The sequence below is a fragment of the Streptomyces sp. LBL genome (assembly GCF_029893585.1).
In the GTDB taxonomy this organism is placed as follows: Bacteria; Actinomycetota; Actinomycetes; order Streptomycetales; family Streptomycetaceae; genus Streptomyces.
On the sequence record NZ_JARXYX010000027.1, the window covers coordinates 1 to 57,671 of the forward strand.

Sequence of the window (57,671 nt, forward strand, 5' to 3'; positions counted from 1 at the left end):
ACCGACTACTGGCTGTCCAACCTGCCCGCCGACACCCCGCCGGCTGAACTTGTCCGCCTGGCCAAGATCCGCTGGCGCATCGAGCACGACTACCGTGAACTCAAGCACGGCCTCGGCCTGGACCACTTCGAGGGACGCTCCTGGAACGGCTGGCACCACCACGTCACCCTGGTCACCGCCGCCCACGCCTTCCTCACCGAACAGCGCCTGGCCCCAAAAGCCGATACAGCGGACTCACCCTCTACCAGACCCTCGACGCCATCCAAGACCTGCTGAACTGCTGGACCGGCACCTGCACCACCTGCCACCGCCCACTGCCCAGAACGTCCACCACCAGCCCAAACCCAAGACCCAGAGCAACCTAACGGAGTCCTACTAGTCAGGACCCGAACTTTACCGGGCTCCCCCGCCAGGACTTGAACCCGGACAGATGGCACCAAAAGCCACAGTGCTGCCAATTACACCACGGGGGAATAAACTCGACTAAACCAGACATTCAGTCAGGTCGCCGAGTGGTGCTTTCTACTATGCCGTACCAGGCGGCCTCCACGCGACGATTGACTTCGGTGGATCCCGTCCCCAGGGCGAGATCGAACTCCTCGGAGTCCGTGTACATGCCGTACGGGTGGGTCATAGGCGTACCGTCCAGGCGGAATGTGATCTTCCGGAGTCGAACGGTGAGCGATTCGGCAGTTCGAGGGATATCGGGCGGTTTCGTAATCGTTCGGTCACGGAGTGTGGTGTAGGCCAGTCGCGGAAACTCACCGGAAAAGGGGCGCCCGGCGACCGTAGTCTGGGTGCCATGACCACGATGGGGGAACACCATGTGACGGCCGCAGGAGGGCCGTGGTGGTGGGCGAGACGGCGCAGTGCGGTGCTGGACGTGAGTCTGGCGGTGGTGTCCGCGGCGGAGTGTGCCGTGGAGGGGGTTCCGTTCGCTCGGGACGCGGGGGTTCCGGTGGGGGCCGGAATCGTGTTCGGGTTGTTGGCCGGCTCGGTGCTGGTGTTGCGGCGTCGGTGGCCGATAGCCGTGGTGTTGGTGTCGATCGCGATAACGCCCGCCCAGATGGGCTTTCTGATGGGCATCGTCGGCCTGTACACGTTGGCGGCGTCGGAGCTGCCGCGTCGGATCATCGGTTCGCTGGCGGGGATGTCGCTGGTGGGGACGTTGGTCGTGACGTTCGTGCGGGTGGGGCAGGACATGGCGCGGGGGGAACTGACGTTGGGGGACTGGTTCGTCCCGTTCGCGTCGATCACGACCTCGTTGGGGCTGACCGCGCCGCCGGTGCTGCTGGGCCTCTATGTGGGGGCGCGGCGGCGGTTGATGGAGAGTTTGCGGGAGCGGGCGGACAGTCTGGAGCGGGAGCTTCAGTTGCTTGCGGAGCGGGCGGAGGAGCGGGCCGAGTGGGCGCGGGGCGAGGAGCGGACGCGGATCGCTCGGGAGATGCATGACGTCGTCGCGCACCGGGTGAGTCTGATGGTGGTGCATGCGGCGGCGTTGCAGGCGGTGGCGCGGAAGGATCCCGAGAAGGCGGTGAAGAACGCGGCGCTCGTGGGGGACATGGGGCGGCAGGCGTTGACCGAGTTGCGGGAGATGCTCGGGGTGTTGCGCAGTGGTGGTGGGCCGGCGCGGCGGGAAGGCGTGCCGTTGGCGGCGGTGGGGGCGGCTGCTGCGGCGGCGGCGTCGCGGGCGGCGGATGGCGAGGCTGTGGGGGACGGGCCGTCTCTGTCGGATCTGGAGGTGCTGGTGGGGCAGTCGGCGGCGGCGGGGATGGTGGTGGAGCTGTCGGTGGAGGGTGAGTCGCGGGGGTATGCGGGAGAGATCGAGCAGACGGCGTTCCGGGTGGTGCAGGAGGCGTTGACGAACGTCCATAAGCATGCGGCGGGGGCGAAGACGCATGTGCGGTTGGCGCACCGGGTGTCGGAGCTCGCGATGCAGGTGGAGAACGAGTCGCCGGGTGAGGTGTCCGCGGCGGCGTCGGCGGGGTTGCCGTCGGGGGGTAATGGCTTGGTGGGGATGAGGGAGCGGGTCGTCGCGCTGGGCGGGGTGTTTGTGTCGGGGCCGACGGAGGTGGGGGGTTTTCGGGTGTCGGCGGTGATTCCGGCTTCGTAGGTACTGGGGTTCCGGCCGGAGCCTGTCCTGCTGTCCGGCTGTCCGGCTGTCCGGCTGTCCGGCTGTCCTGCTGTGATGCGCTGATGTGCAGGGCGGGTCCGGCTGCGGCCGGTTCTATTCGGCGGTGAGGCGGGTGGGTTCGATGCCGGAGACGAGGGCTGCGAGGGCGTGGTCGAAGTCGGGTCCGAGGTACCAGTCGCCGGTGTGGTCGAGGGTGTAGACGCGGCCTGCGGCGTCGATGGCGAGGAGGGCCTGGGTGTCGGTCTCGGCGCCGAGGGGGCAGACCTCGGTGTCGAGGGCGCGGCCGAGGTCGCCGAGGGTGCGGGCCAGGTGGAGGCCGTGCAGGGGGTCGAGGTGGAGGGCGGCCGGGGCGACTTGGCGGCCGGGGCCGGTGGGGGTGATGTGCAGGCCGCCGAATTCGGCCCAGGCTTCGACGGCGGCGGGGAAGACGGCGTGCCGGTGTCCGGCGGGTGAGGCGTGGTCGCGCAGGGTGTCGGCCCAGATCTCGGCCTGTTGTATGTCCCAGCGTCCGGGTTGCCAGCCGGCGGCGCGCAGGGCGGCGTCGGTGGGTACGGCGAAGCGGGTGGTGGAGGTGCGGTCGGGGTGCATCTGCCCGTCGTTCGTAGAGAGCGTTCGTAGAAATCGGTTGTAGGGATCCGTTGTAGGGATCCGTTGTCGAGATCCGTGTAGTGATCCGTTGCAGTGATCGTTCGGTGGTACGTGGGGGAGGGGCGGGTCGCTCAGTCGTCTGTCGTCGTGGAGTCGACGATGCGGACGTCGAAGTGGGCGCTGAGCGCTGTGCAGGCTCGGCAGGGGGTGGCGAAGCTGCCGTGGAGGGGGTCGCCGTCCTCGCGGATGCGGCGGGCGGTGAGTTTGGCCTGCTTGAGGGATCTTCGGGCTTCGCCGTTGGTCAGTGGCTTGCGGGCGGCGCGTTTGCTGCGGGCGGCGTCGATGGCCGCGATGTGGCGCGATATCAGCAGGGCTTCGGCGCAGCGGCCGGTGAAGCGGTCGCGTTGTCCGCTGGGGAGGGTGTCGAGGAAGTCCTGGACGAGGGGGTGCAGGGCGGGGGGCTGGTCGCCGCGGGCGGCGGTGCCGGTGAGGGTGGCGCCGCGGACGGAGAGGGCGGCGGCGATGGTGGGGAGTATGCCGTCGCGGCGGTGGCGCAGGGTGGGGGTGTGGGGGGTGTCGGTGCTGCTCCAGCCGATGCGGGGGTCGCCGGATGTGCCCGGTCGCGGTCCTGGGTGCGGTCCCGTCTGCGTGGCGTTCATGATCGTCATACCCTCCCGTCCATCCCCCTGGCGGACACAGACTGCCAAATGGCGGGGCTGGTGCGGAAGCTGGGGCGCCGCGACACGCCCGTGTTCGGGCTGGCTGTCACGTTGGGGTGACGGCGGGTCACGAAAGCGGAGGGGGCCGGCCGGTGCCCGGTGACCGGTCTTGTCGTACCGCATAGGCTGTCGGCACCTCTGTTCACGCGGTCAGCGCGTGGAGAGAGGCGGAGAGAAGTCGGGGCGGGCGTCGAGACGTGGTCGAGACGGACGTCGTGACGGACGAGACAGTCGATACGGTGCGTAGTGGCGCGGGGCTGGTCATTACGGGTCGTACAGAGTGCCGCAGGGGGCAACCGCGATGACGACAGGTCGGCTCGGGTTGGGGGCGCCTCCCGGCCGCCAGGCCGGGGGACAAGCCGTGCCGCCGAACGCGGCCTATTCCGGGCAGGTCGTGCACTTCCCGGATCCGGTTCGGGCGGCCCGTCACCCGAGAGGGGTACGGGTGGACGAGCATGGCTACCCCGACTTCTCGGCGTATGCGCGGGCGGCGGTGGAGATCGCCGAGCCGCCGGAGGGTTTCGGGGTCGATGAGCTGCGGCTGACGGATTACGTGTCGGCGAACGCGGCGTTGTCGGCGACGGGGCACGAGTTGTGGGACACGGTGCCGGCGGTGGCGACGCCGCATGGCTGGACGTGGCATCACGTGGTCGGTGGCCGGCGGCTGGAGCTGGTTCCGGTCGAGGTGAAGGCGCTGTTGCGGCATCACGGTGGGATCGTGACGTCGACGGTGGACCAGGACAAGCGGGGCACGCGGCCGTTGCAGGAGACGCGGCCGGTGCATGTGGGGTTGCCGAAGTCGGGGGTGGCGGTGACGGAGGCGCAGGTGCAGGGGGTCGAGGAGGACCTCGGGTACCGGTTGCCGGGTGCGTACCGGTCGTTCCTGAAGGCGGCGGGTGGGTGCGCGCCGGTGGGCGCGGCGTTGGACGCGGAGTTGGGGCTGTTGGTGGACCAGCCGTTCTTCACGGTGCGGGACGAGGCGGCGGTCAACGATCTGGTGTACGTCAACAAGTGTCTGCGTGACCATCTGACCAAGGACTATCTGGGGGTCGGGTTCGTGCAGGGCGGACTGCTGGCCGTGAAGGTGAAGGGCGAGCGGGTCGGTTCGGTGTGGTTCTGCGCGTACGACGACGTGCGGGACGTGGATCCGTCGTGGTTGCCGGCGGACCGGGTGGAGCGGTTGCTGTTGCCGTGTGGTGAGGACTTCGATGCCTTCCTGTCGCGGTTGGCGGGCAATCCGCCGGAGTTGGAGACCGTGGCGAACCTGATGGTGGACGGCGGGTTCGCGCGGTCCGTTCCTGTGTCTTCCGTGGGGGAGTGAGTCGGCGATGGTGACGTTCGCGCAGGCGCAGGAGCGCGCGGAAGAGTGGATCAACGGGGATGTGCCGTCGTACCAGCATCGTGAGGTGCGGGTGCGGGAGTTCGATCTCGGGTTCGTGGTGTGGGCGGAGGACCGGGCGGACGGGCCGCGTTCGGACGGGGGTGGGCAGCGGCTGGTGATCGCCCGGGACAGCGGGGAGGCCACGTTGTGGCCCGTGCTGCCGGTGGGTGAGGTGATCCGCCGGTACGAGGAGGAGTACGGCCGTGCGGACGCCGTCGCCGATGCGGTGCCCGCGCCTGCGGTTCGGGTGGACCTGAATCAGACGTCGTTCTTGTTGAGTCCGCCGGAGTGGTTGCAGGAGGCGGCGGACAAGTTGGGGATTCCGGATCGGCGGGGGGTGGGGGCGGGGGCTGCGTCTGGCTCCGCGGCTGGTTCTGGCTCTGGTTCTGCCCCTGGTTCTGCGGCTGGTTCTGGCTCTGGTTCTGGGTCTCGCTCTGCGTCGGGTTCGGGTCCGGGGGCCGGTTCGGGGGCGGCTCCTGCTCCCGTTCCGGGGCCGGGGTTCGCTGTGGCCGGCGGGGCTGGGGCGCTGCCGGAGACGCAGGCCGGGCCTGGGGGTGTGGGTGCGGGTGCGGGTGCGGCGGCTGCCGCTTCCGATGCTTCCGGTGTGCCGGGTGTGCCGGGTGTGCCGGGTGTGCCGGGTGTGCCGGGTGTGCCGGGTGTGCCGGGTGTGCCGGGCGCGTCCGGTGTGCCGGGTGTGCCGCTCGGGGCGACGCCGTGGGCCGGGACGGACACGAACGCGGAGGCCGGTGAGGACCGTTCCGTGCCGCTGCCGGCCACGGTGTTCGCGCCGCCGCTGAGCGGGTCCGACGACGAGGCCGGGCCGCCCACGGCACCGCCGGACGCCAAGACGGCCCTGATGTCGGGTGGCAGTCAACTCCCGCGGACCGCGGTCTCCCCGACGGCGGACGAACCCCGTACGCCGGGTATTCAGGGCGGTGCGCCTGGGGTGCCTGGGGGTTCGGGTGCGCCCGGTGGGTCGTCGTACGGGTATCCGCAGGGTGCGGGTGCGCCGCCTCCCGGGGTTCCCGCGGCGGGTGCGATGCCTCCTCCGCCACCGCCGCCGCCTTCGTACGGGTATCCGCAGGGGCCCGAGGGCGGGGCGCCGCAGCCTTCTGGCGCCGGTGCAGCCCGGGCCGGTGGTCCGGGGCGGTCGCTCGCGCCGAACGCCGGGGACATCGCCGACGCAGCGACGAGCAAGGCGGAGCCTCCGTCGCGGCGAGGGCGGGGCGCGGGTGCGAATCCGCCGCCTCCGCCGGGTGCCCCGGGTACACCGGGAGCGCGACCGGCCGGTACGCCGGGTCCGTCGGGGTCGGTAGCAGGCGGGTACGTGCCGACGCAGTTGGTGTCGGCGCTCGGACCGGAGGGACCTGAAGGGCCCGACGCAGGAGCGGGGTCGCCCTCCGCTCCGGGCGTGCCCCAGGCTCCGGGTGCGCCGAACCCGCCGGGCCCGCCCGGCCCGCCGAACCCGCCCGGTGCACCTGGGATGCCCGGTGGTACGCCTCCGGGCGGTGTCCACCATGCCGCCACGATGCTTGCCGACCCGGGGCGGATGGGGCCTGGCACGGGCGCACCGCAGGCCCCGGGCGCCCCAGGCGCACCAGGGGCGCCCCGCCCGCCCGGTCCGCCTGGGGTCCCGGGTACCTCCGGCGCGCCTCAACCGCCTTCCGGTCCGGGGTTGCCGGGTGCCCCCGGTGCACCTCAGCCTCCCGGTGCGCCGGGCATGCCCGGCGCACCCCAGCCTCATGGCGCCCCGGGTGCACCTGGCGCACCCGGCGCCCAGGGCCCTTCCGGGGGCGCGCGCGGGGCTGTGCACCACGCAGAGACCGTGCTGTCCGCGCCCCCCGCGGGCGCCCCCGGCACGCCCCCGCCGCCACAGCCACCCGGCGCCGTGCCCCCGGGCACGATGCCCCCGCCCGGAGGCATGCCCCCCGGCGCTGTGATGCCGCCCCCGGGCGCCATGCCGCCACCCGGTGCCATGCCGCACCCCGGGGCGATGCCGCACCCCGGGGCGATGCCGCCGCCTCCCCCGCCCGGGGCAGGGCAGCCCTCGTACGGCTATCCGCCGCCGGGGCAGCCGACCGTCGGCCCCGGGTACCAGGCCGTGTTGCGCTATCGCGCGCAGGACGGTTCCGAGCAGCAGCTGATCCGGCGTTCGGCGCCGGGGACACCGCACCCGGAGTGGCAGATCTTCCACGAGCTGCGGGCGATGAACGTGCCGCCGGACCAGGTCCTGGAGCTGCACACCGAGTTGGAGTCGTGCGCGCTGCCGGGTGCCTACTGCGCGCGGATGATCCGGGAGCAGTGGCCGCAGGCCAGGATCGCGAGCATCGCCCCGTACGGCACGGATCACGCGAGCCGGCAGCAGGGGATGCGGCAACTGCTGGCGCACCAGGGTGAGTTGCATCAGGTAGCGGATGGTCCCGCCCGTCCCGCTCCGGTACGGGCGCCGCTTCCGCAGGTGCAGCCCGCGCCGCCGATTCCGCCGGAGGGTGTGGCGCAGGAGTTGGCGGGGGCGTTCGGGCCGGGGCTGTTCCGCTTCGAGCAGGCCGCGGTGTCCCGGCAGGGCGTGCCGCCGGTCGTGGCGCACTCGCTGGTGGTGGCGGGGCTGCCGGTGGACATGGGCCCGTTCTTCTGGGCGCAGGCCCAGCCGGGGCGGCCCGTGCCGACGCTGGCGGAGTTGGCGGCCGAGCGCGGAGTGCAGTCGGCCTCGGACGCGGGCTCGTACCTCGTCATGGGCAGCGACTTCGGCAAGGCGGTCTGTGTGCAGTACGGCACGGCGAACATCGTGGCGGTGCCCGTGGAGGCGGGGCCGGGCGGGGCGTCCGTACCACCGCAGTTCGTGAACACGGGGCTGCCCGAGTTCCAGCGGTGCCTGGCGCTGCTGGGGCGGATGTGGCGGCTCAGGTACGGGCTGAACCAGGAGCAGGCGGCCCGCTGGACCGTGGACTTCCAGGTTCAGTTGGCCTCCCTCGATCCGGTGGCGCTCGGTTCGCCGGAGAGCTGGTGGTCGGTGCTGCTGGAGCAGATGTGGGACGGGTTGCTGTGACGTCCCGCCCCTGACGCACTGCGCGTACGAGAGGGCCGGACCCGGTCGTGTGATCGGGTCCGGCCCTTTCGCGTGCGCTCCGGCGTTTTCGCGTGCGGTCCGACCCGATTGTGTGCGGTCCGACCTGATTGCGGGCGCGTCGCGGCCGTAACTCCCGTACGGAGTGTCGGGTTATGGACACTTCCACCCGATACATCAAGATGTGCGCGAAATAATCACGTCGCATCCGTTCGGCGGAGAGGGGTTCCAGGATGAGCAGCACATCGGTGTCGCCACATGGGTTCGTGGGTGTGCGAGGGCGCGGTTACCGTCCCGAACAGGTTGACGCGTACGCCCGTGCCCTCTCCCGGGACCGGGACGCGGCCTGGGAACGCGCCGCCCGGCTGACCGTGCTGGCCAAGGAGATGGAGGCGGAGGCGGCTCGGCTGCGGGAGACCGTGGCGGCGCTCGCTCCGCAGACGTACGAGTCCCTGGGGGAGGGGGCGCGGCGGCTGTTCGCGCTCGGGGAGGAAGAGGCGTGGGCCGTGCGGGAAGGCGCGCGGCAGGAGGCGCAGCGCCTCGTGGAGGAGACCCGGGCGCGCGCGGACGGCGTGCGCGAGGCCGCGCAGGCCGACGCCGACGCCGTACGCGCCGAGGTCGAGGAACGCGCCGGGCAGCGACTGCTCGCGGCGCGCGCCGAGGCCGACGAGGTCCGGATCGGCGCCCGGCGTGAGGTGAAGGAGGGGCGTGGGGAGGCGCTCGCAGCGTTGCGCGAGGCGCGCCAGAGCACCACCGGGATGCTCGCCGACCAGGCCAAGGAACACACCGAGCGCGCGGCCCGGGCGGAGCGGGAGGCAGAGGAGCGGGCAGCCGCGCTGGACGCGCACAACGCGGAGCGGGTGGCCCGGGCCGAGGCCGCGTTGTCGGAGACGAAGGAGGCGTTCGCCGACGCGGAGGCGGGGGCGCGGCAGGTGCAGGAGGAGGCGCAGGCGCGGGCGACCGAAGTGACCGCGGAGGCACGGGTGCGGGAGGAGCGCATCGTTCGGGAGACGGAGCGGGTGCTGCGGGAGCACGGGGAGCGGTGGGACGAGGTACGGGCGCATATGGATCAGGTACGGAGCAGCCTGACGGCGCTTACGGGGAGGGCCGCGCTGGAGTGAGGGGCGTGCTGGCGCGAGAGGCGTGGTGCAGTGCGGGGAGTGGTGCAGTGAGGGGCGTGGTGCAGTGAGGGGCGTGCTGGCGCGAGAGGCGTGGTGCAGTGAGGGGCGTGGTGGAGTGAGAGGCGTGTGCAGCGAGAGGCGTGGCGGGTTGAGGGGCGTGGTGGAGTGAGGCGCGTGCTCGGGTAAGGAGCGTGTGCTGGAGGGTGGCGCGGGCCGGCGTAAGGGGCAGGTGCTGGGGTGTGGAGCGCGTGCTGGGGTGAGGGCCCGGGTCAGTCTCCGAGTTGTGCGCGCCGGTAGCGGACGCCCGGGCGGCCGTCGAGAGTGAGGGTCCCGGTCGTGGTGAAGCCGTTGCGTTCCAGGACGGTTCGGGAGGCCGGGTTGTCGAGGGTGGTCCTCGCGGTGAGCGAGACCAGGCCGTACGTCGTCCCGGCCAGCCGGCACATCTCCCGTACCGCCGCCGTCGCCATGCCCCGCCCGGCCGCGGGCTCGCCGATGCGGTAACCGAGTTCGGCTGAGCCCCGCTCGACGTCCACCAGGTTGATCCGGCCGATCAGCCGGCCCTCGTCGTCCAGGAGGAGGTGGAAGTGGCAGACGCCGGTGTCCTGTTCGGCGAGGAGTGCCTGGAGGCGGGCGGTGAACTCGGCGAAGTACGCGTCTTGGCGGTCCGGGACCGAGCGTGCGAAGTAGGCGCGGTTGGCCCGCTCGAAGGCGAGCAGCGCGTCCGTGTGATCGGCCCGCAGGCGTTCCAGGGTCGGCATCGGGTCAGGATATGCGCGACGCGATGCCTGTCTAAGAGGGCTCCTTGAGTACCGGGAACCTGCGCGGCGCCAGGAACAGCAGCACAAGGAACGCCACTGCCGCCGCGCAGGACGCGCCCAGATAGACGGCGTGCACCGCGTCCGCGATGGCCCGGCGGGTCGCGTCGGGTGCCGTGCCGGCGTCCAGGGCGCGTGTCACCGAGTCCAGGTCGCCCGCGCCGCCGAGCCGTGAGGCCAGCACACCGTTGGCGACCGCGCCGAAGACCGCCGCGCCGACCGTCTGCCCGGTCTGCCGGCAGAACAGCACGGACGCGGTCGTCGTGCCGCGTTCCGCCCAGTCGACCGTCGACTGGACGCCGACGAGCAGCGGAAGCTGGAAGAGGCCGAGCGCGGCGCCCAGCAGCAGCATCAGCAGGGTCGGCTGCCAGGCCTCGCCGGGATACGGCAGGAAGGGGAACGCGAGCAGGATCAGCGTCGCCGTGCCGATGCCCAGCATGGCCGTGTTGCGGAAGCCGATGCGCCGGTACACGTGCTGGCTGAGGGCGGCCGAGACCGGCCAGCTCAGCGTCCACACGGACAGGACGAATCCGGCGGCCACCGGCGCCAGGCCCAGCACGGACTGCGCGTACGTCGGCAGGAACACGCTCGGCGCCACCATCAGCAGGCCCAGCGCCCCGAGGGCGAGGTTGACCGCGGCGATCGTGCGCCGGCGCCACACCCACCCGGGGATGATCGGCTCGGCGGCCCGGCGTTCGATGACGACGACCAGCCCGGCCAGTGCGAGTCCCGCGGCGAACAGGGCGAGCGAGGGCCCCGACAGCCACGGCCACGCCACCCCGCCCTGCACCAGGGCCGTGAGCAGCACACCGCCGCACGCGAACACGGCCAGCGCGCCCGCCCAGTCGACCCGCGCGCGGGTCCGCGCCTCCCGTTCCGGCTCGTGCAGGTACCGCACGACCAGCCACAGCGCGAGCGCCCCGACCGGCAGGTTGACCAGGAAGATCCAGCGCCAGTCCGCGTACGTCGCGAGGATCCCGCCCACACCGGGTCCCGCGACCGCCGACACCGCCCACACCGTGGACAGCTTGGACTGGATCTTCGGGCGGTCCTTCAGGGGGTACAGGTCGGCGGCGAGGGTCTGCACGGTGCCCTGGAGAGCGCCGCCGCCCAGGCCCTGCACGATCCGGAACGCGATCAGCGCGCCCATGTTCCAGGCCAGCGCGCACAGCAGGGAGCCGAGCAGGAAGAGGGCCGCACCGGCGACCAGCACCGGCTTTCGGCCGAAGGTGTCGGAGAGCTTGCCGTAGACGGGCAGGGTGACCGTCACCGCGAGCAGGTAGCCGGAGAACAGCCAGGAGAAGACGGAGAAGCCGCCGAGGTCGCCGACGATCTGCGGGACGGCCGTGGAGACGATGGTGGAGTCAAGGGCGGCCAGCGCCATCGCGAGCATCAGGGCCGCGACGACGGCACCGCGCCGGTCGGGTGCGGTGCCTTGCGCGGCCTGCCGTATCGCTGGTGTCGTGTCGCCCACGCGATTCCTTTCCCCGTGCATCTATCTGCCGCGGCACAGCTTCCCATCCCGCCCGTGGATCGCGGGAGTGCTTGACCCTCACGTCGCGCGAGGGTGGAGCCTGACGGGGCCGAAGGGTGGAGCGGACCCCGATAACCGCTCCACCCGGCGGTGGAGGACCCCTAGGGGTACCTCCGTACTACGGCTCGGGGAGGGTTCGTACCGCCGGAGGACGAGAGGGGACCGGTGTCGTCCCTAACCTGGTTCTACGCCGCTGGGGAGCGGTGGGGGGAGGTTCACCGCACCGACGGGGGTGGGGTTTTCCTCAGGAAAAGACTGCGCTGAGCACCAGCGCGCCGGACCCCCTCCGGGCGCCAGACTCTTCGACGTCACCACTTCTTCGCACGCTTCATCCCGTTGGTTCTGCTTGGTTCCGCTTGGTTCCGCTTCTTTCTTGCTTCTTCTTCTTCCCTGCTCCACCCGCTGACCGACATAGGAGACATACCGTGACATCGGCTGTGACCATTCCCAGGCACGGGGGCACTGGAGGGCGTACGGCCGTTGCCGCGCGGGCGCGGCAGGTCGTGAAGGCGTACGGGTCCGGCGAGACCCGCGTCGTCGCCCTCGACCACGTCGACGTGGACATCGCCCGTGGCCAGTTCACCGCGATCATGGGCCCCTCGGGGTCAGGCAAGTCCACGCTGATGCACTGTCTCGCCGGTCTCGACACGCTGACGTCCGGGCAGATCTACCTGGACGACACCGAGATCACCGGCTTGAAGGACAAGAAGCTCACGCAGTTGCGCCGGGACCGGATCGGGTTCATCTTCCAGGCGTTCAACCTGCTGCCGACGCTGAACGCGATAGAGAACATCACCCTGCCCATGGACATCGCGGGCCGTAAGCCCGACAAGGCGTGGCTCGGGCGGGTCGTCGACACCGTCGGCCTCTCCGACCGCCTCAAGCACCGGCCCACCCAGCTCTCCGGCGGCCAGCAGCAGCGCGTCGCCGTGGCCCGGGCGCTGGCCGCCCGGCCCGAGATCATCTTCGGTGACGAGCCGACCGGAAACCTCGACTCGCGCGCCGGCGCCGAGGTCCTGGGCTTCCTGCGCCGCTCGGTCGACGAGCTCGGCCAGACCATCGTGATGGTCACCCACGACCCGGTGGCCGCGTCGTACGCGGACCGGGTGCTGTACCTCGCCGACGGCCGGATCGTCGACGAGATGTACAAGCCGACGGCGGACGCCGTCCTGGACCGTATGAAGGACTTCGACGCCCGGGGGCGTACGTCATGACCGTCCTGAAGACTTCGATGCGCAACTTCTTCGCGCACAAGGGACGCATGGCACTGTCGGCCGTCGCGGTCCTGCTGTCGGTGGCCTTCGTCTGCGGCACGCTCGTCTTCACCGACACGATGAACACGACGTTCGACAAACTCTTCGCCACGACCGCGTCCGACGTCTCGGTCTTCCCGAAGGGGGCCAAGAGCGACGACACCCCGCAGAACGGCAGGCCCGAGTCGCTGCCGGCGTCCACGCTGGCGCAGGTGCGGAAGGCCGAGGGTGTCAAGTCCGCCGAGGGCGCGGTCGCTTCGTCCGCGGTCACGGTCGTCGACCGCGACAACGAGAACATGGGCTCCAGCAGCGGCGCCCCCACGATCGCGGGCAACTGGACGAAGAACGACGCCCGTTCGATGGATATCACCTCCGGACACGCCCCGCGTGGGCCGACCGAGCTGCTTGTCGACGCCGACACCGCCGACAAGCACCACCTCAAGCTGGGTGACGAGCTGCGCACGATCTCCGTCGCCGGTGACTTCAAGGCGCGGATCATCGGCATCGTCACCTTCAAGGTGACCAACCCCGGCGCGGCGGTCGTCTTCTTCGACACCGCCACCGCCCAGCGTGAACTCCTCGGCGCGACCGGCCGGTTCACCCAGATCTACGTCAACGCCGCCTCCGGTGTCAGCGACATCCGCCTCAAGCAGAACGTCTCCCGGTCCCTGGACGGCACGTACAAGCTCCAGACGGCCAAGGAGAACGCCGACGAGGCCCGCAAGGGCGTCGGTGAGCTCATGAACGTCATCAAGTACGCCATGCTCGGCTTCGCCGGGATCGCGTTCCTGGTCGGTATCTTCCTGATCATCAACACGTTCTCCATGCTGGTGGCCCAGCGCACTCGGGAGATCGGTCTGATGAGGGCCATCGGCTCCTCCCGCAAGCAGGTCAACCGCTCGGTGCTGGTCGAGGCGCTGCTGCTCGGCGTCGTCGGCTCGATCCTGGGTGTGGGCGCCGGCGTGGGCATCGCGATCGGCCTGATGGAGCTCATGTCGGCGGCCGGCATGAACCTCTCCACCGCCGACCTGACCGTGAAGGCGACCACTCCGATCGCCGGTGTGGTCCTGGGCATCGTGGTCACCGTCCTCGCCGCGTACCTGCCGGCCCGCCGCGCAGGCAAGGTCTCCCCGATGGCCGCGCTGCGCGACGCCGGCACACCGGCCGACGGCAAGGCGGGCCTGGTGCGCGGCCTGATCGGGCTGCTACTGACCGGCGTCGGCGGATTCGCCCTGTTCATGGCGGCCGACGCCGACAAGGCGAGTGACGGCGCGCTGCCGCTGGGCGGCGGTGTGGTGCTGTCCCTGATCGGGTTCGTCGTCATCGGCCCGATGCTGACCGGCGGGATCGTCCGGGTGATCAGCGCGGTGCTGCTGCGGCCCTTCGGCTCGGTGGGCCGCATGGCCGAGCGCAACGCCCTGCGCAACCCGCGCCGCACCGGCGCCACCGGCGCGGCCCTGATGATCGGTCTGGCCCTGGTGGCCTGTCTGTCGGTGGTCGGTTCGTCGATGGTCGCCTCCGCCACCAGCGAGCTGGACAAGTCGGTCGGCGCGGACTTCATCGTCGAGGGCAACCAGCGGATCGTCCCGCAGGCCGAGAAGGCCATGCAGGAGACCCCGGGCCTGGCCCATGTCACCCGCTACAAGGAACTCGCCGCCACCCTGACCTCGCCCGACGGCAAGACCGACGACTCCGGAGTGACGGCCGCCGACCCGACGTACGCCCAGGACCTGCGCCGCCCGACCACGGCCGGCACCCTCTCCGCCGCCTACGGCAAGAACGCCATGTCGGTCGGCTCCGACTACGCCGACAAGCACGGCGTCCACGTCGGCGACACCATCTCCGTCGCCTTCAAGGGCGGCGAGACGGCGAAGCTCAAGGTCGCGGCCATCACGAGCGACGACGCCGCCATCGACCAGGGCGCGCGCTACATCAGCATCGAGACGATGACGAAGTACGTTCCGGCCGCCCAGATCCCGCCCGACACGATCATGTTCGCCAAGGCCAAGGACGGTCAGGCGGAGCAGGCGTACACGGCGCTGAAGAAGTCGATGCACGACTACCCGCAGTACCAGGTCCGCGACCAGACCGACTACAAGCAGGAACTCAAGGATCAGATAGGCCAGCTCCTGAACATGGTCTACGGCCTGCTCGCCCTGGCGATCATCGTGGCGGTCCTGGGAGTGGTCAACACCTTGGCGCTGTCGGTGGTCGAGCGGACGAGGGAGATCGGCCTGATGCGGGCCATCGGCCTCTCCCGCCGCCAACTGCGCCGCATGATCCGCATGGAGTCGGTGGTGATCGCCCTCTTCGGCGCCCTGCTGGGCCTCGGCCTGGGCATGGGCTGGGGTGCGACGGCCCAGAGGCTGCTCGCACTGGAGGGCCTGAACGTCCTCGAGATCCCCTGGCCGACCATCATCGGCGTCTTCATCGGCTCCGCGTTCGTGGGCCTGTTCGCCGCGCTGGTCCCGGCGTTCCGGGCGGGTCGGATGAACGTACTCAACGCGATAGCGACCGAGTAACGGCCAGGACGGGAAGCCCGCTCAGCCACCCTGAACGGGGGAACGGGGGAACGGGGGAACGGGGGAACGGGGGAACGGGGGACGTCGGGCCCGGTGCCGGAGGCAACAGCCTCCCGGCACCGGGCCCGTCGGATCGCCGTGGAGTGCGAGTCGGACGACGAGAACCGTCAGCCGAGCGTCGGCAGGGCGACCAGGAGGAGCGGGGAACGCAGGGCCAGCCCCGCAAAGGTTGCAGGGGCAGAACTCCAGGGGTGCTGGGGACCCAGGCCCCGCCGGGGCCTGGGGGCGGAGCCCCGGCGGGGTCGAAGGGGCGAAGCCCCTGGGGATGGGACGGGTAGGGGCGGCGGGGGCGAGGCACCCCGACGGCCACACCCGCCCCGCGCACCCGACAGCGGAGGCGGAAGTCGACAGTGGAAGCCGACAGGGGAAGTCGAACGTGGAAGTCGACAGTGGAGGTTATCCACAGCCCCGACGTCCGCGACAGCGTCGTCGTACGCTGGAGACCCCCCGGCCCCTAACCCGCGTCGGGCGATTCGCGTTGCCCACCCCCGGACGAAAGCCGCCCCAGAATGAGCCTGCACGGTCTGCTCGACGCCGTCGTCAAGGACACCGCCCTCGCGGAAGCGATCACGGCGGCCGCAGACGGCAACCGTATGCACATCGACCTGGTCGGCCCCCCAGCGGCCCGCCCCTTCGCGGTCGCCGCCCTGGCCCGCGAGTCCGGCCGCCCGGTCCTCGCGGTGACGGCGACCGGCCGCGAGGCGGAGGACCTGGCCGCGGCCCTGCGCTCGCTGCTCCCCCCGGAAGGCGTCGTCGAGTACCCGTCCTGGGAGACCCTCCCGCACGAGCGCCTCAGCCCCCGCAGCGACACCGTCGGCCGTCGCCTCGCCGTCCTGCGCCGTCTGGCTCACCCCCGCCCCGACGACCCCGAGACCGGCCCGGTCTCCGTCGTCGTGGCCCCCGTACGCTCCGTACTGCAGCCGCAGGTCAAGGGCCTCGGCGAGCTGGAACCGGTGGCCCTGAGGACCGGTCGGACCGCAGACCTCAACCAGGTCGTCGAAGCCCTCGCCGCCGCCGCGTACGCGCGGGTGGAGCTCGTGGAGAAGCGCGGCGAGTTCGCCGTACGCGGTGGCATTCTCGACGTCTTCCCGCCCACCGAGGAACACCCCCTGCGCATCGAGTTCTGGGGCGACGACGTGGAGGAGATCCGCTACTTCAAGGTCGCCGACCAGCGCTCCCTGGAGGTCGCCGAACACGGCCTGTGGGCCCCGCCCTGCCGTGAACTCCTGCTGACGGAAGACGTCCGCGCGCGTGCGCGTGCCCTCGCCGAGCAGCACCCGGAACTCGGCGAGCTGCTCGGCAGGATCGCGGAGGGGATCGCCGTGGAAGGCATGGAGTCCCTGGCGCCCGTCCTCGTGGACGACATGGAGCTGCTGCTGGACGTCCTGCCCAAGGGCTCCATGGCGGTCGTATGCGATCCGGAGCGGGTCCGTACGCGTGCGATGGACCTCGTGGCGACCAGCCAGGAGTTCCTGCAAGCGTCCTGGGCGGCCACCGCCGGCGGCGGCGAGGCACCGATCGACGTCGGCGCGGCCTCCCTGTGGTCCATCGCGGACGTCCGGGACCGGGCGCGCGAGCTGGACATGATGTGGTGGTCGGTGTCGCCGTTCGCTGCGGACGAGACGTTCGGATCTGCCGCGGACACGGAGGGGGACGCGGACATCCTGAAGCTCGGCATGCACGCCCCGGAGACCTACCGCGCAGACACCGCCAAGGCCCTCGCGGACACCAAGGGCTGGCTCGCCGACGGCTGGCGCACGGTGTTCGTGACCGAGGCCCACGGCCCGGCGGCCCGCACGGTCGAGGTGCTCGGCGGCGAGGGCATCGCGGCCCGTCTGGACGCGGAGCTCGGTCAGATCGCGCCCTCCGTCGTGCACGTGGCGTGCGGCTCGATCGAGTACGGCTTCGTGGACCCGACGCTGCGGCTCGCCGTCCTGACGGAGACCGACCTGACCGGCCAGAAGGCGGCCGGCAAGGACGGCGTCCGGATGCCCGCGCGCCGCCGCAAGACGATCGACCCGCTGACCCTGGAGGCGGGCGACTACATCGTCCACGAGCAGCACGGCGTGGGCCGCTACATCGAGATGGTGCAGCGCACGGTGCAGGCCGCCACCCGCGAGTACCTGGTCGTCGAGTACGCCCCCGCCAAGCGCGGCCAGCCCGGCGACCGTCTCTACATCCCCACCGACCAGCTGGAGCAGATCACCAAGTACGTCGGCGGCGAGGCACCCACCCTGCACCGCCTGGGCGGCGCCGACTGGACGAAGACGAAGGCCCGCGCGAAGAAGGCCGTCAAGGAGATCGCGGCCGACCTGATCAGGCTGTACAGCGCCCGGATGGCGGCCCCCGGGCACGCCTTCGGCGCCGACACGCCCTGGCAGCGAGAGTTGGAGGACGCCTTCCCGTACGTGGAGACGCCCGACCAGCTGACCACGATCGCCGAGGTCAAGGAGGACATGGAGAAAACGGTCCCGATGGACCGCCTGGTCTGCGGCGACGTCGGCTACGGAAAGACCGAGATCGCGGTCCGCGCCGCCTTCAAGGCCGTCCAGGACGGCAAGCAGGTCGCCGTCCTCGTCCCGACGACGCTGCTGGTGCAGCAGCACTTCGGGACGTTCTCCGAGCGCTACTCACAGTTCCCGGTGAATGTGCGGGCGCTTTCCCGCTTCCAGAGCGACACCGAGGCGAAGGCGGTCCTGGAGGGCCTCAGGGAGGGCTCGGTGGACCTCGTCATCGGCACCCACCGTCTGTTCTCCTCGGAGACCAAGTTCAAGGAGCTGGGCCTGGTCATCGTCGACGAGGAGCAGCGCTTCGGCGTCGAGCACAAGGAGCAGCTGAAGAAGCTGCGCGCGAACGTGGACGTACTGACGATGTCCGCGACCCCGATCCCGCGCACCCTGGAGATGGCGGTCACGGGCATCCGGGAGATGTCGACGATCACCACGCCCCCCGAGGAGCGCCACCCGGTGCTGACCTTCGTCGGCCCGTACGAGGAGAGGCAGATCGGCGCGGCCGTCCGCCGTGAACTCCTGCGCGAGGGGCAGGTCTTCTACATCCACAACCGGGTGGAGTCGATCGACCGCGCGGCGGCCCGGCTGCGCGAGATCATCCCCGAGGCCCGCATCGCGACGGCCCACGGCCAGATGTCGGAATCGTCCCTGGAACAGGTGGTGGTCGACTTCTGGGAGAAGAAGTTCGACGTCCTCGTCTCGACCACGATCGTCGAGTCCGGCATCGACATCGCCAACGCGAACACCCTGATCGTGGAGCGCGGCGACAACTTCGGCCTCTCGCAGCTGCATCAGCTGCGCGGCCGCGTCGGCCGGGGCCGCGAGCGGGGCTACGCGTACTTCCTGTACCCGCCGGAGAAGCCCCTGACGGAAACCGCCCACGAGCGCCTGGCGACGATCGCCCAGCACACGGAGATGGGCGCGGGCATGTACGTGGCGATGAAGGACCTGGAGATCCGGGGCGCCGGAAACCTCCTGGGCGGCGAACAGTCCGGCCACATCGCGGGCGTCGGCTTCGACCTGTACGTCCGCATGGTCGGCGAGGCGGTCGCGGACTACCGCGCCTCCCTGGAGGGCGGCGTGCAGGAGGAGCAGCCGCTCGACGTCAAGATCGAGCTCCCGGTCGACGCGCACGTCCCGCACGACTACGCGCCCGGCGAGCGCCTCCGCCTCCAGGCCTACCGGGCCATCGCCTCGGTCAACTCCGAGGACGACGTCAAGTCCGTACGCGAGGAACTCGTCGACCGCTACGGCAAGTTGCCCGAGCCGGTGGAGAACCTGCTGCTGGTGGCCGGTCTGCGGATGCTCGCCCGCGCGTGCGGCGTCGGCGAGGTCGTCCTCCAGGGCAACAACATCCGCTTCGCTCCGGTGGAGTTGCGGGAGTCGCAGGAGCTGCGGGTCAAGCGCCTGTACCCGGGGACCGTCATCAAGCCGGCCGCACACCAGCTGCTGGTCCCGCGGCCGAAGACGGCGAAGGTGGGCGGGAAGCCGTTGGTCGGGCGGGAGTTGCTCGGGTGGGTCGGGGAGTTCCTGGCGTCGATCCTCGGGTCATAGGTCCATAGGTCTGCCTGGCGCAGGGATCAGGCCACCGGGCGTACCCGTCGTGCGCCGCCGCCGGTGGCCTGGTCCAAGGCCGTGCGGGACTGCTGCCGTCGGAGACTCCGTGAGTCTTCGGTCCTACGGCTGTTCGTGCCTGTCGCGATCCATGCCGAGGGAGCCTTCGATGCGCTGCTGTGCGTCGTCGACCTGGCCCTCGTGCTTGTTGCCGGTCTTCTCGTTGGCTTTCCGTTCCGCGGCGTCGGACGTGTCCTTGGCCTTGCTGCCCTTCATCTGGTTCTTGAATCTGTCGAAGATGCCCATCAAGAGCTCCTTCCGGAAGTGACTCGAAATCGACGATACGCCCGACAGGAGAGGGATGCGCATTTAGGCCGTATATGGTCTGGACCTCTTGGCCGCTACCGTGAGGCCAGTGAGAACCGCCCGTGTGGAGGCGGGACCGGGTAGGCAAGGGGAGAAGCGCATCGTGATGCGTCTGAGGGGCGGGTCGGGTTCCGCCGTCATGACCGCGGTGGCGGCGTGTGCCGCGATGACTCTGGTCGCAGGCTGTGAAGGCCTCGACACGAGCGGCACCGCACCGGACGCCGGTGCGCCGGCACCGGCGTCGGACGGGCGGTCCGTCAGCCCGCTGAAGAATCCGGACGGTACGAAACCGGGCCTCGCGCCCGTCACGAGCGAGAGGGACGAGGCCGTGGCCCGCAAGCTCATCGAGAGCCTGCGGACAAAGGGCCGCGGCCCGAAGACCGGCTACGAACGGGACAAGTTCGGTTACGCCTGGATGGACTCGGTCGACGGCGTTCCGTTGGCCCGCAATGGCTGTGACACTCGGAATGATCTTATAAAGCGCGATGGTCAGGGCCTGCGCTTCCGGTCCGGGTCCGACTGTGTGGTCGTCTCCATGACCTTGCACGACCCGTATACCGGGAAGACCGTCGAATGGCGCAAGGCGCAAGCGACCAAAGTCCAGATCGACCATGTGATGCCGTTGTCCTACGACTGGCAGATGGGTGCCTCGCGGTGGTCCAAGGACAAGCGTGAGCAGATAGCCAACGACCCCCTCAACCTTCTCCCGGTCGACGGGCCCACCAACGGCTCCAAGAGCGATTCCGGCCCGGCGTCCTGGCTGCCGCCGAACAAGCAGATCCGTTGCTCGTACTCGGTGCGGTTCGCTCAGGTCTCTCTCAAGTACGAGCTGCCTGTGACTGCGGCGGACAAGCAGATGATGCTTCGGCAGTGCGGAGGCTGAACGGGACCGACATCAGCGCAAGCATCAACCCAGGGCCAGTGATCGCGTCCTGACGCACCGGCAAAGAATATTCCACGTCGCAAAGGCGCAGACAGCCGCACAGCGCTCAGGTTCGGTAAGCAGCGGTCAAGGGTGGCACAAGATCGCCTCGCGAGTCTGTTCACGGGATTTTCGCGGAGGGCAAGATCGGCGGGCTCACTGTCCGTACGGATGTCCCGGCCAAGGAGCCGCTTTTTTCGGCCGTGTGGCGCCGATGTGAGCGGGCTGTGAGTGTTTTTGCCGGGACGTGAGGGAAACTTGTGGTGATCGCGAGGCAGTGTTTCCCGATCGGTGATCCGCCGTCAGTTACGGTTCTCTCCGTTTCGTGCGCCGGGCGGACGTGGTCGTCATCGTCGCCATCGACGTGATCGCCGTACCGCCGCGCTGTTTCGGGGGCTCAGAGAAACTTGGTTCGAGCGGACGTACGCCGTCGTCACACGACGCCGTACGCCGCTCAGGCGCGTACGCGACAACAACGTACGCATGAAGGGGTGGGACGTGGCCGAGCACCGGCAGTCCAGGAAGCGCAGATACGTCACGTGGGCGGTGGCCGGCGCGGCCGTCGTCGCGGGGGGCGGAATCGCCGCGCAGAGCTCCATGGCGGCCACCGCGTGGCCCGCCCAGAAGACGTACACCGGCCGTGCGTTCGACACCTGCACCGCGCCCTCGCTGAACGCCATGAAGGCATGGAAGGGCGGTCTCTACGGCGGCGCCGCCGTCTACGTCGGTGGCAAGAACCGCGGTTGTGCCCAGCCGAACCTCACCGCCTCCTGGGTGAAGTCGGTCAACACCCTCGGCTGGAAGCTCATACCGATCTACGTCGGCGCCCAGCCGCCCTGCCAGACCAGCTCCAACCCTGAGAAGCTCACCGCCACCAACGCCGCCTCCCTCGGCGCGACCGACGCGGCCGACGCGGTGGCCAAGTCGTCCGCCCTCGGCATGAAGGCGGGCAGCCCGATCTACCTCGACATGGAGCCGTACGACACCACGAACACGTCGTGCAACAACGCCGTGTTGACGTACGTCCGTTCCTTCACCAAGACACTGCGCGCCAAGATCTACCGCGGCGGCTTCTACGGCTTCACCAGCTCCAGCGCCAAGGCCATCGCCACGGCGAAGGACAAGACGGACCTGCCGGGCAACCTCTGGTACGCGCTGTGGGACAAGCAGAACACCACGACCACCGACTGGCCGTGGGGCGCCACCCAGTACACCGGCCACAGCCGTGGCCATCAGTACCTCGTCAACAGCAAGGAAACGCGGAACGGCTACACGATCACCGTGGACCGCGACGCGTGGGACGCGCCGGTCGCCATCGTCGGCTGACGCCGATGGCCCCGCCGGGCCGGGCAGCGCTGACAGCGACGCAGGACAAGGTTGGAAAGCAGAGCGGGCGGTGGCCGGGCGGGACTGAACACCGCCTCGCATGGTGAACGCGCGGTGAGAGGGCACGGCGGGCGCGAGGATGGCGTGCGGCGGGCGCGGCGGTGCCCGAAGTCCTGGGGAATCGTTGGTCGAATGGGTTGGCCAGAGCCTGCCCACTGCCTACCATCGATCATCGCAAGACTTTGTGCACCGTCGCACAATCTCCTCGGGAGGTTTCCTTGCACCGCCGTCGTCGTCGCACCGCGCTTCTCCTCTCCGCCGCGATCGCCGCGGCTCCCCTCCTCACCGCCTGCGGAAACGACGCCCATCCAGGCGCGGCGGCCGTCGTCGGCGGCCAGCGGATCAGCGTCGCTCAGTTGGAGAACCGGGTGAGTGAGGTGCGCGACGCACAGCGGGCGGCGGTGCCGGACGAGGCGCAGTACCAGCAGGTCCTCGCCAAGACGGGCACCCTCACCCGGGACACCCTGCACAACATGGTTCTCGACCAGGTGCTGCACAGCGCCGCCCAGGACGCGGGCGTGACCGTCAGTCGCAAGGAGATCCAGCAGATGCGGGCCGGCCTGGAGCAGCAGACCGGCGGGTCCGAGGCGCTGAGGACGGCCTGGCTGCAGGAGTACGGCATCGCCCCCGAGCGTCTCGACGAGAACCTGCGCCTCCAGCTGGAGGCCCAGAAACTCGCCGCCAAGCTCGGCACCGACACCCGCGCCCCCGCTTTCTGGAGCGCCCTGACCAAGGCATCCAAGAAGCTCGACGTCGACCTCAACCCGCGCTACGGCACCTGGGACGTCCAGAAGAGCGGCCGCGTCGACGCGAAGACGCCGTGGGTAAGGGACGTCACAGCGGCGGGGACCCAGCGGACGACGTGAGCCGCGAGTCGGGCACGCTACGTGAGCAGGGAGTCGGGCAACCGACGTGAGCAGGGAGTCGGGTGCAGAGCCCTGGATGTTCATACGATCGCACCGCGCCTCCCTGGCCTGTGGATAACTGATCGCCTCGTCGGCGACGTGCGTTAGCTTCGAATCGTGAACGCAACCAGCCCCGAAGCCGCACCCGGCTCCGCAGCCGCACCTGGCCCCGAAGCCGCGCTTGCCCCCGCCCCCGCCCCCGGCCGGATCATCCTGCTCACCACCAGCCACCGTGTCGCCCCCGGCCTGCTGTCCTGGCCCGCCTGGCAGGCGCTGCACGCTGCCGACCGGGTGCTGTGCGCGGACGGGGCGCACCCGCAGCTGCCGTACCTGTGCGAGGCGGGCATAGCGGTCGAGGAGACCTCGCCGACCGCAGAGGACCTGGTCGGTGCGTGCGCCGGAGGGAAGACGGTGGTCGTGGTCGCGACCGGCGAGGGTGAGTCCACCCTCACGGACGGCCTCGCCCGCCTCGCCGGCTCCGGTCGCGTCTCGATGCCTGATCTGGAGCTGCTCCCCGCCTCCTACGACCTCCCGGGCGCCCGCCTGCTCGACCTCGTCCAGGTGATGGACCGTATCCGCGCCGAGTGCCCGTGGTCGTCCCAGCAGACCCACAAGGGCCTGGCGAAGTACGGCATCGAGGAGGCGTACGAACTCGTCGAGGCGATCGAGGAGGGGGACCGTGACGAACTGCGCGAGGAACTCGGCGACGTTCTCCTCCAGGTCGTCTTCCACGCCCGTATCGCGGAAGAGGACCCGGACACCCCCTTCTCCATCGACGACGTGGCCGGCGGCATCGTCAGCAAGCTCATCCACCGCCACCCGCATGTCTTCGGCGACGCGACGGCCACGACCCCCGAGGAGGTCAAGGAACACTGGCTGCGCACCAAGGCGATAGAGAAGCAGCGCACCTCGGTGACGGAGGGCGTCCCCCTGGGCCAGCCGGGCCTCGCCCTCGCCGCGAAGTTGGCGTCCCGGGTCCGGACGGCGGGCCTGGACGTCCCGCTGCCCCCGACCGAGGGCCTCGGCTACGACCTGCTCGCACTGGCAGTACGCGCCGAAGCGGACGGCATCGACCCGGAGGCGGCACTGCGGGCGGCGGCGCGGGCCTATCGGGATGCGATCCAGGAGGTCGAGGAGGGCTGACACCTTGCCGAGCGCTCCTGCCGAGACGTCCTCCCAAAGGCGATCTCGCAGAGGCGTCCTCGCAGAGGCGATCTCGCAGAGGCGTCCTCGCAAAGGCGATCTCGCAGAGGCGACCTCGCCGAGAAGCCCCCGGGGAGCCCCCGAATACGCCAGCTACCGTCAAGGAGTGACCAACCAGCCCCTCCCCGCGCGCCCTGTTCCCGACGCCCCAGAGCTCTTCACCTGGGAGTTCGCGACCGATCCGTACCCCGCCTACGCCTGGCTCCGCGAGCACGCCCCCGTGCACCGGACGACACTGCCCAGTGGTGTGGAGGCCTGGCTGGTCACCCGTTACGTCGATGCCAAGCAGGCGCTCGCCGAGCCGCGGCTCTCCAAGAACCCGGCGCATCACGACGGACCCGCGCACGCCAAGGGCAAGACGGGCATCCCGGGTGAGCGCAAGGCCGAGTTGATGACCCATCTGCTCAACATCGATCCGCCGGACCACACGCGGCTGCGGCGGCTCGTCTCCAAGGCGTTCACCCCGAGACGTGTCGCCGAGTTCGCCTCCCGTGTGCAGGAACTCACCGATCAGCTGATCGACCAGATCGCCCTCGAAGGGAGCGCCGATCTCATCCACGACTTCGCCTTTCCCCTCCCCATCTATGCGATCTGCGACCTGCTCGGCGTTCCCCGCGAGGACCAGGACGACTTCCGGGACTGGGCGGGCATGATGATCCGGCACGGGGGCGGGCCGCGGGGCGGGGTCGCCCGGTCGGTGAAGAAGATGCGCGGCTATCTCGCCGAGCTCATCCACCGCAAGCGCGAGGCCCTGCCGGAAGAGGCCGCTCCCGGCGAGGACCTCATCTCCGGCCTGATCCGTGCCTCCGACCACGGCGAGCACCTCACCGAGAACGAGGCCGCCGCGATGGCCTTCATCCTGCTCTTCGCCGGGTTCGAGACCACCGTCAACCTCATCGGCAACGGCACCTACGCCCTCCTCACCCACTCCGATCAGCGGGCCCGGCTCCAGCAGTCCCTCGCCGCCGGCGAACGCGGGCTCCTGGAGACGGGCATCGAGGAACTTCTCCGCTATGACGGCCCCGTAGAGCTCGCCACCTGGCGCTACGCCACCCGGCCGGTCAGCATCGGCGGGCAGGACATCGCGGCAGGCGACCCCGTGCTCGTCGTACTCGCCGCCGCGGACCGGGATCCGGAGCGGTTCGCCGACCCGGACACTCTGGACCTGTCCCGGCGTGACAATCAGCACCTTGGATACGGTCACGGCATCCACTACTGCCTCGGCGCACCCCTGGCCCGGCTGGAGGGCCAGACCGCCCTCGCCACCCTGCTGACCAGGCTGCCGGACCTGCGACTCGCCGTGGAGCCGGCCGAGTTGCGCTGGCGCGGCGGGCTCATCATGCGCGGACTGCGCACGCTGCCCGTCGAGTTCACACCCCGTGACCGACTCGGCTCACGCGGGTGACGGGCCGCACGGAAACCTGTGATCTTCACGTGATCTACGCGGCATTAACTTGTGACAAGTGATCGTCTGCAGATACGTTCACGGATCAGCGCGACGGCGAGTGTCGGCCGCCGCGTCGCTCATCGTTGTCTCGCGAAAGGTCCCCGCATGCTCTCCGGGAACGGCCGTCATCGTCGCCCCCGCCAGGCCCCGGCGCTTCTCGTCGCGGCCGGAGTGACCGGTTCCGCCATCGCGATCCCGCTGCTCGCGGCGTCCGGCGCCAGTGCGGCGAGCGGGACCACCTGGGACCAGGTCGCCCAGTGCGAGTCCGGCGGCTCCTGGAGCGAGGACAGCGGCGACGGAGCCTACGGCGGACTCCACATCGCGCAGGAGGACTGGGACAAGTACGGCGGTCTCGACTACGCCACGCGCCCCGACCAGGCCAGCCGCAACCAGCAGATCGCGGTGGCCGAGAAGATCCTCGAGGACAAGGGCGTCAGCTACTGGTCCACCTGCGGTCTGCTCAACGGGCTGACCAAGGACTCCCAGTCGGCCGAGGTCGACACGGGTCTGGGCAGCATCGGCCTGGACGCGTCGAGCGGGAAGACCTCGTCCGGCCTGTCCGATCCTGGAGAGGCGTCGACCGGTTCCTCCGGAGACGCGCCCTCGGATGCGGCCTCGGGCACGCCTTCGCCGCCCGCCTCCAAGCCGTCGTCGCCCGCCGCCTCGTCGAACTCCTCGAATCCCCCGGGTTTGACGGATGATGCGGCCAAGTCGGACTCATCCGCCGAATCCAGCTCCGGTGCCAGTGGCTCGCGGGACTCCTCCCGTGCGTCCGCAGGTACGGCGAAGCAGGACGACTCGGACAACTCCTGGCAAGCGGGCGGCACTTCGGGCCTCGTCGACACCGGAGCCCTCAACGCCGGAGTCCTCGACGCCGCGGTCGGCGGCGGCAAGCACCGCGGCGGCAATGCCGACGAGAACACGCTCGCCGCCACGGACGGCGCAGGCGTCACGGACGGCATCGACGACACCGGCACCGCGGGCGGCCGTCACGCCGCCCGCGGAGACTCGTACACGGTCCGTCCGGGAGACACGCTCGAGACCATCGCCGACTCCCTTGGCCTCCAAGGCGGGTGGCGTGCGCTCTACGAGGAGAACAGGCAGGCCATCGGTACCGACCCGAGTCGCCTCTCCGTCGGTCAGACCCTTGGACTTGGTGTCGAATAGGGCGAAAAGCAGCGGGAGTTCACACATACTTCACGCCGAATGTCCGTTTTGGTGAAAGTGTGGGATGAGTCTCAGAAGTCCGGGTCTTCTTTGAAATTCCGTGGATCGCGTGTCTACCGTCAGGGTCGTTCGTCACCACGAACACCGGCGGCCGCAACGCCGAATCCTGCCAGCGGCCGCACGGGATCAGTCGTCGCGTAAAGCGCCGTAGGCAGGAGCGGGGGACCCAAGGTAGGCGCCGGGTCCGGCGGTTGAGGCCCTTCGGGGACTCGCGGCCGGCACCGGCTTGGGGTGAAGCCGCACATCGAGAGGTGTGCGGCCGGGCAACTCAACCGGCCCGAACCCGACAGCTCACCTCGTAGGCGTCGGTGAGGGGATCCACCATGCTGTTTTCCGGGCAGGGCAAGCACCGCCGTCCGTCCAAGGCCACTCGCGTCGCCGCGCTCGCCGGTGTCACCGGTGTCGCCATCGCCGCCCCGCTGATGGCGGCCGGCAACGCCTCCGCCGCCACCACCTCCGAGTGGGACACCGTCGCCCAGTGCGAGTCCGGCGGCAACTGGTCCATCAATACCGGCAACGGCTACTTCGGCGGTCTGCAGTTCTCCGCCTCCACCTGGGCCGCGTACGGCGGCACGCAGTACGCCGGGCAGGCCGACCAGGCCTCCAAGTCGCAGCAGATAGCCGTCGCCGAGAAGGTCCTCGCCTCCCAGGGCAAGGGCGCCTGGCCGGTCTGCGGCACGGGCCTGTCCGGTGCCACCTCCAGCGGCAGCGCCGCCGGCTCCTCCTCGAACGGCTCCTCCGACAGCTCCTCCAACAGCTCCTCGCAGAGCCAGAGCCAGAGCACCGACAGCAGCAGCCGCTCCGGCGAGCAGAAGGCTTCCCGCTCCGCCGACCGCCCGGCCGCCAAGAAGACCGTCACCACCCCGACCGGTAAGAAGGTCAAGAAGGGCGACGGCGAGTACAAGGTCGTCAAGGGCGACACCCTCAGCTCCATCGCCGAGGCGCACAAGGTCAAGGGCGGCTGGGAGAAGCTGTTCGAGCTGAACAAGGGCATCGTCGAGGACGCCAACCTCATCTACCCGGGTCAGCAGCTGCACCTGAAGTAGAGAGAACGCGGCGCTCGGTTGAACCACGGCGCCCTCGCCTCCGCGGTCCTCTTACTGAAGGCCGCGTAAGGGTCTCCCCCGTCCCCACGGGCTCCCCGCCCCGGTGCGTATTCCCCCGTACGCACCGGGGCGGGGTTTTCTCTGCCGCCTGCCGCCTGCCGCCTGCCGCCTGCCGCCTGCCGCCTGCCGCCTGCCGCCTGCCGTCTGCCGTCTGCCGTCTGCCGTCTGCCGTCTGCCGTCTGCCGTCTGCCGTCTGGCGTCTGGCGTCTGCCGTCTGGCGTCTGCCCCCGGGTCTGCCCCCTGGCCCCCGCCCCCGCGGTCTGCCCCCTGACCCCCGCCCTCTGTCGCCTTTGCCCCGACCTCTTTGTTCCGTTCGGGAACAATTTACTCTCGGTTCTGCCCAAGGGGTGGGCGACTTGCCGACCGATCGGCCCCGGGCGGTTAGGCTCATGTCGCGGAGCCGACCCCGGCTCCGTGCACCACGGGCCTCGCGGCCCGCGTACACGCGTCACATCCCAGAAGGAGATGCTCGTGCCGTCCATCGACGTCGTCGTAGCCCGGGAAATCCTGGACTCCCGAGGCAACCCCACGGTCGAGGTCGAGGTCGGCCTCGACGACGGCAGCACGGGTCGTGCCGCCGTTCCGTCCGGCGCCTCCACGGGTGCCTTCGAGGCCATCGAGCTTCGCGACGGTGACCCGAACCGCTACCACGGCAAGGGTGTCGAGAAGGCCGTGCTGGCCGTCATCGAGCAGATCGGCCCGGAGCTCGTCGGCTACGACGCCACCGAGCAGCGCCTGATCGACCAGGCGATGTTCGACCTGGACGCCACCGACAACAAGGGCTCCCTCGGCGCCAACGCCATCCTCGGCGTCTCCCTCGCCGTCGCCCACGCCGCCTCCGAGGCCAGCGACCTCCCGCTCTTCCGCTACCTGGGCGGTCCGAACGCGCACCTGCTGCCGGTGCCGATGATGAACATCCTGAACGGCGGCTCGCACGCCGACTCCAACGTGGACATCCAGGAGTTCATGATCGCCCCGATCGGCGCGGAGTCCTTCTCCGAGGCGCTGCGCTGGGGCACCGAGGTCTACCACACCCTCAAGAAGGTGCTGAAGACCAAGGGCCTGTCCACCGGCCTCGGCGACGAGGGCGGCTTCGCCCCGAACCTCGGTTCCAACCGCGAGGCCCTCGACCTCATCCTCGAGGCCGTCAAGCAGGCCGGTTACATCCCCGGCGAGCAGATCGGCCTCGCGCTCGACGTGGCCGCCTCCGAGTTCTACAAGGACGGCAAGTACCTCTTCGAGGGCAAGGAGCGCTCCGCCGCCGAGATGACGGAGTACTACGAGGAGCTCGTCGCGGCCTACCCGCTCGTCTCCATCGAGGACCCGCTCTTCGAGGACGACTGGGCCGGCTGGAAGGTCCTCACGGACCGGCTCGGCGACAAGGTTCAGATCGTCGGCGACGACCTGTTCGTCACCAACCCGGAGCGTCTGGCCCGCGGCATCGACGAGGGTGCCGCCAACGCCCTGCTCGTGAAGGTGAACCAGATCGGCTCGCTGACCGAGACGCTGGACGCCGTCGAGCTGGCCCAGCGCAGCGGCTTCAAGTGCATGATGTCCCACCGCTCCGGCGAGACCGAGGACGTCACCATCGCCGACCTCGCCGTCGCCACCAACTGCGGTCAGATCAAGACCGGCGCCCCGGCCCGCTCCGAGCGCGTCGCCAAGTACAACCAGCTGCTGCGCATCGAGGAGATCCTCGACGACGCCGCGGTGTACGCCGGCCGCTCGGCCTTCCCGCGGTTCCGCTCCGCGAACCACTGAGCCCGGCGAGGGCCGACCCAACCTGGGGGTAAGGCCTAGCCAGTCGTACGTACGTCCCCGTACCCGGTCCCGTACCGTGTCCGGGGACGTACGCGCGTGTGAGACGGGAGGCGGGGACACATGGCCGTGAAGGACCGGGACCGGTTCTCCACCACGACCAGGATCAGGCTGCTCGGCGAGCAGACGGCAGCCCGTGTCTACCGCTCCCAGACCAAACGGCAGGCCCGCCGCTCCCGGCTGACCGGCCGCGCGGCGCTGCTCGCCCTCGTCCTGTGCACGCTGATCGTGGCGCTCGCCTATCCCATAAGGCAGTACGTCTCCCAGCGCGCCGACATCGCCGACCAGCAGCGTCTGCAGGAACAGGCCCGGCAGCGGGTCGAGCAGCTGCGCGACCTCAAGGCACGCTGGCAGGACGACACCTACGCCCGACAGCAGATCCGGCAGCGGTTGCACTACGTCATGCCGGGCGAGACAGGATTCATCGTCATCGACCCGAAGGCGGCCAAGCGGTCGAGCGCCGACCTGGGCGCGGCCGACCGCCCCTGGTACGCCAACGTCTGGGACGGCGTCGACAAGTCCGACGCCTCCGACCAGTGACCTGACCAGAGAGACAGTTCTAGTGGAAACGCCTCCGCCGACCACCCCGCGCACCGAGCCGACCGACGCGGACGTCGAGGCCTTCAAGCAGCAACTCGGGCGCCCACCGCGCGGGCTGCGCGCCATCGCCCATCGGTGCCCGTGCGGACAGCCGGACGTCGTGGAGACGGCGCCCCGTCTTCCCGACGGCACGCCCTTCCCCACCCTGTACTACCTGACGTGCCCCAAGGCGAACTCCGCGATCGGCACGCTGGAGGCGAACGGGGTGATGAAGGAGATGACGGCCCGTCTGCAGAGCGACCCGGAGCTGGCCGCCGCCTACCGTGCCGCGCACGAGGACTACATCAGGCGCCGCGACGAGATCGAGGAGCTGACGGGCTTCCCCAGCGCGGGCGGCATGCCGGACCGGGTGAAGTGCCTGCACGTCCTGGTCGCCCACTCCCTGGCGGCCGGCCCCGGCGTGAACCCCCTGGGCGACGAGGCGCTGGAGATGCTGCCTCGGTGGTGGCGCAAGGGATCGTGCGTGACGCTCCCGGAGACCGGCTCCGCGAAGGAGAACGAGCAGTGACCCGTGTCGCCGCCATCGACTGCGGTACGAACTCGATCCGGCTCCTCGTCGCGGACGCGGACCCGGGGACCGGTGAACTGGTGGATCTGGACCGTCGTATGACGATCGTCCGGCTCGGCCAGGGCGTCGACCGGACGGGCCGCCTCGCCCCCGAGGCGCTGGAGCGGACCTTCGCCGCCTGCCGTGAGTACGCGGCGGTCATCAAGGAGTACGGCGCCGAGCGCCTGCGCTTCGTGGCCACGTCCGCCTCCCGGGACGCGGAGAACCGGGACGAGTTCGTACGCGGGGTGCTGGACATCCTGGGTGTCGAGCCCGAGGTCATCACCGGCGACCAGGAGGCCGAGTTCTCCTTCACCGGCGCGACGAGGGAACTGGCGGGGCGGGACGACCTGCACCGCCCGTTCCTGGTCGTGGACATCGGCGGCGGCTCGACCGAGTTCGTCGTCGGCGAGGACCACGTGCGGGCGGCCCGCTCCGTGGACGTCGGCTGCGTCCGGATGACCGAGCGCCACCTGCTCCGGGACGGTGTGGTGTCCGACCCGCCCTCCGCGGAGCAGATCGCGGCGATACGGGCCGACATCGAGGCGGCTCTCGACCTCGCCGAGCAGACGGTTCCGCTGCGCGAGGCGCGCACGCTGGTGGGCCTGGCCGGTTCGGTGACGACCGTCTCCGCGATCGCACAGAACCTGCCCGCGTACGACCCGACGGCCATCCACCACTCCCGGGTCCCGTACGACAAGGTCCGCGAGATCACCGACCGCCTCGTGCACTCCACCCACGCCGAGCGGGCGGCCGTCCCCTCCATGCATCCGGGGCGCGTCGACGTGATCGCCGCGGGTGCTCTCGTCCTCCTCGCGATCATGGAACGGGTCGGCGCGGAGGAGGTCGTGGTGAGCGAACACGACATCCTCGACGGGATCGCCTATTTTGCGGCCGAGTCGCCTTCGTAGGCGATCCTCGACGGCATTGCCTACAAAGTGGCAGAAGAGGCCGAAGAGGGTACGAAGGGGGACTGACCTGCGGTGACGTGCCGAGACTAGGCGCGCGATGGCCCCGGTACCTCACTCGGAGGAATCGGGGCCATCGGCCGTCCGGGGACCGCGCCGCCCCTTGGGGAAAGGCGGCCTCGGCACCTCTTTGGAGCCGGAGCCGTCGAGGTTCCCTGACCGTGTCGCGCAGGAAAGAGCGGGCAGGATCAAGCGAGGGGACAGGCGACGTCGGCCGGGCACTCCTCGGTTCCCGGCGGGTAACGCCGCGCATGGACCTACCATCGAAAGGGAAGGCACCGCGCCCCAAGACCCGCTGAGGTGAACGTGAGTAACTGGGCCGATCTGACGAATGGCAAGCGGATCAAGCACCTTCGGGGCTCCGATCTGACGCAGCAGGGTCTAGCCGACGCTTCGGGCCTGTCCCTCGCTTTAGTGCAAAAGGCAGAGCAGGACCGCGGAGAACTGTCCGTCGGATCGCTGCTCAAACTGGCTGGCGCGCTCAACACCGATGTCTCCGTGATCCTGGGACAGCAGGCACCGCGCCGCGGCATGGGGCAGAGCGACCGCGCAGCACTGCGCCTACTGTCCGACTCTGTGCACGAGAGTGCCTTCGGCGAATGGGAGGGCATCGACGACCCGAGCACCGTTGAGGAACTGGGCAAGGCCCGCGACCTCGCATGGTCCGCCTACTGGGCGAGCGACACCTCGAAGGTAAGTAGCTATGCCTCGAAGGTGCTCATGGAAGGGCAGGTCAGGTACGCAGGTGCTACGGGTGCGGAGCGCCAAGCGCTGGGTTCGATCCTGGCGAGTACGTACCGTGTGGCAGCGTCCTGCTCGACTGGATTCGGGCAACGGGACCTCGCGTTGAGCGCCCTCACTTCGGCGAAGCACCTCGCGAAGGATGTTGATGATCCGGTTCTGACGGCGCTGCTTGAGTCCACGCTGTCGTGGATCTACCTACGCGGCGCCAAGCTACCTCGCGCCGTGTCCGTGGCCGAGCGCGCCGCCCTGGCGATCGAGCCGTCATTCAGCAACGGGTCTCGTCCTCAACTGGTCGCGTACGGGCGTCTGATGATCTCCGCAGCCGTGGCGGCGTCGCGGCGCGAAGACGAGAGTGCGGCCGACGACTACATTTCACAGGCGCATGCCGCGGCGGCGAGGCTCGGCCGAGACGAAAAGCTGTACGGGACCACCTTCGGCCCAACCGCAGCCAAGACAGAGGCCGTTGGGATTCACGTTGCGTTGAAGAACTACGGGCGCGCGCTCAAGCTCGCCAATCAGGACGACATGCAGACGCTTCCCAAGCACATGACGAAGGTGGCGCGGAACAGGTACCGGCTCGACGTTGCCCTCGCGCAGTGCGCAACCGGCCTCCACGACAAGGCCGGCGACACTCTGATCGAGGTGGGGCTCGATGCTCCGGAGTGGGTTCGGCATCAGGCGTTGCCCGGGGTGATTGGGAAGCGTCTCGCGAAGGTGTCGACGGCACGCGTGCGAAGGATCGGCGAAGTGATCGGCATGCCCTTGATCGCATGACCCCTACGGAGCGTAGGAGTTGGCGCCTGGTTACTTCGCCGAGTCGTACTCTCCATCACTTCACTATGCGTGATCGTGGCGTCACGATTGACACATGGTCAGCTCCGAGAGCGAACAGAAGCGGGGGGCAACGCCCCCTCGACGTACCGCCGGTGACGTACAGCGGCGGCTGAACATTGCGGATGCTGCGGCCGGCGTGACGCCGGGCGAGGTCGACACGTCGACCGCAGTATCGAAGATCGAGCGTTTTCGAGTCGTCGTCTACCTGTGCGGGGCTGCGAACGCGAACCTCGGCGCAGCGCAAGACGAGTGCCACGAGTACGCCGAGGCGTTCGGCTGGGAGATCGTGGCGGAGATCGAGGACCGCGCCGGACTGAACAAGCCTGAGGGACGCGCCGGACTGGCGCAGGCCGTCGAGCGCATCAAGAACAGGGAAGCGGGCGCGCTGCTGACGCCGTGGCGGTAGATGATCTCTCCCCTTCCGCAGGAGTTCGACGAGGTGGCCCGCAAGGTGGAGAGCGCGGGCGGGTTCCTGCACGTGATGGACTCCGACCGTGCGCGAGCCCGCGCCGCGGGATGACGGCGGGCGCTTGCTGATGACCCGTTCTGTGATCAAGCGCGTGATCTATCGAGTCCGCCCGGACGAGACAGCTGAGCAAGAGTTCGAAGCGCGCTGTGTGTACGGCGACGATGTCGAGTGTGGGGCTGAGTCTGGCCTACAGCACACCCCGGCGGATGTCGAGGACTGGCAGCGTCGGCACACTCAGGAGACACGACACAACCGCTATCGACGGGCGAGAGCCGACTACCAGGTTTGGGAGCCGACGGAATACGTGCCGGCGCCTGTCCCTGTCCTGCATTCGGAACCCGCAGAGGGAAAGCGGATTCTCTCGTGATCACTTGGTTGGCCCGGTACACGGGACCTCTGCCGATAATCCTGATATCTGGCTCATGCGGCCTTTTTATCGGTGTCGCTCTGGGCTCGCCGCAGCCCTAAAGATTCCGTCCCTGCCGGACGTATCCGAAATGAAGGTTCCCCCGACCTTCGGATCAGATTTCCCGGTGGGGGCGGGCAAGCCCCCGCCCCGGTGGATCACGGCCCTAGGACGGCCCGAGCGCCACCGAGGCGGGTCAGCAAGTGCACAACGGCGCGGAGTCGACTCTCCGCACAACGATGCACCAGGAGGAAGTATGACCCTGAAGCCCTCGAACCTCTACGAGCTGCCGACCGACGGGGCCGAGTTCACGGCCTACTGCGGCGGCAACTTGGGCGGGGAGAACGAGACGTGCATGGAGGTCGCCGCCCTCCCCGGCATGGTGGACGCGTTCGTCATCCGCGACAACAAGTCCGAGGCCACCGGTGGTGACCTGCGCTTCACCGGCTCCGAGATGGACACGTGGGCCGTCAAGTGGGCCGGTGAGCGCGGGCTGACGGTCTAGTCTGAGGGCCCACTCAGACAGCATCACGACCGCCCCCAGAACCTTGGGGGCGGTCCCCATCCCTGTGGAGATGAATCATGAGCTGGCCTGGCGGAAACCTCGGACACTGGCACGGCTACGGGCCGTGGATCGGGTCCCCAAAGGCGTACTCAACAGAGGGGAACCGCAGACCTGCGCACCCCAACGGGCCCCCTGTGCCCACGTCTCCCGAGGACAAGGTCACTCACAAGGTCCTTGATCGGTACCGCGAAGCCGCCTCAGAGTTCCAGAACGGCACGCTGCCGCCGTTGATGACCGGTCATTGGCTGATGAAACGGAGCCATGCCGCCGCTGAACGCACGTGGACTGACGTGCATGATGCCGTTGTGTGGCTGAACAAGAACTACTCGGAAAATTCACCGTTTGAAAGGGAAGACGGCGAGCAGGCGTATTGCGGAGTAGACGTCAAGACTGCCTACGCCCGTGAAGTTCTTCCGCTTGGAGTGGACGTGAGTTGGGTGTATTACACCCAGTCTCAAAACCTGTTGTCCATGCAGGTTGTTTGGTGTCCAAGCCACTTCCACCCGGACCTTGCTTGCCCGCTCCCTCCCAGATGACAGAAGGAGACCGCAATGTCCCTGCGCTACTTGCTTCCCGCGGACGGAGTCGCTGAGCTGCTGGGGTCATGGCCGGACGAACCTCGCTTGTACGAGCGCGAGGCGACGGAGTTAGACCGGCACGTCAACGAAGGGTTCTTCGAGACCTGGGCTTTCAGTGGCTGAGTGCCGGCGGGTGAGGTCGCCGTGATGAACCATGGGGCCAACCCGCCGCGGCCAAGCATCAATCCCGTCGGTTTCATGACCAACGGGCGGATGGACGGCAACAAGCTCCGGGGGTACTACGAGCAGAACTACACCCTCCGTCTGGGCAACATGCAAAGGGTCGTGCCTTTCCTTAACGGCGTCTCTCGCAGCATCCAGCGGGAAACGGGCTACTCGAACTACGTACACGCCTTCTTGACCCCTCCGGGAGGTCAGGGGCTTCGCCACCACTGGGACCAACAGATGGCCGTCATCGTGCAGATTTCCGGTACGAAGACATGGGAACTCTGGGAACCGAAATTCAAAGACCCCATGCGGCTGCATCTGGAATCGCCCCGGGTCTGGCAAGAGCACTGGCGCGAGGAGTGGGAGGCGAAAGGGTCGGATCAGACATACGAACTGAGGCCCGGACAATCACTCTTGCTCCCCCGGGGCTGGATTCACAATCCTCACGCCAGGGGGGCGACCGAGGGTAGCGTTCACCTGACCTTCGCCATACGGGAACGTACGCCTTTCTGGCTCGTAGAAAAGCTCACAGCGGGAGCGATCGAGGGCGAGGAGTTCCGAAGGGTCATCCTGCCCGATCAAATTCAAGGTGATGGCCTTTCAGGGGAATTGGAAGGGGCCCGATGGGCACTCATTCGATATCTGGAAAGGCTCAACCCGGAGGAAATTTCGTCCGTCATTCGGGATGATGCCCTAACCGAGTTGGAATACACGACATAGACCGCTGTGCGGCCCTGAACCAGCCTCGGCCGTCTCCGCCACGAGGGACGGCCGAGGCGTCGTGATGCTTCGGGGGACACGCGAGGGGCGTTCGAGGGTGTCGAGCCGGCGCGCGTGTTCCTTGATCGCCTCGTCGGTCTGGTCGTGGCGCTGCAGGAGTGGGGGGGGGAGTGCTCCGTCAGCGCGGGTGAATCCCACCTCGATACGATGCGGTTGATGGTGGCCGCGGCCCGCAGGACCACGGCCGTTACGCGCATCGGGCCCGACCCCGGGTAGAGGCCGGTGGACACGGCGAGGGCGGGGTCAAGCGCCCATGCGGCGAGGCCGTGATCGGCGAGGCTCCACTCGTCGGCGAACGCGGCGGCGTCCACGTACGCTTTCCGGGCGAGGTGGTTTGCGGTCGTCGGGGCGACGCTGCTCGACGGGATCGCTTTCAAAGTGGCAGAAGATGCCGAGGAAGGTAAGCAAGGCGACTGACGATCATGGCGGACTGGGAACTTCGGCAGGCATCGGCGTCGGACGTCGAGGCAGTGGCCGGGTTGCGTGCCGTGGTCCTGCGGGCGGATCTGGAACGGCTCGGGCGGTACGACGAGCAGCGGGTGCGGCAGCGACTGCGGGACGGATTCGACCCGGCACACACCTGGGTGATCGAAGTGGCCGACATGTTCGCGGGCTGCGTGGCGCTGCGACCGGCCGAGGATGCCCACTGGTTGGAGCACTTCTACTTGGCGCCGCGTCTTCAGGGCAGCGGTATCGGATCGGGCGTGCTGCGCGGCCTGCTGGAGCGGGGTGACCGCCAGGGTGTCCTCGTCCGGTTGAACGTGCTGCAGGGCAGTCCGGCCCGGCGGCTGTACGAGCGTCATGGGTTCACGGTGGAGACCGAAGATCTGGTGGACGTGTTCATGGTGCGCAAGCCGGACTGATGAGCGCCAAAGTGGCCAACCGCCATGCTCGACGACGAGAGACCTTCCGGCTGGGGAGGCGGCTCGGATACTCCGGACTCTGGGCTGCCTGCCTTCACCTGGTGCCGTAGACGTCGCGCCGGTCGCCGACCTTGACGACGAGAATGATGAGCTCGCCGTCTTCGACCTGGTAGGCGACCCGGTAGCCGACGACCCGGAGCCGATAGAGGCCTGACGGGCCGGTGAGTTTCTTGATGTCGGCGTCCTCCCGGTACGGATCGTCGCCGAGCGCGGTCAGTGCGGCCAGGATGCGCATGGCGGCAGGCCGGTCGATGGCCCGAAGCTGCCGCTGTGCCGCTGCGGCGAACCGGAACGCGTACTTCACTCCGCGCCTTCGGAGCGCTCGGCAAACAGGTCTGCCAGCAGCTCGGCCATGGTCACCGTCGGGCCGCCCTGCGCCAGGACCGCTTCTGCCTCCCGGGCCAGCAACACATCCGCCGCTTCCTCCAGCGCGTTGAAATCAGCGATCGGCACCACGGCCGCGACGGGCACGCCGTTGCGGGTGATCACTGTGGGTGTGCCCTCCTCGGCGCGATTGATGTGGTCCGCCAGGTGTGCGCGGGCTTCCCGAACAGTCACAGTGCTCTCGGCCATAGAGAAAGTGTACGCGCGATTGTGTACACACGCTGAGGGAAGTTGAGATGTGGAGGCGATGCCCGACGGCATCACCTTCTGGGTGGGGTGGACCGGACCCGGCTGTTGCTGGCGTAGCCCCGGTTCCGTCCGTCGCTCACCCCCGGCTCCCGGTCTTCGGTTTGCCTCTGCTGAGCAGGTCGGGCAACGTATGAGCGGGTTCGAGGGGTCCTTCGGGGCCCCTCGATGACGTGCCGTCGGAAAGGTTCGTGAAGTTCTTCACAAGGAATCTGGGCCTCCCGGAGTACGAAAGGCATCCCGTTGACCCTTCCGGGGGTTCGATACCCCCTTGAACATGTTCAGAAGGGGTGCGCGGGGGTGGTTCGGGAGGGGGCTGTGCGGGGTCGGCCGAGGGGGCTCAGGTGGGGTCCGTCGGCCCGGAGTGGCTGCTCACGCGGCATTGACAATGGGTCCCCCGGTGCACCGGTTCCCGGTTCGCGCCATGACCTGGATCACCTGAGCGGCGGAGGATAACACATACCCCGACCAAGCTTGTGAAGGGGCGCACGAGCCACCCCCCTGGAGCGGGTGGATACTCGATGGCATGAGCACCACGGAGCGTCCCAGGATCCTCGTAGTAGGCGGTGGGTACGTAGGCCTGTACGCAGCTCGGCGCATCATGAAGAAGATGCGCTACGGCGAGGCGACCGTCACGGTCGTCGACCCCCGGTCGTACATGACCTACCAGCCCTTCCTTCCCGAAACCGCCGCCGGCAGCATCTCCCCGCGCCACGTCGTCGTACCCCTGCGACGCGTGCTGCCCAAGGCGGAGGTCCTCACCGGTCGGGTCACCACCATCGACCAGGACCGCAAGGTCGCCACGATCGCCCCGCTGGTCGGCGAGGCGTACGAGCTGCCCTTCGACTACCTGGTCGTCGCGCTCGGCGCGGTCTCCCGCACCTTCCCGATCCCCGGCCTCGCCGAGCAGGGCATCGGTATGAAGGGCATCGAGGAGGCCATCGGCCTGCGCAACCACGTCCTCGAGCAGCTGGACAAGGCCGACTCCACGACCGACGAGGAGATCCGCCGCAAGGCGCTCACCTTCGTCTTCATCGGCGGTGGCTTCGCGGGTGCGGAGACCATCGGCGAGGTCGAGGACATGGCCCGCGACGCGGCGAAGTACTACAACAACGTCTCCCGCGAGGACATGCGGTTCGTCCTCGTCGACGCCGCCGACAAGATCCTTCCCGAGGTCGGTCCCAAGCTGGGCCAGTACGGCAAGGAGCACCTGGAGGGCCGTGGGGTCGAGGTCTACCTCTCCACCTCCATGGACTCCTGCGTCGACGGCCACGTGGTGCTGAAGAACGGCCTCGAGGTCGACTCCAACACCATCGTCTGGACGGCCGGCGTCAAGCCGAACCCGGCCCTCGCTCGCTACGGTCTTCCGCTCGGCCCCCGCGGCCACGTCGACTGCGCGCCCACGCTCCAGGTCCAGGGCACGGACTACATCTGGGCCGCGGGCGACAACGCCCAGGTTCCGGACCTCGTCGGCCGCAAGGCGGGCAACGAGAACGCCTGGTGCCCCCCGAACGCGCAGCACGCCCTCCGTCAGGCGCGGGTCCTCGGTGACAACGTGATCTCCGGCATGCGGGGCTTCCCGCAGAAGGACTACTCGCACGCCAACAAGGGTGCGGTCGCGGGCCTCGGCCTCCACAAGGGCGTCGCGATGATCGTCATGGGCAAGATGAAGATCAAGCTCAAGGGCCGTCTCGCCTGGTACATGCACCGTGGCTACCACGGTCTGGCGATGCCGACGTGGAACCGGAAGATCCGGGTCATCGCGGACTGGACGCTCGCCATGTTCCTCAAGCGCGAGGTCGTCGCGCTGGGTGCCCTGGAGACTCCGCGTGAGGAGTTCTACGAGGCCGCCAAGCCGGCGCCGGTCGCTGCCGCGAGCAAGGCCGCGGACAACTCCAAGGCCGAGGACAAGTCCAAGGCCGAGGAGAAGCCCAAGGTCGAGCAGGCCAAGGTCGAGCAGGCCAAGGCCTCCTGACCTCGGGTTGACCCCGAGTCACTGAACGCCCCGAAGGGGCCGCCCGCCATCCGTGGTGCGGGCGGCCCCTTCGGCGTTCCCCGCCCCCGCCCCGCCCCGCCCCGGCGCATGGGCGCGCGGCGAAGTCGTGAGGGGTGCGGCGGAAAATGTCCTTGCGCAGGTCCGGGGCGGCCCGGCGGGCGGGCGTCCCTTGTCCGAAACCGTTCGGCCGGGTGGGCGGCAGGGCGCGGTCGGAACCGTGGCGGATGCACGCGTTTTGCCCAGTCGTAACGCGCATGGGGGACTGCGGCACGCCCTTGCGGGTGTTTACGTGTGCGTACGTGTGTATTGGTCATTCCGGGATCCCCCCCGTCATGGAGGTGTACGCCATGTCAGACGCCGCGCTGCGACTGAAGAGCCTCATCGAACAGTTGCTGGGAGTCCCACTCCCGATGCGTGTCCGCGCCTGGGACGGTTCGCAGGCGGGTCCGCCGGGCGCGCCGACACTCGTCGTCCGCAATCGCCGGGCCGTGCGCCGGCTGCTGTGGAAGCCGGGTGAGCTGGGCCTCGCCCGCGCGTGGGTCGCCGGCGACCTGGACATCGAGGGGGATCTCTACGCCGCCCTCGACCTGCTGGCGGAGTTCGTCTGGGAGCGCGGCGAGGACGCCCGCAGTCTCAGCCAGGCCCTGCGCGACCCCGGGGTACGGGCCGCCGTACGCGGACTCTTCGCTCTCGCCGGACCCCCGATCCCACCCGCCCCGCCCCGCGAGGAGGTCCGCAGACCCCGTCGCCGCCTGCACACCAAGCACAGCGACAAGCGTGCGATCAGCCATCACTACGACGTCGGCAACGACTTCTACGAGCTCGTCCTCGGGCCGAGCATGGTGTACTCCTGCGCCTACTGGCCGGCCCCGGAAAGCGACGGCGGCACCCTGGAGACCGCCCAGCGTGACAAGCTCGAACTCGTCTCCCGCAAGCTCGCCCTCAAGCCCGGTCTGCGGCTGCTCGACGTCGGCTGCGGCTGGGGTTCCATGGCCATCCACGCCGCCCGTGAGCACGGCGTGAGCGTCGTCGGCATCACCCTCTCCCACGAGCAGGCGGCGTACGCCCGTAAGCGCGTCGCCGACGAGGGACTGACCGACCGGGTCGAGATCCGCGTACAGGACTACCGGGACGTCACCGACGGACCGTACGACGCGATCTCGTCGATCGGGATGGCCGAACACGTCGGATCGCAGCGGTATCTGGAGTACGCCGAGAACCTCTTCCAGCTGCTGAAGCCCGGCGGACGGCTGCTGAACCACCAGATCGCCCGCCGTCCCCAGCGCGACGAATCGACGTACGACGTCGACGAGTTCATCGACGCGTACGTCTTCCCGGACGGCGAACTCGCCCCGATCGGCACCACCGTCACCCAGCTCGAACGGGCCGGGTTCGAGGTGCGGGACGTCGAGGCGATCCGCGAGCACTACGCCCTCACCCTGCGCCGCTGGGTCACCAACCTGGAGTCCGACTGGCGCCGGGCCGTGCAGCTGACCAGCCCCGGCCGCGCCCGGGTCTGGCGGCTCTACATGGCCGCCTCCGCCCTGGCCTTCGAGCGCAACCGCATCGGCGTCAACCAGGTCCTCGCCGTCAGGACCCCCGAGTCCGGTCGGTCCGGGACGCCGTTGCGTTCCCGTACCTGGAACTGACCGCGGATACCTGGAAACCACCGCGAACACCTGGAACTGATCGCGGAAGGGGCCTGCCGCCAGCCGGCGACAGGCCCCGCTCCCTTGCCCTTCTTCCGATTGCTCCGACGACTCCGACTACTCCGACTTGATCGCCGTCAGCACGTTCAGGCGGGCCGCCCGCCGGGCCGGCCACAGCGCCGCCAGCACGCCCACAGCCGCCGCCAGGAGGAGGAAGACGGCCATCCTCGCCCACGGCAGGACGAGTTCGTACGTCGGCAGGCTCGCGCCCAGCAGCTCACCGCCCGCCCAGCCGAAGAAGACACCGAGTCCGATGCCGAGCACCCCGCCGAAGAGCGAGATGACCAGGGACTCCAGGCGGACCATCCGCTTGATGCCCTTGCGGTCCAGGCCGATCGCGCGCAGCATGCCGATCTCCTGGGAGCGTTCGAAGACCGACATGGCCAGGGTGTTGATGACCCCGAGGACCGCGACGATCACGGCCATCGCGAGCAGACCGTAGAGCATGTTCAGCATCAGCGTGAACAGCTGCGCGATGTCGTCGGAGACGTCCTGCTTGCTCTGGACCTTGATCGCCGGGTTGGAGCCGAGGGCCTTCTCCAGCTTGTCCTTCGTCGCGCCGGACGCGCCGTCGGACGTCTTGACCATCACCTGTGCGTCGGCAGGGTCGGACAGGTGCGGGGAGAGCGTGGCGTTGTCCACGAGGATGCCCTGGATCAGGTCGTTGCGCTCGTAGACCGCGGCGACGGTCAGCTGCTGCTTCTTGCCGTCCTCGTAGGCGACGGTGAAGCCCGAACCGCCCTTCCAGCCGCGCAACTCGGCCGTCTTGTCGTCCACGACGACCCGCGTGCCGCCGACCTCGAAGGAGCCGTTGTCGACCTTGAGGTCGGTCAGCTCGGCGATCGCGTCGCCGGTGACGCCGGTGAGGTACTCGGTCTCGCCGCCGATGCGGGAGGGCGCGCCGCGCAGCGGGCTGACGGCGGTGACGTCGTCGATTCCCCGGAGCTTCCTCTCGACGTCGGGGGAGAGCTGGTTGCCGTTGGCCATGGAGATGACGTAGTCCGCGCGGATCGCCGAGGCGGCCATCTTGTCGATGGACTTCTGCACGCTGCCCGCCACCACCGTCATGCCGGTGATGAGGGTGAGGCCGATCATCAGGGCCGAGGCGGTGGCGGCCGTACGACGGGGATTGCGCACCGAGTTCTGCCGGGCCAGCTTGCCCGAGACGCCGAACACCCGCAGCACGGGTGCCGCGGCCGCGATCAGGGGGCGGGACAGCAGGGGCGTGAGGATGAAGACGCCGATGATCAGCAGGACCGCGCCGAGGCCCATCGGGGCCTGGCCGTCCGAGCCGGACATCGTCGTCGCGGCCAGCACGACCGCGACACCCGCCGCCGAGAACAGCGCGCCCAGCGTGTTGCGCAGCACCAGCGACTTGGTGGTGGCCTGTGCGTGCAGGCTGCTCATCGCGGCCACCGGCGGGATCTTCGCGGCCCGGCGGCCGGGCAGCCAGGCGGCCAGCATGGTGATGAGGATGCCGACGGCGAGGGCCGCGCCGACGGTGCCCGGCGTGATGATCAGCGGTCCGTCCGGGACGGCACCCCCGAACGAGCCCATCAGCGACCGCAGGCCCGCCCCGATGCCGATCCCGGCGACCAGGCCGGTCACCGCGGCGACCGAGCCCACCACGAACGCCTCCAGCAGCACCGACCGGGTGACCTGGCGGCGGGAGGCGCCGACCGCGCGCAGCAGGGCCAGTTCCTTGGTGCGCTGGGCGACCAGCATGGTGAACGTGTTGGCGATGATGAACGTGCCGACGAACAGGGCGATGCCCGCGAACACCAGCAGGCCCTGCTTCATCCCGGACATCTCGGCGGCGATCATCCTCGCCTGGCTGTCGGCCAGTTGCTGCCCGGTCGTGGTGTAGACGAGGTCCTTCGGCAGCGCCTTGTCCAGCTCCGCCTGCAGCGCCGTCTGGCTGACGCCGGACTTCGCCCGCACGGCGATCTGGTCGTACGTGCCCTTCTTGCCGAACAGCTGCTGGGCCGTGGCCGTGTCGAAGAGGGCGAGGCTGCCGCCGGCGGCGACATTGCCGTCGTCGGTGGTGAAGATGCCGGTGATCTTCGGTTCGAGGACCGGGCCGTCCACCGAGAGCCGTACGGTGTCGCCGATCTCGTACCCGCCGCGCTTCGCGGTCTCCGAGTCGATGAGGACCTCGTTCGCGCCGCTCGGCGCGTGGCCGTCGGTCAGCGGATACCGGGTGTCCTTGGTGCCCCAGTAGTTGCCGCCCTGCGACTGGAAGCCGCCGCCGATCAGCTTGCCGTCCTTGTCGGCGATCGCGGTGAACCCGTTGACGACGCCGACGGCGGACACGGCCCCCGGCACCTTCGCGCTGTCGTCGAGCAGCGCCTGGGTCAGCTCGGCCGTCTTGCCGACGGTGTCGCCCTTGTCCTGCTGGGTCTTGGCCTCCACGGCCACGTCGACCTGGTCGAAGCCCTTGGCCGAACTCTTCTGGAACGCCTCGGAGATGGTGTTGGTGAAGACCAGCGTCCCCGACACGAAGGACACGCCGAGCATCACGGCGAGCACGGTCATGAGCAATCTGGCCTTGTGCGCGAATACGTTGCGCAGGGCGGTGCGGAACATCAGCTGGTACGGCCCTTCGCGTCGAACCGCTTCATCAGGTCGAGGACCGAGTCGGCGGTCGGGCCGTGCAGCTCGTCGACGATCCGGCCGTCAGCGAGGAACACCACCCGGTCCGCGTAGGCCGCGGCCACCGGGTCGTGAGTCACCATCACCACCGTCTGCCCGAGCTCCCGTACGGAGTTGCGCAGGAAGCCGAGGACCTCCGCGCCGGCGCGCGAGTCGAGGTTTCCGGTGGGCTCGTCGCCGAAGATGATCTCGGGCCGGGAGGCCAGGGCGCGGGCCACCGCGACGCGCTGCTGCTGGCCGCCGGAGAGCTGGGAGGGACGGTGGCTGAGACGGTCGGCCAGGCCGACCATCCCGATCACCTTGTTCAGCCACTGCTTGTCCGGTTTGCGGCCCGCAATGTCCATCGGGAGGGTGATGTTCTCCAGGGCCGTCAGCGTCGGCAGCAGGTTGAAAGCCTGAAAGATGAAACCGATCTTGTCCCGGCGCAGTTTGGTCAACTGCTTGTCCTTCAGGGACCCGAGCTCCGTGTCGCCGATGCGTACCGAGCCGGAGGAGAAGGTGTCCAGGCCGGCCACGCAGTGCATCAGGGTGGACTTGCCGGAGCCGGAGGGACCCATGATCGCGGTGAACTCGGCCTGCCGGAACTCGACGGAGACCTGGTCCAGGGCGACCACCTGGGTCTCGCCCTGTCCGTAGATCTTCGACAGATCCGTGGCACGCGCGGCCACGGTGGTGGTCCGGCCGGCGAGTGGAGTGGTGGTCACGGGAAGGCGCTCCTGACAGGACGACAGTGGGGGACGTGTCCCATCGTGGTCGCCGATCGCGCCGGTGTAGTCAGCCCTTGTTCTGGTTCCGAAGGCAGACTCGAGTCGCACCGGAGGCCGTTGTGTCATACCTGGGGATGACGGCGACCCCGAGGGCGGCGCGTCAAGAACAGGTGGAGCCCCCTCGTTCGGACGGTGAAATTCCGTCATTCCGCATGCACGGGCGAGGATCGCACGTAAGGCTACTGGCATGTGCTGATGGCCTGTTCCAGGTGCTGATGCTTCCTCAGGCGTCAACAAAACAAGACAACATCGGTCCGCCCGCCCGATGTTGACGGTTCGTATCCCGATAGGCTCGGCACTCGATGCGGAGCCCATGGCCTGCCCGGATGGTGGAATGCAGACACGGCGAGCTTAAACCTCGCTGCCCCTTCGCGGGCGTGCCGGTTCAAGTCCGGCTCCGGGCACTTCCGACAGGTGCACCCTCCATTGAGGACTTCACCGCGCGACCGTTGACAGCGGGCGTGTGCGGTCGCACACTCATGTCCGAAAACAGATGAAGAAAACTTCACCAGGCGAACACGGTGAACAGGGAGGCTGGTCGATGCGTACCACCGTCGGCATCATCGGAGCCGGCCCGGCCGGTCTCCTCCTGGCCCGGCTGCTCCGCAACGCGGGCATCGACTCGGTCGTCCTGGAGAGCCGTGACCGCGTCTACGTCGAGCACCGGCAGCGGGCCGGGATCCTGGAGCAGGGCACGGTCGACGTACTGCGCGAGGCCGGCGCCGGGGAGCGCATGGACCGCGAGGGCCTGCGCCACGACGGGATCGAACTCCGGTTCGCCGGACAGCGCCACCGCGTCGACTTCCCCGCCCTCACCGGCGGGCGGTCCGTGATGGTGTACGCCCAGACCGAGGTCTGCAAGGACCTCATCGCCCTCCAGCTCGCCGAGGGCGGTCCCCTGCTGTTCGGTGCGGAGGCGCTGGCCGTCGAGGGCGCCGACACCGACCGGCCCCGCGTCCGCTTCCGACACGAGGGCCGCGAGGACGTCCTGGAGTGTGACTACGTCGTCGGCTGCGACGGCTTCTGGGGAGCGGCCCGCAAGGCGATCCCGTCCGAACTGACCCAGGTGTTCGAACGGACGTACCCGTTCGGCTGGCTCGGCATCCTCGCCGACGTGCCGCCCTCGCACGACGAGTTGGTCTACGCCCGCCACGACCGCGGCTTCGCGCTGCTGTCCCTCCGCTCCCCGTCCGTCTCCCGCCTCTACCTCCAGGTGCCGGAGGGCACGAACGCCGATCAGTGGGGGGACGAGGAGATCTGGGACGAGTTGGAGCGCCGCTTCGAGACCGCGGACGGCTGGCGGCTGGAGCGCGGCCCGATCACCCAGAAGTCCGTCACCCCCATGCGCTCCTACGTCCACGAGCCCATGCGGTACGGCCGCCTCTTCCTGGCCGGCGACGCGGCCCACATCGTGCCGCCCACCGGGGCCAAGGGGCTGAACCTGGCCGTCGGGGACGTCGTGACCTTCGCGCGGGCCCTGACGCACGAGAGGGAGAAGGGCTCGGCGGAACTGCTCGACGCCTACTCGCAGACCTGCCTGCGCCGCGTCTGGCAGGCCGAGCGGTTCTCCTACGACATGACGAGCCTCCTGCACCCGGCCCCCGGCGCCACCGGTTTCGAGGACCGCCTCCAACTGGCCCGCCTCGAACGGATCGTCTCCTCCCGGGCCGCCGAGACCGACCTGGCCGAGGCGTACACCGGGTTCCCGTTCTGCTGAGCCACCCCCCCAGTGGTGGGAATCACCCGGCTGCGTAGCGTGTTGGGCACACGACGAGGGAAAGATCCTCCCCAAGCAGTAGGGTCAATCCTTTGCCCACCTATTACTCTTGAGCCAAGGTCACGAGGGTGGCCATGGAGGAGTGCAATGAGGAGCAGCAACCCGGTCTTCTCGCGACGGGGGTTCAGCCGCGACAACGGCTACGCGGGCTTCAACACCGCGCCGCAGGCCGGGGGCGCAGCTGTGGGCACGCAGGCCAACCCGTACGCGCAGCCGCAGGCCGGCAACCCGTACGCCCAGAACCCTTACGCGCAGCAGGACCTGCAGCAGGGCGCACCGCCGCAGGCCCCGGCCGGCACCGGCAGGATGACGATCGACGACGTCGTCCTGCGCACCGGCACCACGCTCGGCGTACTGATCGTCACAGCCGCGCTCGCCTGGGCGCTGCTGCCCGTCGACGACGCGAACATCAGCCGGTCGTACGGCATCGGGATCGGTGCCGCGCTGATCGGCATGGTCCTGGCCTTCGTCCAGTCCTTCAAGCGCAAGGCCTCGCCCGCGCTGATCGTGTCGTACGCCGCCTTCGAGGGGGTGTTCCTCGGAGTCGTCTCCAGCATCGTCGACAACCGCATCGCGAGCGGCGCGGCCATGCAGGCCGTGATCGGCACCCTGGCGGTGTTCGCCGGTGTGCTGGTGGCGTACCGGGCCGGCTGGATCCGCGTCAACCGCCGGTTCTACGGCTTCGTGATGGCGGCCGCGCTCGGCTTCGTCCTGCTGATGATGGTGAACCTGCTGTTCGCGGTCTTCGGCGGCGGTGACGGCCTCGGGTTCCGCAGCGGCCCGCTCGGCATCGTCTTCGGTGTCGTCGGCATCCTGCTCGGCGCGTGCTTCCTGGCCCTGGACTTCAAGCAGGTCGAGGACGGCATCGCGTACGGCGCGCCGCGCGAGGAGGCATGGCTGGCTGCCTTCGGTCTGACGATGACGCTGGTGTGGATCTACATGGAGTTCCTGCGGATCATCGCGATTCTCAACAGCAGCGACTAGTCCGCTCAGCGGCACCGCGCGGCGGTAGTCCCGCGAGCGGTAGTCGCACGAGCGGTAGTAGCGCAAGGGCCCCGGTCACGACCGGGGCCCTTCGTCGTCTGGCGGTCGGCTGCGGCGTGCGCCCAGGACCTGACCTAGGCGAATTTGCGCGCGGCCCTCCTCAGGTCGTACTCGTGGACGATCGCCTTCGCGTGGCCGTACGCGAGATTGTGTTCGTGGCGGAGCCAGCTGACCTTTTCCTCGAAGCGGAAGAGAGCCGGGCCTTCTTCGACGGTGTGCAACCAGTCGGACACTTCACGACCGGTGCAGTGGGGGATGCGGGCGAGCATGTTGCGGTGGGTCTCCTCGGAGAGGACGTGGGACATCGGCGCCTCCGGACGCAAAGGGTATGTAAGCCGGTCCTTCAGGTCACCGTGCCTGAGTGTTCGCCTGTTGGCAACAGTCCGGGTGCGACGCGATACGCTCGCCGCGTGGTGGATACGACGCCTTTGACCCGTGCCGTTGATCACTTTGCCGACCGGTTGCGAGCGGCGCCGCAGTCCCGCTTGCAGCGGTGCGCTGCCGGGGAGGCTCTGGGACTGGCTCAAGAACTGGCTCGATGGGCGCAGCTGGTGGAGGCGCCCGAGGCCGAGCCCCGGGTGATGCCGGAGGCCGGGATGTTCGCCGTCGCCGACCAGATCACCGTGGCTGTGCATGACTTGGCCCTCGTCCTGAAGGACGAGGGCAAGGTCGCTGAAGCTGTGCGGTTGGTCGAGGGGGCGCAGAAACGGGCGGGGGTTTGAGGAGGGGCAGAAGCCGGCGGGGGTTCGAGGCGAGTCCACTGGCCCCGGCGGCCGGCGCCCGGCGTCTCAAAGGCTCGCTATGACCCGGTCCGCCAGGATGTAGACGTTCTCCTGGCCGCACGCGAACGTGAGGGTGTACGCCCCCGAGATGCCGGAGCCGCCGAGAAGGAACGGGGTCTCGCCCGCCCGCAGGGCCGCGGCCAGGCGTTCCGCTGTTTCGCGGTGGCCCGGGGTCATGCAGAGGGTGGTGCCGTCGGCGAAGACGTAGACGTCGAGGGTGCCGAGCGGGCCGGGGCGGACGTCGGCCAGTTCGGTGGCGGATGCGGCCAGTTCGTCCAGGGCGGCCACCGTGCGCTCGTGGTCGTTGGCGATGTGGGAGGCGACCGGGACGAAATCCGGGTGGGAGGGGTGGCGGCGGCGGGCCGCGGCCAGTTCCGGGGAGTCGCCGGCGAACTCGTCGGCGTCGACGCCGGGCTCGGTGACCGGTTCCAGGGGCTCCAGGCCCACGAAATCGGTCTGCCGGGGCAGGAACAGCTCACTGTCGGGCAGGCCCAGCAGCGTGGGTGCGTCGGGGGCGTCCCGGGCCTCCTGGGCGGCCCAGAAGGCGCGCGCCTCGGCGAGCTCTCGCTCCCGCTCCTCGGCGAGGGCCTCGGCCACGGCGGCGCGTATCTCGTCCACGTCGGTGGTGGAACGGGCAGCGGGTACGAGGCCCCGCGTGGCCGTGGCGTTGGTCCTGGCGAACTGGGCGTGCAGGGCGGCGACCTGCCGGCGCAGCTGCCAGAGCGTGCGCAGGACGGCGACGCCCACGGCGCCCGTGGCCACCGTGGTGACCAGCAAGGCGATCGGCATGGCGCTCACTGACGTAACTCCCGGTTCAAAGTCGACCCCCCTGACTTCCTACATCAGCTTGAAGGGCGGACTATCCCCCTGTCAGTGCGTAACACACGGAACAGACCCGACTTTGGGCTCGGGGAGTGCTACTGAAGCGGTTCTGACCTGCGTGAATCCCTTTCCCAAGGGAGATAGGTCACATCCTGGGGGAGATTGGATCACAAATCGGCCCAGAACCCCGGAGTTTCCCGGGTCCCGGGCCGAGAGGTCACACGGGGTTTCCGTGCGGATGCGGAGAGTTGAGGCGAGGTGGGCAGCTCAGCTCAGGCGCTCGATCACCATCGCCATGCCCTGGCCGCCGCCGACGCACATCGTCTCCAGACCGAACTGCTTGTCGTGGAACTGGAGGGAGTTGATGAGCGTGCCGGTGATGCGGGCGCCGGTCATGCCGAAGGGGTGGCCCACGGCGATGGCGCCGCCGTTGACGTTCAGCTTCTCCAGCGGGAGGCCGAGCTCGCGGTAGGAGGGGATCACCTGGGCGGCGAACGCCTCGTTGATCTCGGCCAGGTCGATGTCGTCGATCGTCAGGCCGGCGCGCCGCAGGGCCTGGTTGCTCGCGTCGACCGGACCGATGCCCATGATCTCGGGCGAGAGGCCGGAGACGCCGGTCGACACGATGCGGGCGAGCGGGGTCAGGCCGAGCTCGCGGGCCTTGGTGTCGGACATGATGACGACCGCGGCGGCGCCGTCGTTCAGGGGGCAGCAGTTACCGGCGGTGACCAGGCCGTCGGGACGGAAGACCGGCTTGAGGCCCGCGACGCCGTCCAGGGTGACGCCGGGGCGCGGACCGTCGTCCTTGGCGACGACCGTGCCGTCGGGGGTCGTGACCGGGGTGATCTCCCGCTCCCAGAAGCCGTTCTTGAGGGCTTCCTCGGCGAGGTTCTGCGAGCGGACACCGAACTCGTCCATGTCCTGGCGGGTGATGCCCTGGACGCGGGCGAGGTTCTCGGCGGTCTGGCCCATCGCGATGTACGGGTCGGGGGTGAGGCCGTCCTCGCGCGGGTCGTGCCAGGTGGTGCCCTCCTGCTGGGCGACCTCCGCGGTGCGGGCCTCGGCCTCGGCGAAGAGCGGGTTGTGCGTGTCGGGGAGGCTGTCGGAGTTGCCCTTGGCGAACCGGGACACCATCTCCACGCCCGCCGAGATGAAGACGTCGCCCTCGCCGGCCTTGATGGCGTGGAGGGCCATGCGGCTGGTCTGGAGGGAGGAGGAGCAGTACCGGGTGACCGTGCAGCCGGGAAGGTGGTCCATGCCCATCTGCACGGCGACGATACGGCCGAGGTTGTTGCCCTGCTCGCCGCCGGGCAGACCGCACCCGAGCATCAGGTCGTCGATGTCCCTGGGGTCGAGTTCCGGGACCTTGGCGAGGGCGGTCTGGATGATCGTGGCGGTGAGATCGTCCGGGCGCAGGTCCTTGAGGGAGCCCTTGAAGGCGCGGCCGATGGGGGAGCGGGCGGTCGAGACGATCACGGCTTCGGGCATGACGGCTCCAGTCGAGGGGGGTGGCGCGCGGCGCCTCGCGCGACGGGTGGGAGTGCGGGATCGGGCAGGCCTGTGTGGGAAGTTACCCGTACGTAGGGGCTCGGTCACGGGTGTGGCGGTGTGACCCTGGCCGCAGTTTGCTAAGCGCTTGCTTTGCCGGATGTCCAGGGAGCGCGGCGGGGCTCGGGGAGACGGGCTCAGGGAGACGGCTCGGGGAAACGGCTCGGGGAGACGGCTCAGGGAGACGGCTCAGCGAAACGGCTCAGGGAGACGGCTCAGCGAAACGGCTCAGGGAGACGGCTCAGCGAAACGGCTCAGGGAGACGGCGTGACAGGAGCCGGTTCCGTCACCGGGACCCTCCGGCGCCGGCGCCGCTTCAGAAGGGCCCATGGGCCCTTCGGGCCGGTCGGTACCGCCGCCGCGACCTCCGTACCCGCCTCCGACGCCGCCTCGGCGGCCGCCCGGGCCACGGGGAGGAAGCCCTCGCGGCGGGAGGCGTCCGGACGGTCCTCCTCGGCCGGCCACAGGCCCAGGGCCGCGCAGACCGTCGGGAGGACCGCCATCGCCGCCGTGACGTAGCCCTCCGCGGAGGGGTGGTAGTTGTCGGGGCCGAACAGTTCCCGCGGGTTCGCCTCGAACTCCGGGCCCAGCAGGTCGCCCAGCGACACCGTACGGCCGCCCTGCTCGACGACCCCGATCGTCTGGGCCGCCGCCAGTTGCCGGGAGGCCCGGCGGGCCAGCCAGCGCAGGGGCTGCTGCACCGGCTCGATCGTGCCCAGGTCGGGACAGGTGCCGACCACCACCTCGGCGCCGGCCGTGCGCAGCCGTCGTACCGCGGTCGACAGATGGCGGACCGAGCGGGTCGCCGGCATCCGGTGGGTCACGTCGTTCGCGCCGATCATGATCACGCAGATGTCGGGCACCAGGGACGGTTCCGCCAGGATCAGGGCCACCTGGCGGTCGAGGTCGTCGGACGCGGCCCCGGGCCGGGCGACGTTACGGAGTTCCACCGGGCGTTCCGCCACCGCCGCCAGACCCGACGCCAGCAGCGCGCCCGGGGTCTGGGCGGCCCGGTGGACGCCCTGGCCCGCGGCCGTGGAGTCGCCCAGCATGACCAGGCGCAGGGCCGGTTCGCCGGGCACGGCGTAGGCCCGCCCGTAGCGGCCCTCCGCGTGCGGGACGTGCGACGCCGTGCCGTTGCCCACCTGTCGCCTGGCCAGCCGGACCTCCGCCAGCAGCAGGCCCATGGCCGCCGCGCCGGCGAGTCCGATCCCGCCGCCTCCGTACGCGGCACCGGCCGCGATCCGCCGGGCCACCCTCGCCCTCGACATGCTTGTCATGCGTCGCCGCCACCTCCTCGAATCGGTACAACCACTCCTTGCCCCGTACGGACCGTCGCCCAATCCCCACGGTGAGTGAACGACCGCCACGGATCAGGGAGAAGCCCTAGGCTGGCGCAACACCACGACCACGTTCTTTTTGCAAGCATCCGGAGACAACGGTGCAATTCCACGACTCGATGATCAGCCTCGTCGGCAACACCCCGCTGGTGAGGCTCAACAGCGTGACCAAGGGTATCCGGGCGACCGTCCTGGCCAAGGTGGAGTACTTCAACCCCGGCGGTTCCGTGAAGGACCGCATCGCCCTGCGGATGATCGAGGCCGCGGAGGAGAGCGGTGCGCTCCAGCCCGGCGGCACGATCGTGGAGCCGACCAGCGGCAACACCGGCGTCGGCCTCGCCATCGTGGCGCAGCAGAAGGGGTACAAGTGCATCTTCGTGTGCCCCGACAAGGTGAGCACCGACAAGATCAACGTGCTGCGGGCCTACGGGGCGGAGGTGGTCGTGTGCCCGACCGCCGTGGACCCTGAGCACCCCGACTCGTACTACAACGTCTCCGACCGGCTGGTCCGGGAGACCCCCGGCGCCTGGAAGCCCGACCAGTACTCCAACCCCCACAACCCGCTCTCCCACTACCACTCGACCGGCCCCGAGCTGTGGGAGCAGACCGAGGGGAAGATCACCCACTTCGTGGCGGGGGTGGGCACCGGCGGCACCATCTCCGGGACCGGGCGCTACCTCAAGGACGCCAGCGACGGCCGGGTGAAGGTCGTCGGCGCCGACCCCGAGGGCTCCGTGTACTCGGGCGGCTCGGGGCGGCCGTATCTCGTCGAGGGCGTCGGTGAGGACTTCTGGCCGACCGCCTACGACCGGACCGTCGCCGACGAGATCGTGGCGGTGTCCGACAAGGACTCCTTCCAGATGACCCGCCGGCTGGCCAAGGAGGAGGGGCTGCTCGTCGGCGGCTCCTGCGGGATGGCCGTCGTCGCCGCGCTGGAGGTCGCCGGGCGGCTCGGCGAGGACGACGTCGTGGTCGTCCTCCTTCCCGACAGCGGGCGCGGCTACCTCAGTAAAATCTTCAACGACGAATGGATGGCGGACTACGGCTTCCTGGAGGGCGAGGGCACCAGCGCCCGTGTCGCCGACGTCCTCAAAGACAAGGAGCACGGCGCCATCCCGTCCCTCGTCCACATGCACCCGGACGAGACCGTCGGCCAGGCCATCGAGGTGCTGCGCGAGTACGGCGTCTCGCAGATGCCGATCGTCAAGCCCGGCGCCGGTCACCCGGACGTGATGGCGGCGGAGGTCGTGGGGTCGGTCGTGGAACGGGAGCTGCTCAACGCCCTGTTCGCCCAGCGCGCCTCGCTGGAGGACCCGCTGGAGAAGCACATGTCGCCGCCGCTGCCGCAGGTCGGCTCCGGCGAACCGGTCGCGGACCTGATGTCGGTGCTGGGTGTGGCGGACGCGGCGATCGTCCTCGTCGAGGGCAAGCCGACCGGTGTGATCAGCCGACAGGACCTGCTGGCCTTCCTCGCCAAGAGCGGGAAGTGACAAGAGCGGGACCAGAGCAGGAATTGGCGGGAAACCTGCGGTGAACGGGCCCTGACGGTGCCGCAGTTGCGCCGGCCCGCCGCACCAGTGGACTTCGCAGAACTGGTACGAGCGCGTCACGTCCACGCAGCACCCGCTTAACACGGGTCCGGCACATTAGGGGATGTCGGCAGGGCGGGAGCGGCTCCCCGCCCCGGCCGACGCCGAAACGTCCAAGGACCTCCGGAGCGGCTCCCGGACCTCCATGGACGCTTGGACGCGCAAGCCCGGCCTGACCCGGCCCGCGTCCGTCGCGGGGACCGCCGTCGTCCCGCCCCCCGGTAACGGGGGTGCGGCGGTCCCCGCGCATAACCCTTTTCGCGGCTGAACCGCCGCCGCGTACACCCCTTTTCGCGGCTGAACCGCCGCCGCTCTCGCGCCCTGCTGCGGCTCGGCGATGACCTCGCCGACCCGTCCTCACTCTCAGCCTTCCCAGTCGCTGTCCTGGGAGGGCCCCCGTCGGCGGCCCCGGAACAGGTCCGGGTGGGTGCGCACGGCCTGGAAGGCGTTGACGCCGACGATGCCGCCCCAGGTGACCAGCAGCCCGGGCAGGCCGGATATGCCGGCGCCGATCCCGGACAGCGGGATCGCCAGGACCAGCGAGACGATGCCGAAGCCGAAGCGGTCGCCCCAGGAGTCCGTGGGCCTCGGCGACCGGGAACCCCTGGCCACCACCATCTGCTGCTCGGCCAGCTGCCGGCGCATCCGGCGCTCCACGGCGCCGTCGATACGCTGGTCCACCTTCTCCAGGAACGAGTCGACCAGCGCCGACTCGTACTCGTCCCCCAGCTCCCTGCGGGCCTGCAGGGTGGCGGCGAGTTCCTTCTTCAGCTCGGTGTCTGGCGCGTCCATTCCGGTCATGCGAGCAACGGTAGGCAGCGAGCGCGCCCGCTGCACTGGGGTTAGCCCCCCTGTTCGGGCTGGGGACCCCGGGGTCGTGTGGGGACTGGGGATCCCCGGTGCCGTTACTTCGCCAGCCCGTGCTGCTTCGCGTACGCGTTCGCCACGTCCTCCGGGTCCTTCTTGTCCTTGTCCACCTGGCGGTTCAGCTCGGTGAGCTGGGCCGTGGTGAGGACGTTGCCGAGGCGGGCGAGGGCCTTGCGGACGGTGTCGTCGGCCTTGCGGTCGGCGATGAGGGGGACGATGTGCTGGCTGGGGATCAGGTTCTGGGGGTCGGTCAGCACCACCCAGTCGTTGGCCTCGATGTCGGTGTCGGTGGTGAAGAGGTTCGCCACGTCCACGTCGCCCTTCTTCAGCGCGCCCTTGACCAGCGGGCCGTCGGAGTCCAGCGACTTGAACTCCTTGAACTCGACGCCGTACACCTCCTTGAGGCCGACCGCGCCGACGTGCCGCTTCTTCACCTCGGGGGCCGCGCCGATGACCAGTTTGCCGTTCTGCTTCTTCAGGTCGGCCAGCGAGGTCAGGCCGTACTTCCGGGCCGTCTGGCGGGTCACCGCGAAGGCGTCGGAGTCCTCGGCCGAGCCGTAGGGGAGGACCTGGAGGCCGCTGGGGAGTGCGAGGGTGAGGGCGTTCTGCATGGTGCCCTCCTCCGCGGCCGTGGCCTTCGGGTCGAGATAGTTGAGCAGGGCGCCCTGGTATTCGGGCAGCAGGTCGATGTCGCCGCCCCTGAGGGCGGGGATCACGATCTCGCGGGTGCCGAGGTTGGGGCGGACCGTCACCTTCACGCCGGCCTGCTCCAGGGCGGCCGCGTACAGGTATCCCAGGACCTGGTTCTCGGTGAAGTTGGCGGTGCCGATGGTGACGCCGCCCTTGCTGGAGCCGCTGCCACCGGAGCCGCCACCCTGGCTGTCGAGGGAGGTGATGCCGCTGGAGCAGGCGGAGAGGGCGGGGACGGCGACGGCGGTTCCGGCCAGTGCGCCGAGGAGCGTACGACGGTTCATTCGGGTCATCAGGGAGTTCCTAGGCAGTGCGGCGGTGGCGGAAGAGGAAGCGCTGGAGGCCGGAGAGGGCCAGGTCCAGGGCGACGGCGACCGCGGCGACCAGCACCGCGCCGCCGAGCACCTGGACGAGGTCGCGCTGGGCGAGGCCGTCGAAGACGTAGCGGCCCAGGCCGCCGAAGGAGACGTACGCGGCGATCGTGGCCGTGGCCACCACCTGGATGAGGGCCAGGCGCAGGCCGGTCATGATCAGAGGGAGGGCGAGGGGGAGCTCGACCTGGAAGAGGACCTGGTGGGCGCGCATGCCCTGCCCGCGTGCCGCGTCCTTCACGTCCGGGTCGACGGCGGTCATCCCGGCGTAGGTGTTGGTGACGATCGCCGGGACCGCGAGGGCGACCAGGGCGACGTACACCGGCAGCATCGACAGACCGCCGGCCAGGAAGACCAGCACCACCAGGCCGACGGTCGGCAGGGCGCGGCCGAAGGACGCCAGGTTGATCGCGAGGAACGCGCCCCTGCCCGTGTGGCCGATCAGCAGGCCGAGGGGGAGGCCGATCGCGGTCGCGATGATCGTGGCGAGGAGCGAGTACTGGAGGTGTTCGGCCAGGCGGTGGGCGATACCGTCCGAGCCGGCCCACTGGGTGCCGCTGGTCAGCCAGCCGCCGAGGTTCTTGAAGAGTTCGTACATCAGGCGCGCCGCCTCTTCCACGGGGTGAGGACGTACTGGACGGCGACCAGCAGCGCGTCCGCGACGACCGCGAGCAGGAGGGTGAGAACCACTCCCACGATCACCGGGGTCGGGTAGTCGCGCTGGAAGCCGTCGGTGAAGAGCTGGCCGAGGCCGCCGTCGCCGATGTAGGTCGCGACGGAGACCAGGGAGATCGACATGACCGTCGCGATCCGGACGCCCGCCATGATCACGGGGAGCGCGAGGGGGAGTTCGACGGTGAGGAGCGTGCGCAGGGGGCGCGTGCCCATCGCCTTCGCCGCCTCCTTGGTCTTCGCGGGGACCGAGTCGAGGCCCTCGACCGTGTTCCGGAGCAGGACGACCAGGGTGTACACCGTCAGACCGATGACGGTCGTGGTGCGGGTGAGGCCGCTGACCGGCAGCAGAAGCACGAAGATCGCGATCGACGGGATCGTGAACAGGATGTTCGACAGGCCGAGGAGGAAGCCGCGCAGGGCGCGGATCCGGTGGGCGACCACCGCCAGCGGGAGGCTGATCAGCAGGCCGAGGAAGACCGCGGTCAGGGCCGCCTGGAGGTGCGAGACCGTGAGGGTGGTGAGGTCGTCGGTGTGGCCGGATATCCACGACCAGTCGACGGTCATGCGGCGACCCGCGCTTCCGTGTGGGCCCGGCCGGCGTGGGTGTGGATGTCGTCGCGGGACGAGACACCGGTGAGTACGCCCTGTGCGTCGACGCGGGCGATCAGACCGGTGGGGGAGGCGACCGACTCGTTGAGCGCCGAGAGCAGGGAGTCGTCGTCCTGGAGCGGTCGTACGGGGAGTTCGGCGTCCTTCGACGCCCAGTGGACCGGCCTGTTCGCCGCGTCGAGGACGAGGGTCCAGGTGCCGCCCTCGGGAGCCGGGCCCTGGGGGACGTCCGCGAGGGTCTTCAGCGAGAGCAGCTTCAGACCGCGCTCGGCGCCGAGGAAGTCGGCGACGAAGTCGTCGGCGGGGCGGGCGAGGAGCTCGGTCGGCGGGGCGCACTGGACGAGGTGACCACCGGTGCGGAAGATCGCGATGCGGTCGCCGAGCCGTACCGCCTCGTCGACGTCGTGCGTCACGAAGACGATGGTCTTGTTCAACTCCTTCTGGAGCCTGAGCAGTTCGTCCTGGAGCTGGGTGCGCACCACGGGGTCGACCGCGCCGAAGGGCTCGTCCATGAGCAGCACCGGCGGGTCGGCGGCGAGCGCCCGGGCCACGCCGACGCGCTGCTGCTGACCGCCGGAGAGCTGAT

General features: G+C 69.6%; 49 protein-coding genes, 2 tRNA genes and 1 riboswitch (1 of these 52 running past the window's edge). Of the genes, 32 read left to right on the forward strand and 19 right to left on the reverse strand.

The genetic code is table 11. From position 1 onward, the window contains the following. Nucleotides 1-276 (forward strand): transposase (locus M2271_RS28795; RefSeq protein ID WP_280890280.1); only part of this gene is annotated, 276 nt, incomplete at its 5' end. 125 nt (nt 277-401) lie between these two features. On the opposite strand, the gene M2271_RS28800 is transcribed toward M2271_RS28795, so the two are convergent. Further along, a tRNA-Gln gene (locus tag M2271_RS28800) sits at nt 402-473 on the reverse strand. Between the two features lie 329 nt (nt 474-802). On the opposite strand from M2271_RS28800, the gene M2271_RS28805 reads away from it, so the two are divergent. After that, nucleotides 803-2,113: a histidine kinase gene (locus tag M2271_RS28805; RefSeq protein ID WP_280890281.1), complete on the forward strand. Its 1,311-nt coding sequence runs from the start codon at nt 803-805 to the stop codon at nt 2,111-2,113. Between the two features lie 114 nt (nt 2,114-2,227). Here M2271_RS28805 and M2271_RS28810 read toward each other — a convergent pair whose 3' ends face one another. Next, entirely contained in the window at nt 2,228-2,722 is a 495-nt protein-coding gene (locus M2271_RS28810) for an SUKH-3 domain-containing protein (RefSeq protein ID WP_280890282.1), read from the reverse strand. Nucleotides 2,723-2,853: 131 nt separating this feature from the next. Next, the gene (locus tag M2271_RS28815; protein ID WP_280890283.1) at nt 2,854-3,390 is read right to left on the reverse strand and encodes a YwqJ-related putative deaminase; all 537 of its coding nucleotides are present in this window, start codon (nt 3,388-3,390) and stop codon (nt 2,854-2,856) included. Nucleotides 3,391-3,742: 352 nt separating this feature from the next. On the opposite strand from M2271_RS28815, the gene M2271_RS28820 reads away from it, so the two are divergent. From M2271_RS28820 to M2271_RS28830, 3 genes are all read left to right on the forward strand, one after another. Then, nucleotides 3,743-4,762, forward strand: coding sequence for an SMI1/KNR4 family protein (locus tag M2271_RS28820; protein WP_280890284.1), 1,020 nt, complete (start codon nt 3,743-3,745; stop codon nt 4,760-4,762). A gap of 7 nt (nt 4,763-4,769) precedes the next feature. Beyond that, entirely contained in the window at nt 4,770-7,868 is a 3,099-nt protein-coding gene (locus tag M2271_RS28825) for an SUKH-4 family immunity protein (protein WP_280890285.1), read from the forward strand. A gap of 251 nt (nt 7,869-8,119) precedes the next feature. After that, nucleotides 8,120-9,007, forward strand: a complete 888-nt coding sequence (locus M2271_RS28830) for a cellulose-binding protein (protein WP_280890286.1) — start codon at nt 8,120-8,122, stop codon at nt 9,005-9,007. Between the two features lie 269 nt (nt 9,008-9,276). Here M2271_RS28830 and M2271_RS28835 read toward each other — a convergent pair whose 3' ends face one another. Both M2271_RS28835 and M2271_RS28840 read right to left on the reverse strand, forming a co-directional pair. Next, entirely contained in the window at nt 9,277-9,765 is a 489-nt protein-coding gene (locus M2271_RS28835; RefSeq protein WP_280890287.1) for a GNAT family N-acetyltransferase, read from the reverse strand. A gap of 31 nt (nt 9,766-9,796) precedes the next feature. Then, nucleotides 9,797-11,296: an MFS transporter gene (locus M2271_RS28840; protein WP_280890289.1), complete on the reverse strand. Its 1,500-nt coding sequence runs from the start codon at nt 11,294-11,296 to the stop codon at nt 9,797-9,799. A gap of 485 nt (nt 11,297-11,781) precedes the next feature. Between M2271_RS28840 and M2271_RS28845 the strand changes: the two genes are divergently transcribed. The 3 genes from M2271_RS28845 (at nt 11,782) to mfd (ending at nt 19,255) form a co-directional block, all read left to right on the forward strand. Further along, complete coding sequence (locus M2271_RS28845) at nt 11,782-12,570, forward strand: ABC transporter ATP-binding protein (protein ID WP_280890290.1); 789 nt, start codon at nt 11,782-11,784, stop codon at nt 12,568-12,570. Next, nucleotides 12,567-15,131: an FtsX-like permease family protein gene (locus M2271_RS28850; protein WP_280890291.1), complete on the forward strand. Its 2,565-nt coding sequence runs from the start codon at nt 12,567-12,569 to the stop codon at nt 15,129-15,131. Before M2271_RS28845 ends, M2271_RS28850 begins: the two co-directional genes overlap by 4 nt. A 569-nt stretch (nt 15,132-15,700) precedes the next feature. Next, complete coding sequence (mfd, locus tag M2271_RS28855) at nt 15,701-19,255, forward strand: transcription-repair coupling factor (RefSeq protein WP_280890292.1); 3,555 nt, start codon at nt 15,701-15,703, stop codon at nt 19,253-19,255. 123 nt (nt 19,256-19,378) lie between these two features. On the opposite strand, the gene M2271_RS28860 is transcribed toward mfd, so the two are convergent. After that, on the reverse strand, nt 19,379-19,561 hold the full coding sequence (locus tag M2271_RS28860; RefSeq protein ID WP_280890293.1) for an Rv0909 family putative TA system antitoxin: 183 nt from the start codon (nt 19,559-19,561) through the stop codon (nt 19,379-19,381). A gap of 166 nt (nt 19,562-19,727) precedes the next feature. Here M2271_RS28860 and M2271_RS28865 point away from each other — a divergent pair, with 166 nt between their 5' ends. The 17 genes from M2271_RS28865 (at nt 19,728) to M2271_RS28945 (ending at nt 37,157) form a co-directional block, all read left to right on the forward strand. Next, complete coding sequence (locus tag M2271_RS28865) at nt 19,728-20,504, forward strand: HNH endonuclease family protein (RefSeq protein ID WP_280890395.1); 777 nt, start codon at nt 19,728-19,730, stop codon at nt 20,502-20,504. Between the two features lie 537 nt (nt 20,505-21,041). Then, on the forward strand, nt 21,042-21,869 hold the full coding sequence (locus M2271_RS28870) for a glycoside hydrolase domain-containing protein (RefSeq protein ID WP_280890396.1): 828 nt from the start codon (nt 21,042-21,044) through the stop codon (nt 21,867-21,869). A gap of 278 nt (nt 21,870-22,147) precedes the next feature. Further along, nucleotides 22,148-22,795, forward strand: coding sequence for a SurA N-terminal domain-containing protein (locus M2271_RS28875; protein WP_280890294.1), 648 nt, complete (start codon nt 22,148-22,150; stop codon nt 22,793-22,795). Between the two features lie 156 nt (nt 22,796-22,951). After that, nucleotides 22,952-23,977, forward strand: a complete 1,026-nt coding sequence (locus M2271_RS28880; protein ID WP_280890295.1) for a nucleoside triphosphate pyrophosphohydrolase — start codon at nt 22,952-22,954, stop codon at nt 23,975-23,977. A 166-nt stretch (nt 23,978-24,143) separates the two neighbouring features. Further along, the gene (locus tag M2271_RS28885; RefSeq protein WP_280890296.1) at nt 24,144-25,442 is read left to right on the forward strand and encodes a cytochrome P450; all 1,299 of its coding nucleotides are present in this window, start codon (nt 24,144-24,146) and stop codon (nt 25,440-25,442) included. Nucleotides 25,443-25,589: 147 nt separating this feature from the next. Beyond that, nucleotides 25,590-26,651 carry a transglycosylase family protein gene (locus M2271_RS28890; RefSeq protein ID WP_280890297.1) on the forward strand — a complete coding sequence of 354 codons (1,062 nt, stop codon included), beginning with the start codon at nt 25,590-25,592 and terminating at the stop codon, nt 26,649-26,651. A 193-nt stretch (nt 26,652-26,844) separates the two neighbouring features. Then, nucleotides 26,845-27,031: riboswitch (cyclic di-AMP (ydaO/yuaA leader) on the forward strand. Nucleotides 27,032-27,034: 3 nt separating this feature from the next. Then, on the forward strand, nt 27,035-27,757 hold the full coding sequence (locus M2271_RS28895; protein WP_280890298.1) for a transglycosylase family protein: 723 nt from the start codon (nt 27,035-27,037) through the stop codon (nt 27,755-27,757). A 525-nt stretch (nt 27,758-28,282) separates the two neighbouring features. Beyond that, the gene (eno, locus tag M2271_RS28900) at nt 28,283-29,578 is read left to right on the forward strand and encodes a phosphopyruvate hydratase (RefSeq protein ID WP_280890299.1); all 1,296 of its coding nucleotides are present in this window, start codon (nt 28,283-28,285) and stop codon (nt 29,576-29,578) included. 120 nt (nt 29,579-29,698) lie between these two features. Further along, nucleotides 29,699-30,175, forward strand: coding sequence for a septum formation initiator family protein (locus M2271_RS28905; protein ID WP_280890300.1), 477 nt, complete (start codon nt 29,699-29,701; stop codon nt 30,173-30,175). Between the two features lie 22 nt (nt 30,176-30,197). Beyond that, a complete protein-coding gene (locus M2271_RS28910) occupies nt 30,198-30,743 on the forward strand; it encodes a DUF501 domain-containing protein (RefSeq protein ID WP_280890301.1) in 546 nt (181 codons plus the stop codon). After that, nucleotides 30,740-31,693, forward strand: coding sequence for a Ppx/GppA phosphatase family protein (locus tag M2271_RS28915; protein ID WP_280890302.1), 954 nt, complete (start codon nt 30,740-30,742; stop codon nt 31,691-31,693). Before M2271_RS28910 ends, M2271_RS28915 begins: the two co-directional genes overlap by 4 nt. Before the next feature lie 363 nt (nt 31,694-32,056). Next, nucleotides 32,057-33,268: a helix-turn-helix transcriptional regulator gene (locus M2271_RS28920; protein WP_280890303.1), complete on the forward strand. Its 1,212-nt coding sequence runs from the start codon at nt 32,057-32,059 to the stop codon at nt 33,266-33,268. A 94-nt stretch (nt 33,269-33,362) separates the two neighbouring features. After that, nucleotides 33,363-33,734 (forward strand): hypothetical protein, encoded by a 372-nt coding sequence (locus M2271_RS28925; protein WP_280890304.1) that lies wholly within the window; start codon nt 33,363-33,365, stop codon nt 33,732-33,734. Nucleotides 33,735-34,459: 725 nt separating this feature from the next. Continuing rightward, nucleotides 34,460-34,708 carry a DUF397 domain-containing protein gene (locus tag M2271_RS28930; RefSeq protein WP_280890305.1) on the forward strand — a complete coding sequence of 83 codons (249 nt, stop codon included), beginning with the start codon at nt 34,460-34,462 and terminating at the stop codon, nt 34,706-34,708. Between the two features lie 194 nt (nt 34,709-34,902). Next, entirely contained in the window at nt 34,903-35,304 is a 402-nt protein-coding gene (locus tag M2271_RS28935; RefSeq protein WP_280890306.1) for a hypothetical protein, read from the forward strand. Between the two features lie 165 nt (nt 35,305-35,469). Beyond that, nucleotides 35,470-36,234, forward strand: a complete 765-nt coding sequence (locus tag M2271_RS28940) for a cupin domain-containing protein (protein WP_280890307.1) — start codon at nt 35,470-35,472, stop codon at nt 36,232-36,234. 482 nt (nt 36,235-36,716) lie between these two features. Continuing rightward, nucleotides 36,717-37,157, forward strand: a complete 441-nt coding sequence (locus M2271_RS28945) for a GNAT family N-acetyltransferase (RefSeq protein WP_280890308.1) — start codon at nt 36,717-36,719, stop codon at nt 37,155-37,157. Between the two features lie 94 nt (nt 37,158-37,251). Here M2271_RS28945 and M2271_RS28950 read toward each other — a convergent pair whose 3' ends face one another. Further along, entirely contained in the window at nt 37,252-37,521 is a 270-nt protein-coding gene (locus tag M2271_RS28950) for a type II toxin-antitoxin system RelE/ParE family toxin (protein ID WP_280890309.1), read from the reverse strand. Then, nucleotides 37,518-37,790 carry a type II toxin-antitoxin system Phd/YefM family antitoxin gene (locus tag M2271_RS28955; RefSeq protein WP_280890310.1) on the reverse strand — a complete coding sequence of 91 codons (273 nt, stop codon included), beginning with the start codon at nt 37,788-37,790 and terminating at the stop codon, nt 37,518-37,520. Before M2271_RS28955 ends, M2271_RS28950 begins: the two co-directional genes overlap by 4 nt. 583 nt (nt 37,791-38,373) lie before the next feature. On the opposite strand from M2271_RS28955, the gene M2271_RS28960 reads away from it, so the two are divergent. Then, nucleotides 38,374-39,822 (forward strand): NAD(P)/FAD-dependent oxidoreductase, encoded by a 1,449-nt coding sequence (locus tag M2271_RS28960; RefSeq protein WP_280890311.1) that lies wholly within the window; start codon nt 38,374-38,376, stop codon nt 39,820-39,822. 368 nt (nt 39,823-40,190) lie between these two features. Next, the gene (locus M2271_RS28965) at nt 40,191-41,492 is read left to right on the forward strand and encodes a cyclopropane-fatty-acyl-phospholipid synthase family protein (RefSeq protein WP_280890312.1); all 1,302 of its coding nucleotides are present in this window, start codon (nt 40,191-40,193) and stop codon (nt 41,490-41,492) included. 117 nt (nt 41,493-41,609) lie between these two features. Here M2271_RS28965 and M2271_RS28970 read toward each other — a convergent pair whose 3' ends face one another. After that, complete coding sequence (locus M2271_RS28970; RefSeq protein WP_280890313.1) at nt 41,610-44,138, reverse strand: ABC transporter permease; 2,529 nt, start codon at nt 44,136-44,138, stop codon at nt 41,610-41,612. Then, nucleotides 44,138-44,908 (reverse strand): ABC transporter ATP-binding protein, encoded by a 771-nt coding sequence (locus tag M2271_RS28975; RefSeq protein ID WP_280890315.1) that lies wholly within the window; start codon nt 44,906-44,908, stop codon nt 44,138-44,140. Before M2271_RS28975 ends, M2271_RS28970 begins: the two co-directional genes overlap by 1 nt. Before the next feature lie 383 nt (nt 44,909-45,291). Between M2271_RS28975 and M2271_RS28980 the strand changes: the two genes are divergently transcribed. The 3 genes from M2271_RS28980 (at nt 45,292) to M2271_RS28990 (ending at nt 47,732) form a co-directional block, all read left to right on the forward strand. After that, nucleotides 45,292-45,375, forward strand: a tRNA-Leu gene (locus M2271_RS28980). Nucleotides 45,376-45,512: 137 nt separating this feature from the next. Next, nucleotides 45,513-46,688 carry a 4-hydroxybenzoate 3-monooxygenase gene (locus M2271_RS28985; protein WP_280890316.1) on the forward strand — a complete coding sequence of 392 codons (1,176 nt, stop codon included), beginning with the start codon at nt 45,513-45,515 and terminating at the stop codon, nt 46,686-46,688. Nucleotides 46,689-46,835: 147 nt separating this feature from the next. Continuing rightward, entirely contained in the window at nt 46,836-47,732 is an 897-nt protein-coding gene (locus M2271_RS28990; protein WP_280890317.1) for a Bax inhibitor-1/YccA family protein, read from the forward strand. Nucleotides 47,733-47,866: 134 nt separating this feature from the next. Here the strand turns inward: M2271_RS28990 and M2271_RS28995 are convergent, their stop codons facing one another. Beyond that, nucleotides 47,867-48,097 (reverse strand): DUF4287 domain-containing protein, encoded by a 231-nt coding sequence (locus tag M2271_RS28995; RefSeq protein WP_280890318.1) that lies wholly within the window; start codon nt 48,095-48,097, stop codon nt 47,867-47,869. Nucleotides 48,098-48,202: 105 nt separating this feature from the next. Between M2271_RS28995 and M2271_RS29000 the strand changes: the two genes are divergently transcribed. Beyond that, a complete protein-coding gene (locus M2271_RS29000; RefSeq protein ID WP_280890319.1) occupies nt 48,203-48,514 on the forward strand; it encodes a hypothetical protein in 312 nt (103 codons plus the stop codon). A gap of 66 nt (nt 48,515-48,580) precedes the next feature. Here M2271_RS29000 and M2271_RS29005 read toward each other — a convergent pair whose 3' ends face one another. The 3 genes from M2271_RS29005 to M2271_RS29015 all read right to left on the reverse strand — a co-directional run bounded on the left by M2271_RS29005 (nt 48,581) and on the right by M2271_RS29015 (nt 52,224). Further along, on the reverse strand, nt 48,581-49,363 hold the full coding sequence (locus M2271_RS29005; RefSeq protein WP_280890320.1) for a hypothetical protein: 783 nt from the start codon (nt 49,361-49,363) through the stop codon (nt 48,581-48,583). 300 nt (nt 49,364-49,663) lie between these two features. Next, the gene (locus M2271_RS29010) at nt 49,664-50,884 is read right to left on the reverse strand and encodes an acetyl-CoA C-acetyltransferase (RefSeq protein WP_280890321.1); all 1,221 of its coding nucleotides are present in this window, start codon (nt 50,882-50,884) and stop codon (nt 49,664-49,666) included. A 314-nt stretch (nt 50,885-51,198) separates the two neighbouring features. Beyond that, on the reverse strand, nt 51,199-52,224 hold the full coding sequence (locus tag M2271_RS29015; RefSeq protein ID WP_280890322.1) for an SGNH/GDSL hydrolase family protein: 1,026 nt from the start codon (nt 52,222-52,224) through the stop codon (nt 51,199-51,201). 161 nt (nt 52,225-52,385) lie between these two features. Between M2271_RS29015 and M2271_RS29020 the strand changes: the two genes are divergently transcribed. Next, complete coding sequence (locus M2271_RS29020; protein ID WP_280890323.1) at nt 52,386-53,774, forward strand: cystathionine beta-synthase; 1,389 nt, start codon at nt 52,386-52,388, stop codon at nt 53,772-53,774. Between the two features lie 462 nt (nt 53,775-54,236). Here M2271_RS29020 and M2271_RS29025 read toward each other — a convergent pair whose 3' ends face one another. The 5 genes from M2271_RS29025 to M2271_RS29045 all read right to left on the reverse strand — a co-directional run. After that, nucleotides 54,237-54,665: a hypothetical protein gene (locus M2271_RS29025; protein WP_280890397.1), complete on the reverse strand. Its 429-nt coding sequence runs from the start codon at nt 54,663-54,665 to the stop codon at nt 54,237-54,239. A gap of 113 nt (nt 54,666-54,778) precedes the next feature. Then, a complete protein-coding gene (locus M2271_RS29030) occupies nt 54,779-55,714 on the reverse strand; it encodes an ABC transporter substrate-binding protein (RefSeq protein ID WP_280890399.1) in 936 nt (311 codons plus the stop codon). Nucleotides 55,715-55,733: 19 nt separating this feature from the next. Further along, on the reverse strand, nt 55,734-56,399 hold the full coding sequence (locus M2271_RS29035; protein ID WP_280890400.1) for an ABC transporter permease: 666 nt from the start codon (nt 56,397-56,399) through the stop codon (nt 55,734-55,736). Beyond that, nucleotides 56,399-57,040 (reverse strand): ABC transporter permease, encoded by a 642-nt coding sequence (locus tag M2271_RS29040; RefSeq protein WP_280890324.1) that lies wholly within the window; start codon nt 57,038-57,040, stop codon nt 56,399-56,401. Before M2271_RS29040 ends, M2271_RS29035 begins: the two co-directional genes overlap by 1 nt. Continuing rightward, nucleotides 57,037-57,671 carry the 3' portion of an ATP-binding cassette domain-containing protein gene (locus M2271_RS29045; protein WP_280890401.1) on the reverse strand. It continues 400 nt past the right edge of the window, so 635 of the gene's 1,035 nt are visible here — the last part of the coding sequence; the start codon falls outside the window, past its right edge — the gene reads right to left on this strand; the stop codon is at nt 57,037-57,039. The genes M2271_RS29040 and M2271_RS29045 overlap by 4 nt, the downstream gene beginning before the upstream one ends.

Bases quoted from the DNA above. Each gene is read 5' to 3' on its own strand.
- M2271_RS28805 (WP_280890281.1), top strand. From the start codon at position 803: ATGACCACGATGGGGGAACACCATGTGACGGCCGCAGGAGGGCCGTGG.
- M2271_RS28810 (WP_280890282.1), bottom strand. From the start codon at position 2,722: ATGCACCCCGACCGCACCTCCACCACCCGCTTCGCCGTACCCACCGAC.
- M2271_RS28815 (WP_280890283.1), bottom strand. From the start codon at position 3,390: ATGACGATCATGAACGCCACGCAGACGGGACCGCACCCAGGACCGCGA.
- M2271_RS28820 (WP_280890284.1), top strand. From the start codon at position 3,743: ATGACGACAGGTCGGCTCGGGTTGGGGGCGCCTCCCGGCCGCCAGGCC.
- M2271_RS28825 (WP_280890285.1), top strand. From the start codon at position 4,770: ATGGTGACGTTCGCGCAGGCGCAGGAGCGCGCGGAAGAGTGGATCAAC.
- M2271_RS28830 (WP_280890286.1), top strand. From the start codon at position 8,120: ATGAGCAGCACATCGGTGTCGCCACATGGGTTCGTGGGTGTGCGAGGG.
- M2271_RS28835 (WP_280890287.1), bottom strand. From the start codon at position 9,765: ATGCCGACCCTGGAACGCCTGCGGGCCGATCACACGGACGCGCTGCTC.
- M2271_RS28850 (WP_280890291.1), top strand. From the start codon at position 12,567: ATGACCGTCCTGAAGACTTCGATGCGCAACTTCTTCGCGCACAAGGGA.
- mfd (WP_280890292.1), top strand. From the start codon at position 15,701: ATGAGCCTGCACGGTCTGCTCGACGCCGTCGTCAAGGACACCGCCCTC.
- M2271_RS28860 (WP_280890293.1), bottom strand. From the start codon at position 19,561: ATGGGCATCTTCGACAGATTCAAGAACCAGATGAAGGGCAGCAAGGCC.
- M2271_RS28865 (WP_280890395.1), top strand. From the start codon at position 19,728: ATGCGTCTGAGGGGCGGGTCGGGTTCCGCCGTCATGACCGCGGTGGCG.
- M2271_RS28890 (WP_280890297.1), top strand. From the start codon at position 25,590: ATGCTCTCCGGGAACGGCCGTCATCGTCGCCCCCGCCAGGCCCCGGCG.
- M2271_RS28895 (WP_280890298.1), top strand. From the start codon at position 27,035: ATGCTGTTTTCCGGGCAGGGCAAGCACCGCCGTCCGTCCAAGGCCACT.
- eno (WP_280890299.1), top strand. From the start codon at position 28,283: ATGCTCGTGCCGTCCATCGACGTCGTCGTAGCCCGGGAAATCCTGGAC.
- M2271_RS28905 (WP_280890300.1), top strand. From the start codon at position 29,699: ATGGCCGTGAAGGACCGGGACCGGTTCTCCACCACGACCAGGATCAGG.
- M2271_RS28925 (WP_280890304.1), top strand. From the start codon at position 33,363: ATGGTCAGCTCCGAGAGCGAACAGAAGCGGGGGGCAACGCCCCCTCGA.
- M2271_RS28930 (WP_280890305.1), top strand. From the start codon at position 34,460: ATGACCCTGAAGCCCTCGAACCTCTACGAGCTGCCGACCGACGGGGCC.
- M2271_RS28945 (WP_280890308.1), top strand. From the start codon at position 36,717: ATGGCGGACTGGGAACTTCGGCAGGCATCGGCGTCGGACGTCGAGGCA.
- M2271_RS28955 (WP_280890310.1), bottom strand. From the start codon at position 37,790: ATGGCCGAGAGCACTGTGACTGTTCGGGAAGCCCGCGCACACCTGGCG.
- M2271_RS28960 (WP_280890311.1), top strand. From the start codon at position 38,374: ATGAGCACCACGGAGCGTCCCAGGATCCTCGTAGTAGGCGGTGGGTAC.
- M2271_RS28965 (WP_280890312.1), top strand. From the start codon at position 40,191: ATGTCAGACGCCGCGCTGCGACTGAAGAGCCTCATCGAACAGTTGCTG.
- M2271_RS28970 (WP_280890313.1), bottom strand. From the start codon at position 44,138: ATGTTCCGCACCGCCCTGCGCAACGTATTCGCGCACAAGGCCAGATTG.
- M2271_RS28985 (WP_280890316.1), top strand. From the start codon at position 45,513: ATGCGTACCACCGTCGGCATCATCGGAGCCGGCCCGGCCGGTCTCCTC.
- M2271_RS28990 (WP_280890317.1), top strand. From the start codon at position 46,836: ATGAGGAGCAGCAACCCGGTCTTCTCGCGACGGGGGTTCAGCCGCGAC.
- M2271_RS28995 (WP_280890318.1), bottom strand. From the start codon at position 48,097: ATGTCCCACGTCCTCTCCGAGGAGACCCACCGCAACATGCTCGCCCGC.
- M2271_RS29005 (WP_280890320.1), bottom strand. From the start codon at position 49,363: ATGCCGATCGCCTTGCTGGTCACCACGGTGGCCACGGGCGCCGTGGGC.
- M2271_RS29010 (WP_280890321.1), bottom strand. From the start codon at position 50,884: ATGCCCGAAGCCGTGATCGTCTCGACCGCCCGCTCCCCCATCGGCCGC.
- M2271_RS29015 (WP_280890322.1), bottom strand. From the start codon at position 52,224: ATGACAAGCATGTCGAGGGCGAGGGTGGCCCGGCGGATCGCGGCCGGT.
- M2271_RS29025 (WP_280890397.1), bottom strand. From the start codon at position 54,665: ATGGACGCGCCAGACACCGAGCTGAAGAAGGAACTCGCCGCCACCCTG.
- M2271_RS29030 (WP_280890399.1), bottom strand. From the start codon at position 55,714: ATGAACCGTCGTACGCTCCTCGGCGCACTGGCCGGAACCGCCGTCGCC.
- M2271_RS29035 (WP_280890400.1), bottom strand. From the start codon at position 56,399: ATGTACGAACTCTTCAAGAACCTCGGCGGCTGGCTGACCAGCGGCACC.
- M2271_RS29040 (WP_280890324.1), bottom strand. From the start codon at position 57,040: ATGACCGTCGACTGGTCGTGGATATCCGGCCACACCGACGACCTCACC.